General features: G+C 52.3%; 36 protein-coding genes. 18 read left to right on the top strand and 18 right to left on the bottom strand.

The features are described from left to right. Positions 1-240: 240 nt before the first annotated feature. The 5 genes from PsWM33_RS08115 to PsWM33_RS08095 form a co-directional block, all read right to left on the bottom strand. Positions 241-2,637, bottom strand: coding sequence for a methyl-accepting chemotaxis protein (locus PsWM33_RS08115; RefSeq protein WP_208994460.1), 2,397 nt, complete (start codon positions 2,635-2,637; stop codon positions 241-243). 228 nt (positions 2,638-2,865) lie between these two features. Continuing rightward, positions 2,866-3,324 (bottom strand): acyl-CoA thioesterase, encoded by a 459-nt coding sequence (locus PsWM33_RS08110; protein WP_063299846.1) that lies wholly within the window; start codon positions 3,322-3,324, stop codon positions 2,866-2,868. Positions 3,325-3,352: 28 nt separating this feature from the next. After that, positions 3,353-4,510 carry an iron-containing alcohol dehydrogenase gene (locus PsWM33_RS08105; RefSeq protein WP_063299845.1) on the bottom strand — a complete coding sequence of 386 codons (1,158 nt, stop codon included), beginning with the start codon at positions 4,508-4,510 and terminating at the stop codon, positions 3,353-3,355. A 116-nt stretch (positions 4,511-4,626) separates the two neighbouring features. Further along, positions 4,627-5,916 carry an MFS transporter gene (locus tag PsWM33_RS08100; protein ID WP_063299844.1) on the bottom strand — a complete coding sequence of 430 codons (1,290 nt, stop codon included), beginning with the start codon at positions 5,914-5,916 and terminating at the stop codon, positions 4,627-4,629. A 237-nt stretch (positions 5,917-6,153) separates the two neighbouring features. After that, positions 6,154-6,816, bottom strand: a complete 663-nt coding sequence (locus PsWM33_RS08095; protein WP_208985646.1) for a YrbL family protein — start codon at positions 6,814-6,816, stop codon at positions 6,154-6,156. Between the two features lie 228 nt (positions 6,817-7,044). Here PsWM33_RS08095 and PsWM33_RS08090 point away from each other — a divergent pair, with 228 nt between their 5' ends. Next, positions 7,045-8,568: an acyl CoA:acetate/3-ketoacid CoA transferase gene (locus PsWM33_RS08090; RefSeq protein WP_063299842.1), complete on the top strand. Its 1,524-nt coding sequence runs from the start codon at positions 7,045-7,047 to the stop codon at positions 8,566-8,568. A 755-nt stretch (positions 8,569-9,323) separates the two neighbouring features. Here PsWM33_RS08090 and PsWM33_RS08085 read toward each other — a convergent pair. The 3 genes from PsWM33_RS08085 to gmd all read right to left on the bottom strand — a co-directional run bounded on the left by PsWM33_RS08085 (position 9,324) and on the right by gmd (position 11,843). After that, a complete protein-coding gene (locus PsWM33_RS08085) occupies positions 9,324-9,668 on the bottom strand; it encodes a RidA family protein (RefSeq protein WP_063287656.1) in 345 nt (114 codons plus the stop codon). Between the two features lie 146 nt (positions 9,669-9,814). Continuing rightward, positions 9,815-10,783, bottom strand: a complete 969-nt coding sequence (gene fcl / locus PsWM33_RS08080) for a GDP-L-fucose synthase (protein ID WP_063299841.1) — start codon at positions 10,781-10,783, stop codon at positions 9,815-9,817. Further along, positions 10,776-11,843, bottom strand: coding sequence for a GDP-mannose 4,6-dehydratase (gene gmd / locus PsWM33_RS08075; RefSeq protein WP_063299934.1), 1,068 nt, complete (start codon positions 11,841-11,843; stop codon positions 10,776-10,778). Before gmd ends, fcl begins: the two co-directional genes overlap by 8 nt. A 316-nt stretch (positions 11,844-12,159) precedes the next feature. Here gmd and PsWM33_RS08070 point away from each other — a divergent pair, with 316 nt between their 5' ends. The 7 genes from PsWM33_RS08070 to PsWM33_RS08040 all read left to right on the top strand — a co-directional run bounded on the left by PsWM33_RS08070 (position 12,160) and on the right by PsWM33_RS08040 (position 22,817). Beyond that, on the top strand, positions 12,160-13,416 hold the full coding sequence (locus tag PsWM33_RS08070; RefSeq protein WP_063299840.1) for an Hsp70 family protein: 1,257 nt from the start codon (positions 12,160-12,162) through the stop codon (positions 13,414-13,416). Between the two features lie 363 nt (positions 13,417-13,779). Then, a complete protein-coding gene (locus PsWM33_RS08065) occupies positions 13,780-14,625 on the top strand; it encodes a hypothetical protein (RefSeq protein ID WP_063299839.1) in 846 nt (281 codons plus the stop codon). Between the two features lie 36 nt (positions 14,626-14,661). Continuing rightward, entirely contained in the window at positions 14,662-19,410 is a 4,749-nt protein-coding gene (locus PsWM33_RS08060) for an Ig-like domain-containing protein (protein ID WP_063299838.1), read from the top strand. Between the two features lie 130 nt (positions 19,411-19,540). Then, on the top strand, positions 19,541-20,455 hold the full coding sequence (locus tag PsWM33_RS08055) for an alpha/beta fold hydrolase (protein ID WP_063299837.1): 915 nt from the start codon (positions 19,541-19,543) through the stop codon (positions 20,453-20,455). A 61-nt stretch (positions 20,456-20,516) separates the two neighbouring features. Next, entirely contained in the window at positions 20,517-21,530 is a 1,014-nt protein-coding gene (locus PsWM33_RS08050) for a glutathione S-transferase family protein (protein WP_063299836.1), read from the top strand. Positions 21,531-21,838: 308 nt separating this feature from the next. Further along, positions 21,839-22,177: a hypothetical protein gene (locus PsWM33_RS08045; protein WP_063299835.1), complete on the top strand. Its 339-nt coding sequence runs from the start codon at positions 21,839-21,841 to the stop codon at positions 22,175-22,177. 259 nt (positions 22,178-22,436) lie between these two features. Next, positions 22,437-22,817 (top strand): LTXXQ motif family protein, encoded by a 381-nt coding sequence (locus PsWM33_RS08040; protein WP_057462934.1) that lies wholly within the window; start codon positions 22,437-22,439, stop codon positions 22,815-22,817. A 49-nt stretch (positions 22,818-22,866) separates the two neighbouring features. Here PsWM33_RS08040 and PsWM33_RS08035 read toward each other — a convergent pair whose 3' ends face one another. Beyond that, positions 22,867-23,631 (bottom strand): isocitrate lyase/PEP mutase family protein, encoded by a 765-nt coding sequence (locus PsWM33_RS08035; protein ID WP_063299834.1) that lies wholly within the window; start codon positions 23,629-23,631, stop codon positions 22,867-22,869. Next, positions 23,618-24,697, bottom strand: a complete 1,080-nt coding sequence (locus PsWM33_RS08030; RefSeq protein WP_063299833.1) for a bifunctional transcriptional activator/DNA repair enzyme AdaA — start codon at positions 24,695-24,697, stop codon at positions 23,618-23,620. Before PsWM33_RS08030 ends, PsWM33_RS08035 begins: the two co-directional genes overlap by 14 nt. A 284-nt stretch (positions 24,698-24,981) precedes the next feature. On the opposite strand from PsWM33_RS08030, the gene PsWM33_RS08025 reads away from it, so the two are divergent. Continuing rightward, entirely contained in the window at positions 24,982-25,350 is a 369-nt protein-coding gene (locus PsWM33_RS08025) for a hypothetical protein (protein ID WP_206598989.1), read from the top strand. Between the two features lie 50 nt (positions 25,351-25,400). Here the strand turns inward: PsWM33_RS08025 and PsWM33_RS08020 are convergent, their stop codons facing one another. The 4 genes from PsWM33_RS08020 to repA all read right to left on the bottom strand — a co-directional run bounded on the left by PsWM33_RS08020 (position 25,401) and on the right by repA (position 29,883). Beyond that, positions 25,401-25,928 (bottom strand): GNAT family N-acetyltransferase, encoded by a 528-nt coding sequence (locus PsWM33_RS08020; RefSeq protein WP_063299832.1) that lies wholly within the window; start codon positions 25,926-25,928, stop codon positions 25,401-25,403. 50 nt (positions 25,929-25,978) lie between these two features. Then, positions 25,979-27,346 (bottom strand): plasmid replication protein RepC, encoded by a 1,368-nt coding sequence (repC, locus tag PsWM33_RS08015; protein ID WP_063299831.1) that lies wholly within the window; start codon positions 27,344-27,346, stop codon positions 25,979-25,981. A gap of 282 nt (positions 27,347-27,628) precedes the next feature. Continuing rightward, positions 27,629-28,678, bottom strand: a complete 1,050-nt coding sequence (gene repB / locus PsWM33_RS08010) for a plasmid partitioning protein RepB (RefSeq protein ID WP_063293478.1) — start codon at positions 28,676-28,678, stop codon at positions 27,629-27,631. Continuing rightward, complete coding sequence (repA, locus tag PsWM33_RS08005; protein ID WP_057462928.1) at positions 28,675-29,883, bottom strand: plasmid partitioning protein RepA; 1,209 nt, start codon at positions 29,881-29,883, stop codon at positions 28,675-28,677. The genes repB and repA overlap by 4 nt, the downstream gene beginning before the upstream one ends. A gap of 534 nt (positions 29,884-30,417) precedes the next feature. Here repA and PsWM33_RS08000 point away from each other — a divergent pair. The 3 genes from PsWM33_RS08000 to PsWM33_RS07990 all read left to right on the top strand — a co-directional run bounded on the left by PsWM33_RS08000 (position 30,418) and on the right by PsWM33_RS07990 (position 33,219). Then, positions 30,418-31,758 (top strand): YheC/YheD family endospore coat-associated protein, encoded by a 1,341-nt coding sequence (locus tag PsWM33_RS08000; protein WP_063299830.1) that lies wholly within the window; start codon positions 30,418-30,420, stop codon positions 31,756-31,758. Between the two features lie 180 nt (positions 31,759-31,938). Then, positions 31,939-32,715, top strand: a complete 777-nt coding sequence (locus PsWM33_RS07995; protein ID WP_063299829.1) for an SDR family NAD(P)-dependent oxidoreductase — start codon at positions 31,939-31,941, stop codon at positions 32,713-32,715. Between the two features lie 21 nt (positions 32,716-32,736). Then, complete coding sequence (locus PsWM33_RS07990; RefSeq protein ID WP_063299828.1) at positions 32,737-33,219, top strand: GNAT family N-acetyltransferase; 483 nt, start codon at positions 32,737-32,739, stop codon at positions 33,217-33,219. Here PsWM33_RS07990 and PsWM33_RS07985 read toward each other — a convergent pair. Then, positions 33,173-34,030: a helix-turn-helix domain-containing protein gene (locus PsWM33_RS07985; protein ID WP_208981799.1), complete on the bottom strand. Its 858-nt coding sequence runs from the start codon at positions 34,028-34,030 to the stop codon at positions 33,173-33,175. The genes PsWM33_RS07990 and PsWM33_RS07985 overlap by 47 nt on opposite strands. 136 nt (positions 34,031-34,166) lie before the next feature. Between PsWM33_RS07985 and PsWM33_RS07980 the strand changes: the two genes are divergently transcribed. Continuing rightward, positions 34,167-35,159, top strand: a complete 993-nt coding sequence (locus tag PsWM33_RS07980; RefSeq protein ID WP_082826927.1) for a threonine dehydratase — start codon at positions 34,167-34,169, stop codon at positions 35,157-35,159. A 47-nt stretch (positions 35,160-35,206) separates the two neighbouring features. Here the strand turns inward: PsWM33_RS07980 and PsWM33_RS07975 are convergent, their stop codons facing one another. Together PsWM33_RS07975 and PsWM33_RS07970 are read right to left on the bottom strand one after the other, a co-directional pair. Next, positions 35,207-38,110 (bottom strand): DUF2339 domain-containing protein, encoded by a 2,904-nt coding sequence (locus PsWM33_RS07975; protein WP_063299826.1) that lies wholly within the window; start codon positions 38,108-38,110, stop codon positions 35,207-35,209. Positions 38,111-38,310: 200 nt separating this feature from the next. Then, on the bottom strand, positions 38,311-39,123 hold the full coding sequence (locus PsWM33_RS07970) for an SDR family oxidoreductase (RefSeq protein ID WP_063299825.1): 813 nt from the start codon (positions 39,121-39,123) through the stop codon (positions 38,311-38,313). Positions 39,124-39,526: 403 nt separating this feature from the next. On the opposite strand from PsWM33_RS07970, the gene PsWM33_RS07965 reads away from it, so the two are divergent. The 4 genes from PsWM33_RS07965 (at position 39,527) to PsWM33_RS27950 (ending at position 43,765) form a co-directional block, all read left to right on the top strand. Beyond that, positions 39,527-41,422: a 2-oxoacid:acceptor oxidoreductase subunit alpha gene (locus PsWM33_RS07965; RefSeq protein WP_063299932.1), complete on the top strand. Its 1,896-nt coding sequence runs from the start codon at positions 39,527-39,529 to the stop codon at positions 41,420-41,422. After that, positions 41,419-42,447 carry a 2-oxoacid:ferredoxin oxidoreductase subunit beta gene (locus PsWM33_RS07960; protein WP_063299824.1) on the top strand — a complete coding sequence of 343 codons (1,029 nt, stop codon included), beginning with the start codon at positions 41,419-41,421 and terminating at the stop codon, positions 42,445-42,447. Before PsWM33_RS07965 ends, PsWM33_RS07960 begins: the two co-directional genes overlap by 4 nt. Positions 42,448-42,630: 183 nt before the next feature. Further along, on the top strand, positions 42,631-42,993 hold the full coding sequence (locus tag PsWM33_RS07955) for a VOC family protein (protein WP_063299823.1): 363 nt from the start codon (positions 42,631-42,633) through the stop codon (positions 42,991-42,993). A gap of 100 nt (positions 42,994-43,093) precedes the next feature. Beyond that, entirely contained in the window at positions 43,094-43,765 is a 672-nt protein-coding gene (locus tag PsWM33_RS27950; RefSeq protein WP_063299822.1) for a plasmid pRiA4b ORF-3 family protein, read from the top strand. On the opposite strand, the gene PsWM33_RS07945 is transcribed toward PsWM33_RS27950, so the two are convergent. After that, on the bottom strand, positions 43,758-44,552 hold the full coding sequence (locus PsWM33_RS07945) for a tyrosine-type recombinase/integrase (RefSeq protein ID WP_063299821.1): 795 nt from the start codon (positions 44,550-44,552) through the stop codon (positions 43,758-43,760). The two genes, PsWM33_RS27950 and PsWM33_RS07945, sit on opposite strands and share 8 nt — an antisense overlap. A gap of 143 nt (positions 44,553-44,695) precedes the next feature. Between PsWM33_RS07945 and PsWM33_RS07940 the strand changes: the two genes are divergently transcribed. Next, positions 44,696-45,685, top strand: a 990-nt coding sequence (locus tag PsWM33_RS07940) for an ISKra4 family transposase (RefSeq protein WP_193778378.1), incomplete at its 3' end; no start/stop codon positions are given.

Here is a 45,685-nt window from a genome sequence, read left to right as displayed (position 1 = left end):
CTAACTTTCAAACCGGACCACTCAAGTGGGGCTGATCAGTCCAAAGGTGATCGGTATCCATAAAAAACCTCCCTGCTCAAATGTAAAAAGGCCACGCCAATGGCCTAAGCAGGGAGGTCTCTTACCGAAAATGTAGAACTCTTCCAGTCCTCCACCGGTGGTGGAGGTTTATTTTGCTTACAACAAAAGGCAGCTTAGAATATCTAAGCTGCCTCTCAATTTTCAAAATTTTGAAGTGTGTTAGCCGACTTTCGCAACCGCGGTCAGGAAGTCATCAACTTCTCTGCCAAGCGCACGCGTACTTTCAGTCACCTCTGTAGAGGCCGTCAGCACACGTGAGGACGCGGTATTGGTTTCGCTCACTGCATCAGAGACCAGCGTCATATTCTCGTTTACGCTGGATGTTCCAACAGCAGCTTCCTGCACGTTGCGGCTGATCTCAGTTGTCGCGGCCCCCTGCTGCTCAACAGCCGTCGCAATTGCAGAGGTAAATGCGGTAACCTCATCCATTGTATGCGAGATACCCTCGATGGAGGTTACAGCATCTGTCGTGGAGTTCTGAATCGCAGAGACCTGGGAACTAATTTCCTCTGTGGCCTTGGACGTCTGGTTGGCAAGTTCCTTCACCTCAGCCGCAACGACTGCGAATCCCTTACCGGCTTCTCCAGCACGCGCTGCTTCAATGGTCGCATTCAAAGCCAGCAAGTTGGTCTGCTCGGCGATTGCCTGAATCAGCCCGACAACCTCACCAATCTTGACTGTGGCATCGGCCAGCTCATTGATGCGGTCGTTGGAAACGTGCGCACTCTCAGTTGCTTTGGCAACAACGGAGGTTGTCGCGCTCACCTGACGTGCAATTTCCTCAATGGAACTGCTCAGCTCTTCAGCTGCGGCAGAAACCATCTGCACGTTGTTTGCAGCATCAGTTGAAGAGGCCGCTGCCCGTTCTGTCTGATCAGAAGTTCCACGAGCAAGATCTGCCATCACGCTGGCAGTCTCACCCATCTCACCCATGCTGTCATTCACAGAGGTCAGCAAGTTCGCAGCTGTGTTTCTGAAGTCAGAGATCAACTGCTCAATTTCGCGCTGCTTTTCAGCATCCTTTTCAGCAACATGTGTCTGTTCTTCGCGTAAACGCGCACGTTCAAGAGCATTGTCGCGGAAGACCTGAACTGTACGGCTCATGTCGCCAATTTCGTCTTTACGCTTTACACCGGCGATCTCAACATCAGTATCGCCATCTGCCAGACGCTCCATGATGCCGGTCAGACGTTTGGTAGGACGAGTGATGGCAAGAGACAGACCCAGTGCAATCAACGCACCAAGTGCAAGACCAACAGCAACGGTCGTCGCAATCAGATTGGTTGCAAGATCACCAGCCGCGCTCGCATGTTCAGCTTCAAGTGCAGCAATGTCAATGATCTGGCCCTGAACCGTTTCAGACTGCTCAGTGAGCTTTGTAACAAGGCTGGCAAGTTCTTTCTTACCATTTGCCATTGAGCCAAAACCAGAACGGATCGCAGCGATTTCTTTGATGGCATCTTTAGATGCCTTCACACCACCCTCGATGTCTTTCACACCCGTTTTAAACTCGCGGCCTGCTGCGCCAAGCTGATCAATCTGCTTGGAGACTTCCTCAGACTTCACACCAGAACCTGCACGCAGGAAGGAAAGAGAAGACGAGCTCACAGCCAGTGTCTGACGTGTGACGTTGGAAACTGAGGCCAGTGCAGCATCAACCTGCTCCTTACGGTCAACAGCTTCAGCCTGCTTCCTGTTCGCGTCATCAATGGAGCGATAGGTAAAGCCGATGACCAGCTGAGCCGTTTCGCCAAGCACATCAATACTTGCAGTAATGTCCTGACGCAGCGAATACATCTCGGAGAAATCAGTGGAATCGCGCAGAGCCTTTAACTTATCAACCAGCGTGTCCGCAACACCCGCAAGGCTTTGAAGAACCTTGGCATCCAGATGAGACAACTGGATCTTCTGCAGTTTCTTGATCTCGCGACGTGCCTTTGCAGCGCTGAGCAACGTTTTGCGCAGAGCGCCTTCTTCAGAGCTTGTTGTCGCCTTCACGAAGAAGTAACGCATATTCAGCGCCTGACTCTGAATAGTCGCAACAAGGCGGCCTGCTTTGTCAGCTTCTTTCAGCTGCTCTTTGGCCAGCTTGTCCTGTTCAGTGGCTGAAGCCGCAATCTTCGAGATGTCAGTCTGAACCTTTTTGCCAATCACCTGAAGTTTAGCAACAGCAGACATCATCTTAGCAATCTGAGATTCCTGAATATCGGTCGACATGCGAACGCGGCTGAACAGGCCTTTCAGAGCCCGCACATTTTCGTGGGTCTCTTCAAAGGCGGTACCATCTTTTCCATCAACAACAACTTGCTCATGAAGAGCTTCCAGATCTGCGCCCAACAAGTTCAGCTCATCAGCAGCAGCGGTTGCATCATACTTGCTCAAGCTGCGCAGATAGGTTTCACGCGCTGAGGTCGTATCATGCAGGCCCTGCATTAAACGCATGGTTGCATTTGTCATCTCTGTTTGCTTGGTGAGCTGAGAGATAGAAAAGATTCCGATCCCACCAGCTGCAGCGGAAAGCAAGAGTACAATAATGAAGCCACCACCGATTTTCATCGACAGCTGCAAATTAGCAAATAGCTGGAGGACCCGCCTCATGACCCGATTTCTCCCGAATAGAAGTCATTGCCCATGACTTGGCGGCATCTTATGCTTGTAAATATCAACCAGTGGTTAACCCGTGGGTATCTATGACGTTAACTGAGTACTTTCTGAAAGTTTTATCATCTTATGCGTTCGTCATGTCTTTATTATAAGTACAATAAATGACTACATTTTTACCAATTAAGAATCAGCAACCTGAGATAGCAGCGCTTCAAGTGCAGTACGCAGATTGCCGGAGAGCGCTTGCGGCCTGCGTGTCGCACGATCTACGTACACATGCGTAAAAAAACCTTGTGCGGCGGCTCTCTCAGCATCTTGCGCAAACAAGGCCAGTTCGTATCGCACAGAGCTGTTGCCCAGGTGCCCGACGCGCAAACCAATATCGATCTTTTCCGGGTAGGCGATCTCAGAGAAGTACTGGCAACCAGATTCCACAACCAACCCGATCTCATCCCCCTCATGAATGTTGAGGGCATCGTTTTCGATGAGGTAGGCGTTCACAGCACTATCGAAATAACTGTAGTAGACCGCATTATTAATGTGCCCATATACATCGTTGTCTTCCCAACGGGTCTGAACATCACTGAAGAACGCGTAATGTGCACGAGTATGCGCAGCCGGCTTTTTGGGTTTGCTCATAGTCTATGGTCTCCGCTTCAATCCGTTCTCAAAGAGCCTGCTGGTAGATCTTCAAGGCGCTATCCTCGTCAACCTCACGTGGATTATTCACCAGCAACCGCGTTTGCTTCATCGCTTCACTGGCCAGCTTCACAACGTCCTGCTCATTAATGCCCACTTCACGAAGCGTTGTTTCAACACCCAGAACTTTGGAAAGCTCCGCCAACCGGTCTGCAAACACGCTGCCTCGATTATCCGCCGGAATCTCTGAGAGCTCCGGGAACACCAACGGAGCTAACTCAGCATAAGCCTGCGCACAGGTTGGCAAGTTGAACCGCATCACATGCGGCAGAACCAGCGCATTGGAAACTCCGTGAGGCACATGGAAGATGCCGCCAATCGGATAAGCCAGCGCATGCACAGCCGCCACCGGAGAGTTGGCAAACGCCTGCCCCGCCAACATGGAGCCCAGCAACATATTGGAACGTGCCTCTTTATCCTGCGGTGTATTCACGGCTTTTTCGATGTTCGCACCCAGCAAACGCAAGGCTTCCTGCGCCAACACTTTAGACACCGGATTGTTGTTTGCAGATGTCGACGTGTAGGCCTCAATTGCATGCACCATCGCATCAATGCCAGTTGCAGCTGTGACATGTGGTGGCAGGCCAACCGTGAGATCCGCATCCAGTATTGCCACGTCAGGCAATAGGGACGGAGACACAACGCCCTTTTTCTCAGCCTCACCCGTCGTGATGATGGAGATTGGCGTCACTTCAGACCCTGTGCCAGCGGTTGTCGGGATAAGGATCAGCGGCAACCTTTTCCCCTTCGCCATTCCAACACCGTAGATGTCAGTAAGCTGCTCGCCTCCCCCAACAAGCAACGCAACAAGCTTGGCAACATCCTGCGAGGAGCCACCACCCAGGCCGATGACACCATCCACACCAGCCGATGTAGCTAAATCTGCAGCTTGCAAGACGATGGCTTCTGGCGGGTCGGCAACAACATCATCAAACAGGGTAACGTCTATTCCAGCAGCTTCCAGCTGAGCGATCACAGGCTCAACAAGACCTGCTTTCATCAGTCCTTTATCACTCACCAGAAAAACGCGTTTACCAATGGTCTTCAGTGTAAGCTCATCCAGCTTTTGAACCGCACCGGGTTCACATACAACGCTGGCTGCCGTGTTAAATACAAAGCCTGTCATTTCATTCCCCCCCTCATTGCTCAGCGTAGGTGGCAAATTTGAGCAATGCAGCGAGAATGCCTCAGCCAACAAGCAAGGTCGAGCGCAATTAAAGTCGTAACTGCTTGATGGAACGCTTAGACAACTTCCTCTGAAATCACCGGTTCCGCATCAGGCACTTTGCCAAGGTTCAGCACGGCAAATAGTCCAATCACCGCTCCACCACACATAATAGCACCGCCTGCGAAGAAGGGCATGGAGACAAACCATTGCTCGGCCAGAAAGGCCCCAATCGGGATGGCAATCAGCATGAGACTCGATTGCAGCATCTCCCCAACCGAAGTGATACGCCCCAACAAATACTCAGGCGTTTGCTTAACAACGATTGCCCCAAACGGAACTGTGATAAAGCTGGTGAAGGCACCGGCAACGAACCAGAGCGCCATCTGTTCCTGCATCCCAAAAGGCACTGAACTAAACGGAACCCAGCCCACGACTATGGTGAGGGCACCCCCGAAGAAAGAGCCAATCACCATAAGCAGGTGCAAGTTGATACGGTCGCCAATCTTGGCCGTCAGATAAGTTCCAACAAGTCCGCCAACGCCAATAGACCCCAGAATTGGCCCCGCGGCGGCTTCTGGTTGCCCGGTTTCTTTAATGAGCAACAGCAGCACCGCCTCGTAAAGAAACACGCTGAATATAAAGAGGCAAATGAGCGCCATGCCTAAGAGGAGACGCGGTGTTCTCCAAAGATAAGCCAGTCCGACCTTGGCATCATTCACCACACTGCTTTTCTCAGTGCCTTCCTCAGAAGCATCTTTAGCGTCTTTTTTCAGCACTCCTAACAAGCTCAGGCAAATCAGAGAGGCTACGGCAAAGCTGGCGCCACCAAGTAGAAAGACAATATGTGGGCTCCACACGGCAAGCAAAGCGCCCCCCAAAACCGGTGCAAAAATCTTGGTCGATTGAATGACGAAATGATCCACGCTGACCGCCTGTGTCAGCATGTTTGACGGCACGATCTTCTTCAACGCCAGTTGCTGTGCAGGCATAAACGCAGCTGACACTGTGGCTTTCAAAAACACAAAAGCAATAAGAAGCGAAAGGCTGGTGGCAAAAAAGAACATGCCAACCATCAACCCCGCTCGGATGATCAAACCGGCTATCAGCACAGGCCCAGCCCCAATCCGGTCAACCAGAACACCGGCTGGCAGGCCGAAGATCACACGGGGCAAGGTCGCGGCCATAATGACACTGGCAACCTCAGTCGCTCCCATGTCCCAACTGTAGCTCACAAGCACCATGATCGCGATAAAGTCGATCCAGTCTGCAAATGCTGCCGGAACAAGAACACCAAAAAATCGACGAAACGCGCTCAGCTTAAACAATGCCAACACGGAAGTATTTACTGCCTCACTCTGCGCCACGAAGTCCGCCCCAATTTCAATTGATTGATAACACCAGAATAATCAGCGCACAAAATATCGCGCTCACCAAATTTGCAATCTTGTCAGCTTAACCGAAGCCAACCCAGATACAAGGCGCGTATAGGTGAAGAAAATTGGCCAAAATGCAGAAAGCAAACGAACCGTAGGTGAGAAATGAGGCGGGCTTTTCTCAATCAGAGGCCAGTTTAGCAAAACAAGCCACTTCGCTTGGCCAGATCAAATCTTGTGGCCGTCGCCAGAGCTCTCGCCACTTAATATATCGAGGTGACGATCTAGCCGCCGCCTGATCCGCTTTTTGTTAAGATAATCAACCTTATGAAGAGGCAGCAATTGATGGTTCAGATATGTTTTTACGTCAAAGCTCTTGATGTACTTATTGCCTGCAGCATCGAGAACTATGCCCATGTTTTCCGGTCTGTCGGCGAAACAGGAAACGTGGTTCTGACGTAAGATTTTAAAGTAATCAATCAAAGCGCGAATAAGTTCTTTGTCCTCAACGCGACCATGGCGACTGATGTAATCCCGGATACTGCGAATTTCCGGGTGCCAAAAGTTGTCGATCTTCTCGGTTAGCAAAGCAGGTCCGCGATCAGTCTCCACGATCCCGTAGACTTTCGCGAAAGACTGGTGTTCATCCAAACCAACGTCTTGAATGTGCTGCCACCCCAGCAACTCATCCTGATTGCCGCTTAAACGTTGCTTCTTGTAACCTAGTTTCGCACGAACCGACCGAAACAGGTCTTTCAAAAATCCGCGGCTTTTGACTTTGCGCTCACCAGCCTCGTACCGGTCAAACTTCAGGAGCTTCGTTGGATCAGACGCACATTCATAGGTGTCGCGGAATCCGCCCCCACGAATGAATTCTCCCACCTGAAACACTTGATCTTCCTGAAACACAGTCAACTTTAAGCCAGTCTTTTTTGTAAATTTGAGCCACTTACATAACAAATTATAATGGTTTGAGAAGCATCTTTCTTGCCACACATACTTAAAGCATTGCTTCCAAAGATCTTTATTTCATCTGCATGCGCCTTAACCGGACTTTTCAGGGTTTGAGGGATAATTGGCTCAAAGACAAAACGGACACAAACTCCGGGAACCAGCAGGATGCAGATCTGCAGTGCGCGTGAAATTGCGGCTTTTGTGGAAGATGGCGACACCATTGTCATTGGCGGCTGTGGGCGGGGCCTTGCAACGCCGGAAGCTTTGCTGGAGGCCATTGAGCAGCGGTTTCTTTCGACAGGGCAACCCAAAAACCTATTCATCATCAACTCGCTCTCCATCGGAGATGGTGACAAACGGGGGCTGAACCGGTTTGCTCATAAGGGAATGCTGCGCGGCATTATCACCTCTCACTTCGTTCTCACTCCTTCCCTCCAAAAACTGATCTCTCAAGACAAGCTGGAAGCTTATTGCCTTCCGGCTGGGGTTATTCAGCAGTTGATCCGCGAAATTGGTGCGGGTCGTCCCGGTCTCTTCACCCGCACCGGACTGGGGACGTTTGTTGATCCCAGACATGGCGGCGGTAAATGCAGCAAGTCTTCCAAGCATGAGCTTGTGGAACTGCTTCACCTGCATGGTCAGGAATACCTCCGGTACCGCCCGTTCAAGATCGACCTTGCTCTGATTTGTGGGTCTACGGCAGATACGAAAGGCAATCTCAGCCTTGATGAGGAAGCTGTCACACTTGATTGTCTCAGTTTAGCGACGGCTGCGCATAACAGTGGCGGCCATTGTTTCGCGCAGGTTAGAAACGTGGTGCAGACCGGAAGTCTGCCAGCTCGTTCTGTTACCGTTCCCGGTGTTTTTCTGGATGCAATTGTCGAAGCTCCGGGCCAGACCATTGCCTATGACACGCCGTACAGCCCTGCTCTCAGCGGGGATATCAAACCCTCTCATGCCAGAGTTCAAAACGAACCCAGCGAGATTGCCCGCAAGGTGATTGCACGCCGGGCTGCAGAGGAGTTGATTGAAAACGCAGCCGTGAATATCGGCTTTGGCGTTCCTGCTGGCATTCGCTTTGCTGAACAGCGCAAGCAGTTGGCAGAAAGGATCTGGCTTTCTTGCGAACACGGGCATCACAACGGCCAGTTCCTGGGAGATTCTCTTTATGGCGCAGCTCTGGGATCCGAAGCGCTGCTTTCTTCACTGGATCAGTTTGACTTTTATAGCGGCGGCGGGCTGGATATTGCCTTTCTGGGCATGAGCGAAGTGGACCGGCATGGGAATGTGAACCTGTCCAAAGTGAACGGTAAAATCGTTGGACCGGGCAGCTTCATAGACATCTCACAAAACGCCAGAAAGCTCGTGTTTTGCGGTTTACTGACGGGCGTGGACTCACAGGTTGAGTACCGCAAAGACAAACTCAAAGTGACGCGCAATGGAACCCACACAAAGTTTGTGGAGCAAACAGACCACATCACCTTCAACGCCTTAAATGCCAAAACCAATGGGCAGGAAGTGCTTTATGTGACCGAGCGAGCCGTCTTCCAACTGGGGCCTAACGGGCTGGTGCTGACTGAAGTTGCCCCTGGCATAAAGCCCAAACGGGATGTGCTGGCGCATATGGGGTTTGCCTGCAAAGTGGATGTGCAACGCAAGATGCCGGAGCACATATTCAACGCATTGTAGCCGTTACAAACACGAATAGCACCGCACGGCTTTGCCGGCAGTGTTGGCGCTTAAATTCCCGAGAAACGGGAGGAGCAAGGCGAGCAGGCAACACCTGCGCTACTTGTTGAAGTTAGTTTCTTCGGCATTGGCTGTCGCCTTGCCCGGGCATTTTGGTATGGACAACATCGCCTCTTATCCTGAAAGACACGATAGCCAGTTTCCTGGAAGGACAATGGCTTATTCCAGCAAGTTTCCTTACTAAAACAGTTCCTTCATCCCTGACACGCACCACTCTGACTGGTTCGTGCCACCGCGTGATGCCCCTCAGACTTGGGCCCTTCCTCTCAAACCATGCGGTCACGTTTGAAAATCGGTTCCACCGGACCACTGAAAGATACGTTACTTCTTCCAGAAGCCCCACCCAGCCTACGACAAACTGACGGACGGTCCGCCAGCAGCCCGTTACGTAGGCATAAATTCAGAGTACGAGAGATTTTGGAAAGGGGAATAAGTTTTGGCTGATAACTGACCGATTTTACGCAAAGAGCACGACTGCTTGCCTGCAAATCACGTGGTGGTGGTCATCCACTAAGCCGTGCTCACTTTAACATTTGCCATGGTTCGCAAATGGCGAGGACAAACGCTTCTCAGCTTCACTCCTAAGAGCGCACCCTGCACATGAGCAGGACGCGCACTCGCAAAATCATAGGAATGGAACTGTACTCCTTGGTTGAATGAAACCAAGCAAAAACAGCTCTAAACACCTGTCTGTCTTAATCGTAAGCCGCTGTTACGATGACTTCCACCAACAGTTCCTGAGAAGCAAGACGGGCTTCACCGCATGCGCGTGCAGGAGCATGCCCTTCTGGCACCCATGCGTCCCAGACTTCGTTCATCTCAGCAAAGTCACGCATGTCAGAGAGCCAGACGATGGCTTGCAGAATCTGCTCGCGGCTGGAGCCTGCTTCCACAAGCAGTTCATCAACACGGCGCAGGCATTCTGCGGTCTGTTCTTTGATGCTTTCACCGCGCACGCCAACCTGGCCACACAGATAAACGGTGCCGTTGTGCTTGACGATTTTGCTCATACGCTGCTTGGTGTGCATGCGTTCAATCATGGTGCTATCCCTTTGGTTTAGGGGCAGAAGGATGCAGAGATCAACATCCGCTCCAACGCCCAATCTCAGCGAGATACCATGACTGAAACTGCTCTTAATTTCACTGTGACATTTGCGGGTGTCCAAGTGTTTTCGAGAAAGCTGCGTTAAACCAGCTCTTTCTGCACCCCGTTTTCCAAAAACCACTGATAGGTTTGGCGAATTCCCTTATCCAGCGAGATGGATGGCTCCCACCCCAGCCGCTTCAGACGTGCTGAGCTCATTAGCTTTCTCGCAGTTCCATCTGGTTTGGAGGTGTCCTGTGTAATGGCACCTTGATAACCCAAAACCTTGGAGAGACGTTGCGCAAGTTCCAGAATTGAAATGTCCGCACCAAAGCCAACATTGATGTGTTCTTCTGCAGAGTATGTCTTGAGCAGATGCACCAGAGCATCCGCGCAATCATCGCAGTGCAGAAACTCTCTGCGCGGAGCACCCGTTCCCCAAATCTCAAAGGATTCAGCTCCGCTTATCTTCGCTTCGTGCACTTTGCGCATAAGGGCAGGCAAAACGTGGCTGCTTGTCAGATCAAAGTTGTCACCCGGCCCATACAAGTTGGTTGGCATGGCAGAAATGAAATCACAATCATATTGCCACCTGAAGGCCTGACACAATTTTATGCCGGCAATCTTAGCAATGGCATACCATTCGTTGGTTGGTTCCAGAGGGCCAGAGAGCAATGCCCCCTCCTCTATCGGCTGCAGAGCGTGTTTTGGGTAGATACAGGATGACCCCAAAAACAGGAGCTTTTGCACGCCAGCTGCGAAGGCACCACGAATGAGGTTGGTTTCAATCGCCAAGTTTTCATAAAGAAACTCGGCGGGGTACTCATTGTTTGCCCAAATGCCTCCCACTTTGGCGGCAGCAACAATCACGACCTCTGGCTTCGCCTCCTGCAAAAAGGCAAGGGTTTCGGCCTGCATGGTAAGGTCTACTTGCCCCCGGTCCGCAGTCAGAAGAGTGCAGTTTTCCCGCGCCAGCCGCTTCATGAGAGCACGACCAACCATGCCCTTATGCCCGGCTACGAAAACCGTTTTTCCAGTCAGATCAAAGTCAGTGGCTTGCGGCTCAGGCATCTTCAAGCACCTTGCTGTCTCTCACTTCCAGCAAGTCTGCCTGCACCATCTCCTCAATCAGTGTTTCGAGGGTGGTTTTTGCCTGCCAACCGAGTTTATCCCGCGCCTTGCTGGCATCGCCAAGGAGCTCATTCACTTCTGAGGGGCGGAAATAGCGTGGGTCGATCTCAACAAGAGTGCGACCACTTGAAGAACAAATCCCCTTCTCTTCAACGCCGCTGCCCTGCCATTCCAGTGTGATGCCGCATTTTGAAAACGCCAGTTCTGCAAACTTGCGTACTGAGGTCATAGTGCCTGTTGCCAGCACATAGTCATCCGGCTCATCCTGCTGCAGCATAGCCCACATGCCTTCAACAAAGTCGCGCGCATGCCCCCAATCCCGGGTAGCCTCAATATTGCCCAGATACAGCTTTTCCTGCTGCCCCAGACTGATCGCGGCTGCGGCGCGAGTGATCTTGCGCGTTACGAAGGTTTCACCGCGCAGAGGGCTCTCATGATTAAACAAGATGCCATTGCTTGCGTGGATTCCGTAGGCTTCCCGGTAGTTGACCGCAATCCAATAGGCATAAAGCTTGGCCGCTGCATAAGGGGAGCGCGGATAAAACGGTGTCGTCTCTTTTTGGGGCACTTCCTGCACCAAACCGTAAAGCTCTGAGGTCGAGGCCTGATAAAACCGCGTTTTCTGCTCCAATCCGAGGATACGGATCGCCTCCAGCAACCGCAAAACACCCAGTGCATCACTGTTTGCAGTGTACTCCGGCGTTTCAAAACTCACCTTCACATGAGATTGCGCGCCGAGATTATAAACCTCATCGGGCTGCACCTCCTGCATGATACGGATGAGGTTGGTGGCATCCGTCAGGTCGCCATAATGCAGGATGAAACGGGCATCATCCTCATGGGGCCCCTGATAGATCCCCTCAATCCTTCCTGTGTTGAAGCTTGAGGAGCGGCGCTTAACACCGTGCACCACATACCCCTTATCCAGCAGAAAGCGGCTGAGATACGCTCCGTCCTGTCCGGTAACACCTGTTATCAAAGCGGTTTTCTGTAAGGCCATGGCACGCTCAAAAATTTGAGGGAAACAGAGCATGAACCTAGAAGCAGATTGGTTGTTGTCGCAATTCTGAAAACACGCCCCTGTATTCTTTGGGTGTTTCTACAATCTGATGTTTTTAAACGGGTTTTGATTTTCACCCACAAAGATATCCAAGTCCCGTCAAAATTCACTGGCAATCCCGTAAAGCAGCGTGTATCAAGCTCGCCCTCCCAAATGCCTAGGGAGGTATCCCGAACCTGAAAACCCATTGGTGCCGCCAATTGCCTGGCAGCCGTCCACCTTTGCCTGACTTGAGGCATGATGAGAGGTCTAAAAAATGAACAGCGCATTCGCAGGCATTGATTTTGGAACCTCCAACTCAACCGTGGGCATCTTTTCCGGCGCAAGCCCTGAACTTGTGATGCTCGAAGACGGCCACAGCGAAATGCCGTCCGCCATCTTCTTCAATTTTGAAGACGAGCAGATCGTTTATGGACGCAAGGCCAAGGAAGAGTACATCAGGGGCGATGAGGGCCGCCTTATGCAGGCGCTTAAAAGCGTTTTGGGCACATCCCTCATTCAGGAAAAAACGGCTGTCATGGGTGGCCGTATGGCATTCAGAGATATTATTGCGCTCTACCTGCGCCAACTAAAACGCAAGCTGGATACGCACATGCAGGAGAACGTTTCCAGCGTGGTTCTGGGGCGTCCGGTGCATTTCATCGATGGCAATGAAACCGCTGACCGTGCAGCAGAAAAAACGCTGGAAGGGATCGCCCGCCAGGAAGGGTTTGAGCACATTGCCTTTCAGTATGAGCCTATTGCAGCGGCGCTGGCTTATGAGCAAACAGTAACGCGCGAAGAGCTTATTCTGGTACTGGATATTGGCGGCGGTACCGCCGACTTTTCTGTCATTCGCGTTTCACCAGAGCGCAAAAACGCAGCAGATCGCACCAGTGATATTCTCGCCAATACGGGTATTCATATCGGTGGTACCGACTTTGACCGGTTGCTCTCACTTGCGCAGGTTATGCCGCATCTGGGCTATAAAACGCTGACCAAAGATGGCAAACGCGCCCTGCCCTCAAAATACTATTTTGATCTGGCAACCTGGCAGTTCATCAACCAGCTTTACTCGCCTAATATCCTGCGGGAATTGGGGGAAGTGCGCCGCGAAGCAGCGCAGCCTGATCTGGTGGAACGTCTGCGCGAAGTGATCCGCGCAAAAGACGGCCACATGCTGGCCACCCGCGTGGAGCAGACCAAGATCGACCTGTCCTCTGCAGAGATTGCGAGCCTGAAGATTGAGCTGGAGGAAGAAGACGTTCTGGTTGATGCAACCAACGCTGATTTCCATGCCGCCATTGGCCCATCCGTTGGCAAAATCGAAGCCACCATTCAGGAAGCGTTGAACAAGGCTGGCGTAACCGCAGATCAGATCAACAGCATGTTCCTCACCGGCGGCACAACCCGCATCCCGATGCTGCGCGAACACTTCAAGTCCTTGATGCCAAACGCGTCTGTGGTTGAAGGCAACGTCTTCGGCGCTGTTGGCCTTGGCCTTGCAGCAGATGCCCGCCGCAAGTTTGCCTAGGGTTATCGAGCCAGAACCATGCTGAGTGGAGCCTGCGCCTTGCTCAGCATGTTTTAGTTGATGACGAACGTGCGTACACCTTCCCAAAAAACATCAAGAGGCCACCGGGCCTCTTTTTTCTTGCCTCGTCTCAGCATGAACGAATACCCCCTCCCCCGCTGCGGCGTAAGAACAAGATCCTTTGCCTTGCGAAAGGCGCCCCCCTCAAAAACAACACCCCATATTTAAATCTACATTTTCTCTCTACCCTTATTTCGGAATTGTCACTTTCAACCAATTCAGGTTCCCTAGATGCAAATGTTAATGAATTCTTAAGAGGAGAGGTGCTGCCGGAGGGTGGATTGGGCGCCTTGAGGGGGCGTCATGAAACAGTGGCAAAATTTGTGTTTCAAACAAGGTTGGTTTTACCAATTTGCCAGCATGATGGTTGCGTCCTTCATGGTCACATCCAGCGGCGCAACCACGTTTCGCGACGCAGTAGAAGATAGCTTCCTCTTCACCTCAGCTGAAACTGGTGGGAGTTGGATCAAGGCATCAGAGCAAGAGAAGAATGACCTTTGCCTGAGCGTTCTTGAGGCCTATCTGGCCCTTCACCTGAACACCCGAACTCTTGAGATTTACAGCAAATCTGAGAGTGAGTTGAAGGCATTTGTCGCAACGCTAACAGATACTGAAGGCGTCCATGTTCCTGAGGCTATCGAGCTTGTTGGGAAAGTATCCGAGAGCTCCCTTAACACACTGAATAAATTGAATATTTTAGCGAAAAGACATCTTACTTCTGCGCATACAAAATACGTTGAGCTGACTGGAGAGAGAGCATCAAATCTGCAGTCTTCCCTCGGTCCGTCTCTCTTCAGCGGGTCCACGCTCACCAGAGACAATCGCAGAACTGAGAAGCGTTTTCAGCGGGCCGTTGACCAGCACAAACAGCTGCAATTTAACGCGGCTCGGCGGGCACGTGCCTATCATCAGGCCCGCGCGGCCAATCTGGTTGATCCGGCATTGTTTACAGAGCTTCTGAGTGCCCTCAATGATCTGCAAAAAGCAGACCTGAAGCTGGCGGTCTCTGAAGCTGACCTCGTACGCCTGCATTTTCAGGCGAGAACCAGACAGTCAGACATACTGTTGCATCTGGGGCTTTCCCCCCGGCTGCTTGAAAAGAAAAAACTCGCCCGCAGGAAGCATCTGGCACGCCAGCACGTCAAATAAGCACAGAGTAAACCGAAAGAAAGAGGAGACGCAGCCATGACGAACCTGACCGCAACGCCCGCGACTGCGCCTTCTCAGTCCGCACCACCACCAATTCTGCTTGCCGAGCCGCTGGCGCCCTCCCGAACTCCAATCTTGATGGTACGGGAGCAGGGCCAGATTGTTGACCTCTCCAAAACCATCGGCACAGCAAAACTTATCCGTGATGGAGACGAGCTTCATATTTTGGATGGGAATGGGCAGATTGTTGTCATTGAACAGTTCTTTGGTGGACCTGCCAATGAATTCTTCATTTTGATGCCATCTGGTCCGCTCACAACACAGAGCCAGTTTCTGAAGGCCGTTGAAGTCGAAACGGCCCCAAGACTTGGCAGCTTTCAAGTTGACCTCCCCTCCCCTGCCCAGAAAGAAACGGAGGATGCTGACAAGTCCTCAGATGAAACCAATTGGCAGCCCATATCTAAAACAAGTTTGCAGCCAGTTCACCACGAACCAGCGCTTGAAAAGCTGAACAGTCTTACGCAGTCTGATCAGCTTTCTGAAAACACGCAGGATAACTATCAGGCTGTTCCACTTGTAAGCGCTCTTAACACACAATCAGAGAACATCGTCGTTCCGCAGTTGTCTGTCTCTGATCTATACGTTCAACCAAACAGCACAGTTACCCGGGCAAGTGATCTTCCTGTCCATTCTGTTCAGGAAGCATCCTTTCGCACATCCAACAGTATTTCAGTCAGCGATAGTCTCGCTCTTGATTTCGGCGTGGATGGAACCAACTCCCGCGCACTGCTCTTTACACTTGATGCAGCCGGACGCCCACTCGGCCGCTCAGGTGATCCGCTCGATATTACCTGTGGCGGTGCGCGGGTTCTTTTTCAATCTGAGTTTGGACCGCAAGGCCAACACATATTGAAGGGTTTGAAAGGTGATGGAACACTTGTTTTAAAGGTCACGCTGGACCCGAATACACCAAACGGTGCCTACAGCTATGAGCAGTTTGCACCGTTGGATCACACGGGCAGTGCGCTGGATCTTTTAATGAGCTTCCGTTTCATTGCAAAAGATGCAGATGGAGACACTCTTGTTTCTCATCTGGACATCCGCGTTGAAGATGACCCGATGCCGGCGGAATGGAATCTGACGGCTACAGTTTCAGAAGCCGTACTTCCAGGAGGGTCAGAAGGCAATCCCGCTGAAGCCACAGCCGCAGGAGACTTGCCTATCAATGCATCGCAAGGTCCTGTCGTCTTATCCTGGAACACAGCATCTCCGGTGGAAGGGTTCAGCTTTCATCAGGAAGGGCAAGCACTCCTGATCTTGCAAGGCAACAAAGTTGTTTTGTCAGTCACGCTCAACTCAGCAACAGGCACCTATAGCGTCACGCAACACAGCGCGATCAATCATGGAGCTGATGCGGAAGCCGTCTTCAATCTCAGCTTCAGCGCAACCAACACACAAGGCCAGACGACAGAAGGCAAGCTTCTGGTCTCTTCACTGGATGATGCGCCGAAAGCATTTCCACTCAACCAGATCAGCTTTGACGAAAGCCAGTTGAGTACCCAAACCGAGCTGAGCTATTCCTCTGAGTACCTGCCTCATTCAGCTGGAGCAGACACTGCCACGATCAGCTGGCAATTACCTGATGATCCCGAAGGGCTGATCTACATCATCGAGGGGCAACAGCTCAGCGTTCTTCAAGGCGATACGCTCATTCTCACCGCTCAGTTTACAGAGAGCAAAGGCGCTTACACTGTTCAGCAGCATAATCCTTTGCAACACCAAAATGGGGTAGACCAGCAAACAATCAGCCTTCCCTATGTGATTACGGATGGAGATGGCGATACCGCTGCGGGCCACTTTCAGGTGTCGATCAAAGACGACAATCCGGAAGTCGGGGAACCGGTCCACCTCAGCTTAAGTGACGACGCATTCGCTTCAAAAGAGTCAACACATGCCCTTGCTGAGGATACTCATGCCATAACCGGTGTACTCCCCGTCTCAACTGGTGTAGATGGAGGGCAGGTTTCATGGACACAGTCCGCTCTCCCTTCTGGCTTCAGTTGGGATTTGAATGGCGAGAAACTGACGCTTTTCCAAAATACGACGGCAATTTTCACCGCGACGCTGAATTCCAGCAGTGGCGCGTATTCTGTCGATCAGCATGCTCCATTGAACCATGCTCAAGGCATTGAGCGGTTTCAACTGCATTATGTTGCAAGTGATGCTGATGGCGACAGCGTTAATGGTCAGCTGCAAATCACGATTGCAGACAGCACGCCCGCCCTCAGTTCCGCACCTGAAGCACTTAGCCTTTCAGAAAATGCTCTCTTCGAAGCGCGTATGAACGATGAAACCTCAATCGTTCAAAGCGGTGATCTGAACGTTCATTGGGGCGCTGACACACAGTCTGCAACGATGCTCACCTTCTCCTCCAGCATGAGCGGCAGCCTTGCTCCCTTCACTGTCAACGGTGCTCAGGTCTATTACTCCATTGAAGGTACGGGCAATCAACTCAGCGCAAAGACGCAGGATGGCACGCTCTTTTTCACGATCAAACTGGATCCCACCGGATCAGGGAGCTACGAGGTCGAGTTCTTCACACCGATTGACCACACATCTGCAAGCGAGGTTTCACTGTCGTTTTCAGCAGTGGCTTCTGACGGTGACGGAGACACGATCCCTCTGGACTTCACCTTCAGCATCTCGGATGGAATGTCATCGGCGTCCCCTGATCAGTTTTCTGGTACGGAAGATACACCACTTGTGTTGGACCTGTTAGGCAATGATACTCTCAGCAGTGAAGGCTTCACTGTTCGCATCGTCTTGGCACCTGCCAAGGGCCACCTCTCTCAGAACCTGGACAACACGTTTAGCTACACGGGTCACCCCAACGCCAATGGCTCAGACAGCTTCAGTTACTACATTGAGGATACGGATGGAGAGCGCAGTGATACTGTCACTGTTTCTATCGAGCTGTCACCGGAAAACGACGCACCGATCTTTTCCGGCGTCGGCCAGGATACGCCGCTTCACATGAGTGTCGAGGCTGATGGTCCCGATACTGTGTTCACGGCAAATGCTTCAGATGCAGATGGAGACCCTCTCCATTTTTTTCTCGAAGGGTCTGACAAGGCCCGTTTCAACATCGACGAACAGACCGGCCAGGTAAGTTGGAAAGAAGATGTATCCTTCGAAACGCCCATGGATCTGGACGGTGACAACATCTATGAGATCACTGTAGTCGCGAAAGATAGTTCTGGCGCGGAGGCTGCTCAACAGTTCCGCATTGAAGTCACCGAAGGCACGAATCCGCCCGCTGCACCGCCCACCATTTTCCTTCACACCCGAGAACCTGGCAGTTACCAAGTCAGCTGGACTTTCGATGAAACATTGTATTCTTCTGAGCTAATGGGCCAAATTCAATCCACGCCTTGGGTAGAAAGTGGAGATGACGGAGAAGCCAAAGCCGCCAGTGATGGTTCCTCAGATATCTACATTGACGCCGACACTGGCGAATTGGTTCTCTCAGATCGATCCGGTTCATCTTCAGAGGGAGACGACAATCTCGCCTGTATCAGCAAGACGTTTGATCTGACAGGCGCCCAAAGTGCCTCAATCCAACTCACATACGCAGCAGAGTTCGCGTTGAACGACCCGGCGAAATCATTCTACATTGAAGCCCTGTTGGCCGATGGGTCCGTCCACCAGATTGGCGAGATTTCCAGTCTGATCGGTCACACTCAGTCTCAGTCGATCAAACTTGATCTAAGCGATTACATCTCATCTGCGACAACGATCCGTTTGGTTGCACCAGCGGATCTCACTGCCGCAGACACATTGAGAATTGAGGAGCTAACGGTTTCAATAGTCCAGCCAGAGCCACTGGAACAGCAACACTTTGAAGCATCCTTTCAGCTTGGAGATGACGACTTGGCAATTGCCAAGTCTGCCAAGATCGACGGAGTGCAAGATGAGATTTCGGGCCTGACACTCAAACTCTTCAATGCGCAGGCTGGTGATCATCTCAACTTCTTGGATGTCGATGGCATCTCCAGCCAGCTGGAAGACAACGGCAGCGGAGTTATGACACTCACGTTCTCTGGAGTAGCCGATGCTTCCACCTATCAGAATTTGTTGAACTCAATCACCTTTACAACCACATCTGAAAGCTTGCAGGCGCGTAGCCTCTCAGTCGTTGTTCACTCCGAGGATGGGAACTCCAACCCGTCCATTACCAGTATTCGAGTTCACCCCAATCCAGATGACGGTGCCACCGATCCAAGGAACCAGATCGACGGGACAACCGGCAACGATATTCTGAAAAGCACCGATGAAGATGATGTGATCAATGGTTTTGAAGGCAACGACCAACTGACTGCCGGAGCTGGAACCGACGAACTCACAGGCGGCGAAGGCAATGATATCTTCTTCTTCGAGCAACTCGATGGAGCAGCAGATCACATCACAGACTTCCAGCTGAAAACCTCTGCCGGAGGAGACAGAGATATCTTGGACCTCTCCAAACTGCTCGACGACTACGGCGAAGGTGGAACCAACCAATACTATAATTTCACTAACCAATACGTCCGAATCGTGGAAAATCAAGACGGTCAATATGCCGTGCAAGTCGATTTGGACGCACGCGATGATGACCAGACATGGGAAACCGTCACCACATTAGACTTCCAAAACGCGGACGCAGTTGGTGCCACCTTAAGCGTTGACGTAAAAGGCTATATGCCGGAGGTCGAGCTCCCAATCGAAAATGCATTCCCTATGTCCTAGGCAATCTTACCAAACTTGGCAGCTGCCAAGTCAAGAATTTCGAAATAAAATCACTATTCTGCTTTGGTAGAGCTTGTTCTCCCATACGGTATGACTACACTTCTTCTGACATTGCTGCAGAGGAAATTCCATGCGTTCAGATACCCCCATTCAGAAGTTCGTCCATGCGGGAGATCATAAGATCTGTCTTCACGAATGGGCGGGCGAAGGTCCTACATTCTTGCTTCTCCATGCCACAGGATTTCATGGTCGCGTCTGGGATTACATCATCAAGCATTTTCCCGGTCGCCATGTCCTCGCATGGGATATGCGCAGTCATGGCCAAAGCGACAATGCTGCCTTGCCGAAACTCTGGACTGATCTGGGAGACGACTTATTCGCAGTGGTCGAGCAACTCGGGCTCAATCAAGTATTCGGTGTCGGCCATTCTTGCGGAGGTCATTTGTCTATCTTGGCAGCTGCCAAGTTTCCTGAGCTCTACAAAAACATTCTTCTGTTGGATCCAGTCGTGTTTCCAAAACCGCTGCTTCCGTTCTTCAAGCAAATTGCAGATCAGGACCATCCGGTTGCCCGGCGCCGAAACCAATGGGCGGATGTAAGTGAAATGTACGAGCGGTTCAAAACCCGCAAACCATACAACAGCTGGCTGCCTGAAATTTTGCAGGATTACTGCGATCACGGATTAGTCGCTTCAGAGCAGGGCGAAGGATACCAACTCGCTTGTCCACCAGATGCTGAAGCCGAGGTTTATCGCACTTGTTACGGAGACCACATTTATCCGCTTCTGGATGCTGTGACTATGCCAACGACAATTGTACGCGCACGTCGCCGGCAACCGGATGAACCCTTGCATGATTTCTCACCATCGCCCACCTGGGAGCTGTTGGCAGAGAACATGCCCAATGCAAAAGACATTTACGTTCCTGATCACACTCACTTCCTGCCAATGGAAAACCCAGCCGCCATTTTGAACATGATGGCTCAGATGGAGAGGGGAGAGGAGATCCGGTGGCAGGGTGGCGGAGCGATCTTGAACGACATGTAAACATCAAGTTTGGCAGTGGACCTGAGGGAGTTCAGAACCTGCCAAGTCAGGGGAGGGGAATATGGGGAATTTTGAAATACACGGCGCGTTGGGCTCACCATACTCAATGAAGGTTCGTGCAGCGTTCCGAGCTAAACGCATTCCACACGCATGGAAGCTCTGCGCACCTATGGGACCGAACAGCCCAACCAAGCACGTGAAGATTCCAGTCATCCCTGTCGTCAAGTATCCGGATGAGACGTGGGTGAACGATTCCACTCCGCTGCTTCTGGACTTGGAGGCAAAAGGGGAGGGGAGGTCGCTTGTTCCCGACGATCCACTGATACGGTTCGCGTGTTACCTGATTGAGGACATGGCAGACGAGTGGCTTGTGAAAGCCATGTTCCATTATCGGTGGTTTTATGAGGAAGACCGAAAGATCGTGCCGAACTGGTTGCTTTACGACGCTTGTCTTGGTCTGGATGAAAAAACCATCAAGGCAATGGGTCAGCAGTTTGGTGCCCGCCAGATCAGCCGCATGCCGAAGGTTGGATGCACACCGGAAACAGCGCCGATCATTGAAGCGTCAACCAAGCGTATGCTCTCTATTTTAGAACAAGCGGTTTTGTCCAAGCAGCATTTCCTGTTTGGCGATATGGCCTCATTGGCAGATGTGGCTCTCTTCGGGCAGCTCTACCAACTTAAAGACGACCCAACCCCGTCTGCCATGTTGCAAAAGGAGTTCCCTTTCGTCTTCCGCTGGCTTGACCACATAGATGACGCCTCCGGTTTTGACGGTGACTGGATCACCGAGCTTACTCCGGCAGTCAAAGAGCTTCTTAAGATGGCAGGCGATACTTATCTACCGTTCCTGTTAGCGAACTCCAAAGCCATCGACAAAGGGGAAGCGTCCTTTACTGCAGATCTGCCAGAAGGTTTCTTTACCCAAGACATCTTCAAATACCAGAAGAAGTGCCTCGACCGCCTGCGAGATGAGTGGGAGAAGCTGACGCCTGAGCACCGCGAAACACTCAGCGAGTTCCTCATTGGAGGGACAGAGATCCTCGACGTCTCACTGGTACAGCCCGCCTCTTAAAAATCTGACTTGGCAGCAATTGTTGGCAGCTGCCAAGTCATCCACGCCCTGCCAAACTCACCTGCTTGTGCGTTACTTTTCCCCAAAATCGGCAGAAAACTGCGATGGTGTGCATCAAAATGTATCCATCAACGCGGCTTATCTGCCCAAATTGTAACCGAGTTTGTCAGAGTTCAAGATGAGCGACAGCCGATTACAAAACTCAAATTGCTCTCTTTCAACTGATCCCCGATAGTCCCTTCAACGCAATCAAACAGTGTCTTTACCCCAAACAGACATGTTGGACGACCGAACCACCGGAGATCAGAATGAAAAGAATTGCAATCGCAAGCGCCGCTCTCATTACTCTTTCTGGCGCAGCTTTCGCCGATGCTTTGACTTTTTACGACAGCAACGGCACCAAGACGATTATTCAGACAAACTCATTGACCGGATGCGTTGCCATTTATGACTCCGGACGCAATCCACTCCAGATCTGCCGAATGAATGCGGCGCCTGCTGCAGTTGTTGTACCAGCCCCAACCACAACAGTTGTCACTCCGGCCCCGGTCGCTGTCGCCCCCAAAGCATGGGACCGCCGTCAGGACAGAGCAACCGCGCGCCGTGTCATTCGCAGAACCGAAGCTCGTCAGGATCTTTTTGACTAAGCTTCACCTTTAAGGTTGCCTTAAATCCCAATGCTGGCAACGGTGCCCGCCTCCTAACCGAGGCGGGCATATCTTTATGAAAATGCGAGATAACCTGAATAGAATATTTCCCAATAATTTTAATGGGTTAGTGAAAGTGTAACGACCTGTCACAAGGATCAGAACGAAGACGTTCTCTTACACTATTTGGATTGCACTTAACGCTGCGTCCACGCACTGTCTTCATGAGCTGTCGACTTACAAAAAAAAAGGAGCCCCCATGTTCAAGGCAATCGCTCTCTCCCTGTCTCTCCTCTTTGCAACACCTCTCATCGCCCAGGCGGATCCTGGCAAGGGTCAACGTTTGGAAATGATGGCTGAAAAGCTACAGCTGACGGATGAGCAGAAAGAAAAAGTCCGCCCAATCATGAAGCAATCCATGGAAGAGCGCCGCGCGATCCTGAAAGATGCTGGCATTGAGCGTGGCAAGAAGCCAACCCTCTCACAACTGCGCGAAGTTCGTGGTCCAATGCAAGCGTCCAGAGAAAAGATGAATGAGCAGATGGCTCAGGTTCTCAGCGCAGAGCAGATGGAAAAGTTCAGCGCGATGCAGCAGGAAATGCGCGATAAAATGAGAAAGAAATTCAAAGAAGGCAAATAAGACAGCGCGCCTACAAAAAGGGAAGGGGAGCATATGCTCCCCTCTCATATCAACCAAGTATGGTTTCAACTTTCCGCTTCAGATCAACCATTGCTTCCCGATAAGGTCCCGGCCCAAAGCTCACCCGCGAGACGCCAAGCGTTCCAAGCTTAGCGATTTCAGGCATGCCCTTCATCATGTAAGCATTCACAGGCAGTGGCACCGCCTCACAAATCTGAGCGATCAGATCAGGATCCGTTAAGGCCGGAATGAAGAACCCGCTGGCGCCAGCTTCGGCATAGCGCTGTCCACGCAGCACAACTTCTTCAACCAAGGCAGCATGTTTGCTTGCATCTGGTTCCTGCAAAAACAGATCAGTTCTCGCATTGATGAAAAACGGAATGCCTGCTTCATCTGCGGCATCCCGAAAGGCTGCAATCCGCGCACATTGCTCATCGACCGAGTAAAGGCCGGAGCCGTGGACCTTCTGATCCTCAAAATTGACGCCAACAGCACCCGTTTTGATGATTCGAGTTGCATTTTCCTTCACATCCGCAGGGCTATCTGCATAGGCGCCTTCAAAATCGAGAGAGAAGGGGACATCCACGCTTTCCGCAATGCGGCTTGCTATAATTTCGACTAGGGAAAGCGGAATTTCTTCGCCATCACCATATCCATGCGCCGCAGCGACAGATGCACTTCCCGTTGCAACGGCCTTGGCACCTGCCTTTGTGGCGGCCTGAGCAGTGCCTGCATCCCATATGTTGTAGAGGACGATAGGCTCACCTTTTTTATGCAGAGCGGCGAACTGTTTTGCTTTATCAGCCTGAGACATCAATAAGGCCTTTCGATCTTGCTATTTTCAATTCAACGTCAATCAATTTCTGTTTTCGCCAGAGACCGCCGCCATATCCGGTGAGGCCTCCGTCCATCCCAACCACGCGGTGGCACGGAATAACAATGGCTATCTGGTTTGCTCCATTGGCGCGGGCAACGGCGCGGGTGGAACTGGGCTTTCCCATCTGCCTGGCTAGCTGGCTGTAGCTTTTGGTGGCCCCAATTGGAATTCGGCGCAGTTCGCGCCAGACATCCTTGGTAAACTCCGTGCCATGCATCACCAAAGGCACATCAAAATCCAGTCGCTTGCCCTCAAAGAATTCGCGCAGTTCTAACGAGATCTGATCAGTCGGTGTAGTCCGGCCAAGGCCAAGATCTCCCTTTACCTGCTTGCGCAATCGGGCAAGTTCTGCAGGCAGGGCTTTTCGGTCAGCAAACTCCAGCAGATGGAGCGCTCGGTCATCGCTCACGGCAATCATCGCGCCGAGTGGAGTATCAAACCAATCCGCCTTGAGCAGACCATCGCCTTTCAACTCTGCCGGTTTACATCCCAGCAACCGGGCAAAGGCCTGCCGGAAAGCATCTGGAGACGAGAAGCCCGAGGCCAACTGCGCATCAACCACCTTGCCACCGTCGGAAAGCGTCTCAAATCCATCACGCAAACGAGAAAGACGGGCCATTTCCAGAAACGTAATCCCGAACTGGCGCTTGAAGCTGCGGCGAACAGTGGAAGGATCTAACCCAAGTTTCGCAATATCGGACTCGGACCATTTATGGTGCGGTTTGGCTTCAAACTCACACAGCAACCGGGTCACAACTTCATCGTTCTCGGCAGACGTGCCCACCGGATGGCAGCGTTTGCAAGGGCGGAACCCAGCTTCAAAGCATTCGGAAATGGTCTCAAAGAAACAACAATTCTCAAACTTTGGCTTACGGGCGGGGCAGGTGAGGCGACAAAACACTCCGGTTGAGCGCACACCAACATAAGCCCGACCATCAAAGTCCGGATTTCGATCTATCAGCGCCTGATAAAGCACTTTGTTATCTGGAAGTTCAAAAAGCATAGTTTCTTATAGATCCAGTTGCCCCCAAATGCGCACGGTTTTCGGGCGTCTATTAAGGACATCTGCTTTCATGTTACCTCAGCATCCGATTGAAGCTAATCAATAGCAGCATAGAGCAAAGCGCCGCATGCAGAAATTATGCAGTACCGATTTTCTATCAAAACACCAATCACCAGATTGTTGCAAAGGAGCCACCAAATAAGCCAATAAACGAGCGGAGCTAATATTGAGCAACACAAAAGAAATGTGTATCCAGAGTTGTAAATCAAAAATGGAATACACCTTTGAAAAAGATATCTTCTGGCCTATTGGCTCTTTCGCTCGCGCTTATCATTACAGCATGCGCAAAAAAACCAGAGAGCATCGCTCCAGCTTACACCTCAACAAGCTTTTATGAAGGCAGATCATGTAAGGCTCTTCGAAGCGAGCTTCAGAACATTGACCGCGCGTACACCTCAGCTGCTGAGCAACAAAACAATGCCCGTACAAACGACATCGTCGGTGTAGTGTTGATTGGCCTTCCAGTTTCAAGCCTATCTGGCGACAATATAGCCCCACAGATTGCTTCTTTGAAAGGGCAGAGAGAAGCAATTCGCAGCACAATGATAAGCAAGAACTGTAAGGGTGCGGCGGATATCCAGCCAGTCACTTAACATTAAAGAAAGCGGCATCTGCTTGCCGCTTTCTCCAATAGAATCAGAGATCAACCCAAGTTCAGGTTTGCAATGCGAACTTGCATAACGCGGGCAGGGGTGTAGGTGTCGGCAATGACTTCAAACTCTGTCTCACCGCAATCAAGGAAGCCAAGTTTTTGGTAAAATTGCTTGGCTTCCTCGTTCCCTTCAAGCACATAGATTCCGGCGACTTTATCCTCGGGGAACTCGGAGACAGCTTGTTTCATCAGTGCCCGGCCCAACCCTTTGCGCTGAAAGTCGCAGGCCAGATAACACGCCCAGATAAAGACCACTTCGCCGCGAAGGGCACAGGCCAAAGACCCGACGATCTTCTGCTCGCTCTTGGCAAGGTATAGATACCCATATTCTCCAGGAACAACGCCGCCCAGATCTTCGCTTTCCAGCCTTGCAACCAATTGTTTGGTCAGCTCAGTGCCCAACTCATCCTCATGGGCCTGTGTCCAGGCCGACGCCAGAAAATCACGCAGCTCCTGTTTGTCGTCCTCCTGAAACAACGTGATCAGAGGCATTTGCGTTGTAGCTGATCCATGAGCCATGAGTTTTACATCCAATTCTAATTGCTAAGGGCAAACCACCCAACTCAGCGCTAGTTATCTGCAACAGAGGACCCGGAGGCGGCCAGACCAAACAACGTGCGGTGCAAGGCCAGCTTTCCATCAATTGCCCGGTCAACACAAGCGCGGAAATATCCAGCTGGTCGCGCGATGCTTTCCGGATCGCGCAGGGCTTTCTCAACCGTGGTGATCAAAACCGCAGAAGCCGTATAATCGCCAACCCGTTTTCTCGCATCAAACCAGCCTTTTTGAGAGAGGCCAATCAGCAAACGCATGTCGTCGGACGCGTCAATCAAACTGCTCCAGCTGGAAAGATCGAGCCCAATTGCAGCTTGAGTTTCTGCAGTTGCTGAACTGATCAACCCAAGGGAAACCTCAGACAGGAGAGGGGAGAACTGATCGCTTTCATGAGGATCAACATGTTCTGACCAGTTCAGACTTTCAGCTTTGCTCAGCTTTTGGCTTGTGGCACGAGTTTCGCTTTTTGGTTCCTTTTCAGGAGCCATTTCAAATCGGGTGTAACCTGATTTGTTTGTATTTATGGATGCGTCGTTAGACGCGTTCCGCTGTTGCTTACTTTTTTTCCAAGAGTCTTGAGAGGTTGTATTATTATATGGGGTGACATTATTGTCCTCTGCGCATGACATTTCTGAGTTTGTATCAAAAAAAACATCATGTTCAGCAACATGAGCATCACCCTTTTCTGTTGGTGTTTCGCTCATATCAAAGCGAGCTACTAAAAGCTCATGAAGCATGGTCAATGCCTCAGCGCGGTCAACAACACCCATTGGCTGGTCCATCAGCTCATCGAATGCGGATGCGATCTCTGAGACTTCCAGTTCCTCAAGGCTGGCAAGACGGAACAGGTCTGCCATAGCTCTTGAAAGCCGGCTTATTGTACGCTTGGCTTCCTTTTCCTGGGCAAGACGGGCTGCAAACTCAGCACCAATCTGCTTCAGTTCAGTCAGACGTTGACGTGCCGGAGAGAAATCCAGCCCATAGCCACGCTCAATCTGACGATCTTCACCCGCGCGGTAGATATAACGACGCCCCGTTGGGCTGTCTTTGTAAGCAAGAACACCAGCTTCCACCAGCCTGCGTAACGAGCGCACGACAGTACGAGAGGAGCGGCTGACATACTCAGCAAGTTTTTCATTGGAAATTGCGACAAGCGGACGGCGATCCTGCGACCAGTCCTCTGCAGCCGTCAGGCCAATCAGAATATCGAGAATATGATAAGTGGTCCCATCAATTCCCAAAGCAGGCGCGGCCTTCTTCAAAGCCATTGCGACCTCTGATTTTGTCGTCTTCACAATGTCATTGGCCATCGCCAGTTTTTGACTGGCAACCATTGCCGGCGTCAGTTTTCTGAACGACGCCACTGAACCAACAGATTGCATAGCTACACCGTTCACCTACTAAGTCTAGTAGGTGTTCTCATGGGTCAGGACGCAAAACATCCTCCCCAAACTGAGGATAAACGGGACAAACTGGCGATTAGCATGCAGAAAGACGCTTCAACACCTTGGTGAAGGGTTGATTCGTACCGCGTCTCGAAGTAATTTGAAGATGCAAAAAAGGGTTACATCGAGCGCTATCGTTTGTTTGTACCCAAGGAATTTCGGTCTTGTTGATTGCCGTCAGCAGGACCGTTTTTCTTTGGAAGAGACGTAACTAGACCGTCATGCATCCTCCTTCAGAATTTCTTCTTCAAACTCATCCATCAGATCCGGCAGGCGGCGCTTCAAAAACGCGGCAAGTTCAGGCTGCTTTTTCGCATCCACCTGAAAGCTCAGCGCATTCGGACCATCCTTCATCAGGATCTGCTTGTCGCCAATCCAGCTCTTAGCGGCTGTGGCGATAGAACCAGTTGTGATTGCTGCCGTTGTCTCGGCAGACTTGCAGGCAGACAGGATCGCGCTGAAGCGCTCGTCACTTGCAGAAAGCTCAAAGTCGGCACTGATCATCACGGCATCAACACGGGCCTTGAATGGATCAGGCAACTGGCCGTGATTGAAATGACCAGCAAGCTCTTCCCATCTTGGACGCCCGATCTTTGGCGCAGGGCCAATCTCGCGGACAAATTCTTCTGGCAGCGCATTCATCAGCTTGAGCAGCTTGGATACGGTGGTCGCGTCCTTACCAATCGCCTTGGAAATGACTGTCTGCGGGAATGTCTTTGCCAAACGTGAGGCAAACAACGCTGTTTCGATGAAAGACAGGTTCTTCCGCTCATGGTTTTCCTGACCCTGAGCTATCAGAAGGGCTTCATCGGAAAGCTCTTTTATGATGCCGCGAACCGAGATGCCAAGGTCTTTACAGGCACGCCAACGACGGTGACCAAAAGCGATCTGATAACGATCCGGCAGGTCCGGATGCGGGCGCACCAGAATAGGCACCTGCTGGCCGCTGGCAGAGATGGAGGCCTTGAGCTTCTCAAAATCCTCATCATTGGCCACGACCATACGGTCAGACACAAAGGATGGGTCAAGGTCTTCCGTGTTCAGCTCATGCGCGACACTGCCGTCCTCGATCATCTGGCGCAGCTTTTCGTTCTCCTTCTCCACGTTGGAGAAGGTGTTGCGCATAGACTTGATCGCCCCCGGAGAGACACGTTGCTTCGTTGTCGCCGTCATGGACGGGGCAGGGCCGGGCGATTTCGCCAACTCAGCCGGATCAACACCGCCAAACATGGCACGCATCTTCTTGGAACGATCAGTTGCCTTGTTCATGGACGACCCCATACCTGTTTGATCAGTTGGAACACTTCCGTATTGGCTGCATCGACCGATTCAAGAGCACGATTGAGGGTATCGCGGGTCATGTTTCCGCGCTCAACCTCGTAAAGGCTCTTCTTTTCCAGTCCCGCATTGGCAATCGCTGTGGTCTCCACAATGGACGCCGCCAACACATCCTCACCAAAAAGACCTCGCAGAAGCGCTGCAACGTTCACCTGCGGCACATCATGGGGTGTATGGCGTGTGAGCAGGTAACGCACGAAATCGTGGCTCAGGGTGCCGCCAGCCTCTTCAATCACCGCCAGCAGTTCTGAGGTCATGGAGAGGAACTGGTTCATAGATGACACGTCCAGCATCGCCGGATGCACGGTGATAACAATTCCGGTTGCTGCATAGAGCGCGCCAAGGGTGAGATACCCCAGCTGTGGCGGCGCATCGATAAGCACAACATCGTAATCATCTTCCACCTCCTTCAGGACGGTCGCCATGCGGCGGAAGAACATGCCATCGCCGCGCGAAAGCCCCTGAGCAATTGCCTGCGGGGTTTCGTGCTCATATTCCATCAGTTCCAGGTTACCGGGGACAAGATCGAGTCCGTCAAAGTAAGTTTTGCGGATAACATGGCTGAGTGGAACGCGCTCCTCGTCGTCATAACGGATCGCGGCATAAAGCGTCTGGTTCTCGTCAACATCGAACTCTGGCTGATAGCCGAACATGGCAGACAAGGAGGCCTGCGGATCAAGGTCGATTGCGAGCACACGCAGGCCCTGAAGCGCAAGATAGTGCGCTAAATGGACGGTTGTGGTGGTCTTTGCAGAGCCGCCTTTGAAGTTGGCGACGGCCAGAACCTGCATCTTTTCGCCATGACGGCGGCGGGGGTCCAGACGCAGCGCATCTGCAGGGCGTTTTTCAGCTAGATAACGACGTAATTCGTTGATCTGAGGAAGGGTATAAATGCGTCTGCCGTTATCCAACCTTTCGGGGATAACTGCTTCGCCGTTGAGTGAAAGCTGGCGCAAACTGGATTCGGCAACGCCGAGCAGGCCTGCAACCTCGCGCGAAGAGAACGTCTTCAGCTTCTTCATAGCTTCAGGCGGATACATCTTCTCCCTTAAGGATTGCAGTTGCCGTGACAACAAGTCAGAATGGCGTGCAATCTTCTCAGCAGAAGTTTCATCATGTTCAGCAGCGAGCAGCATATTGCCTCTTAACCTCTATGACGGTTTTGAAGTTCAGAGCGAAAATAATCCGTCACAGCGCATCCTTCTCCGTTTCAAAACCCGCGTCAATATCTTTATAGTTAACGAGTATTAACCAATATTAAGAGATCGTTAAGGTTCTTTCCGCTGTCCTTGTATTGTGAAACCGAATAATTACCAGATATTGCGTAAACCACCGATTTTACAGCAACATTTCCATAATAAGACAGAACAATCTTATTAAGAAACGGCACTTTCGCCAAGCCAACAAAAAAACTGGGACATGACGGTTTATGTGCAAAAATCGATGAAATACCGATTTGACAGTTCAAACCTTCCTCTCAACCGGCAGTGTACACGTGAATCAGTCATAGATTCGCACTGAGTCGTAAAGCCCCCAAGTACACGCAAAAACCTAAACCATTAGAGCTTTCCCAAGTTCCGCAAGGCTTTGGCGAGAACCTGTCTTGTATGGTCCGGCCCAACCGGTTTCGTCCTGTTTTGTCCTGATTTCCAGCTGATCTTGGGGGGCCTGTGGTTTCCGCTGTCAAACTTCATCTTTATCGTGTGTCCAGTTCAAGCAATGAAGTGGTCTTTTCCAAAGGTGCCCTTCAAAAAATCGGCGCCACAGCCGGTGAACATCTGTCCTTCAAAATAGGCGCCTGTCACCGATTTTCTGCCAAAACGGCAATCAACACAGAGCGCAGGTCAGCCCTTGGCCTGCCAGCAGATGTGTTTGACGAACTCGGCCTTGCGCTCATCGATGGCCTTCACGTAAAACGGGACGGGGACACCATCCACATCGGCCCAACCATTGGCATCATGGGTGCGGGCAAGTTTGATCCTGAGCGCCGCCACCAGCAGGATATGCTGACATACGCGCAAACCTGCGGCTACATCGCTTTTCTGTTTTCGCCTGAAGATTACAACTGGGCGACAAACACAATCACGGGGGAGACCATGCCCGGCCACCGCCAGCCCGGTCTGCCCCTGCCCACCGCCATTTACAACCGCATTCACACCCGCGACGAAGAGCACAAACTGCGTGTGGAAGCGGTGAAGAACCGGATGCGTGCTCTGGGCTCTCATATATACAATCCCGGCTTCTTTGATAAATGGGAGGTGCATGAGCACCTGATGTACGGGCAAAAGCTGCGCAAGTACCTGCCCGAAACCCACCGAGCACCGACACCACCGCTTTTAAAGAAGATTCTGGACCGCCATCACTCCGCTTATCTCAAACCCGTCGACGGGCGAGGGGGCAAACTGCTGATGCGCTTGTCCAGGCGCGATAAAGGCTACCGCTTGCAATGGTTGACCGATCTATCCTGCCCGCATGCGGATTTCATGCAGCTGGAAGACGCGTTTGAGTTTGCCTTCAGTCATACGTCACTGGACCAGTATCTGGTGCAGCAAAGTCTCGACTTTTCTTCGTTCGATGGACGGTCTGTCGATTGCCGCGTTCAGATGCAAAAGGACATCAGCGGCACATGGCGCTGCTTGATGATCGGACCAAGGGTCTGCGCACATGGCTGCATCTCCTCCCACTTCAGCCAGGGCGCGGATGTGATTGATCCGGATGATTATTTCACCAACGCGTTTGGCAAGAAGGCCGAGGCGGTGAAAGCGGCTGTCGAGGAGTGTGGTTTCTCCATTGCACATCGTATGGACGACTATCACACCTCTCCAATCGGGGAACTGGGACTGGATATCGGTGTCGATAAAACAGGTTGTCCGAAGCTTCTCGAGATCAACGCCAAGCCCGGACGCATGATCTTTCTCGATCCGCGCCACGCAGAAGCAAGAGTGACAACGCTGGAGGCCAGCATCGATTACGGCGCATTTCTTTCCGGCTTTGGCGACGAGCCTGAGTGACGAGCGGCAAAACATATAGATGTCAGGAAGGTCTTAGCGCTCCGGTTACTTTGATTGCTGTTTGGCCTGTCTGGCTCTCACGTATTGAGCAAAAACATACGGCATCTGTACTAAAACAACTCTTTGAGCATCTACGCGAGCAAGATCACGACGAGAGTTCAGTCGCATCTGGAGGTCACTGTGGCGCGGAAACTAAATGAATCCTCAGCAGTCATCGTCGGAGGCACATCCGGCATCGGATTTGCTTCTGCCAAAACACTCCTCCAATCCGGTCTTCAAAAACTCACCATATGCGGGCGCGATGTCACCAAGGGCCGCAATGCTCTAAGCAAACTTGCAGCAGAATTTCCCGGTGCCTATCTGCATTTTGTCCAATGCGACGCTTCAGACCCGGGCCGCACCGAAACCGCTATTACCCACGCAGAACTGGCCATGGGGCGAATCGATGTACTGGTCAGCACGGCTGGTGGAGAACTCATCCCCAAACCATTGCATGAAATAAAACTGCAAGAGCTCATGCCCACGGTCACCTCACTCATGAGCAGTATCCTGCACCCAATTCATGCGGTTTATCCGGTTATGACCAAGCAACGCTGCGGTTCAATTATTTGTTTAACCTCGGATGTTTCCATAATCCCGACCTTTGGCAGCACAGCCGTCGGGTCTGCAACAGCAGGCATCTCCATGTTCTGCCGTGCCCTAGCGGTAGAAGCCAAACAGCATTGCATCCGTGTCAATTGTGTCAGCCCAAGTGTTGTACGTGGAACCCCTCTTTATGATAAGCTTCAAAGAGATCCTTTTGCTGCAAGCCTCATCTCAAAAGTCGAGCAGAACGCTCATCTGGGCGTCATCAGACCCGACGAAGTAGCCGAAGCGATCAACTTCCTCGCCGGTCCGGGCTCTGCTAAAATAACAGGACAAATCATTAGCGTTTCCGGAGGAGGTACACCGATTTAGATTTTACAGGTCACCAGTCCTATGGAAAGTTTAGAACGCACTTTTTCCCTTTCTGAAATGAGCGAAACCCCCGATTTCATTCCCACCATTGCCCATCGCATCTGGCAGACCTGGTGGCGAGACGTAGGCGTTTTGCAAGACGAGATCGAAGTCAAAGTCCACGCAGCTCTTTGTCCTGAAGCTGTCCCCACCGCCTTTGTTGCCCACCGCGACGGAACATACCTTGGCAGCGCATTGCTGATTGAAAGCGACTTTGCCGCCCGTCCTCAACTGACACCATGGGTCGCAGCTGTGTGGACAGAGGAAGTTCATCGCCGCGAAGGCATTGGCACAGCCCTTGTTGCACGGATGGCCCAACTGGCGTTTGAAAACGGGTACTCTCGTGTGTATCTGTGCGCCTCAGACGACAACACGCCGTTCTATGAGAAAATGGGCTGGCGCGTGCTTGAGTATCACGTCAAACAGTTGAACGTGCTGGCGCTGGATAAACCTGCCTCGTCATAAGCTGGGTGGGCGTAACACCAAGGCGTTTTTTGAAGGTCGAGCTCATATGTGCGTGGGAGGAAAACCCGCAGGTATAAGCAACCTGGCTGAGTGTGCTGTATGGTGCGCCAAGAAGTTTGCGCGCCCGCGCCACGCGTCGCTCCACCACATAATCGTGGGGCGTTTTGCCAGTGGCACCTTTGAACGCACGATTGAAAAAGCCCGCTGACAGATCCACACATGCTGCCAGATCAGACATGGACATCTGCCGGGCAAGGTGATCTTCGACAAACTCTTCCACCCGTTTCAGCCGCGTGTCTGTCATAGACGCTGCGGATGGAGGATCTTCATAGGCGCCTGCCTGAACTTGCTCCACCACATCCAGCAGAGCATAGAGCTGAGCTTCTATCGCTAAGGTGTCCTGAGGTTTTGCTGCGAGAAGTGCCTTGCGAAGATGAAAAGCAGCTTTAATCGCATCAGGCGAGATGGCATGGTTGAAGCGCATCTGGTCTCCGCGATCTGGCAGGAGTTCAGCTGGTACCGTAAAGGTCAGATACTCGCCGCCGCGCTCGCTCTCCGAGGTGACATCGCATCCCTTCGGCACAAAGGCGAGGCTGTTGGGCCGGGTCCAGAAATCAACCCGACGATCGCTGTCAAAAGAATGCGCCCCGCGCTGGCTTTCAAACGCAAACCCGATTGAGGCCCGCGCCGCCGTGTAGGCAACAGCATAGGCACTGCTTGGCAACAACTGCAGCTTCCACTTGCTGATAATGTCCCGCGCTGAACTCATAGCCTCAGTTGCTTCAATAGGTTCATCTGATTTCCGACGCATTATCTATAAGCCGACTAACCCACGGCAAACAAGGGGACATTGGCCAAAGGCGTTTAGGTCAGTATTTTGAAAGCCATCATCGGCGTCAGGTTTTAAGCTCATGGCAAAGTGTTTTTAACTGCCAAAAGGAAATCGAATGCCGCTGTTTTCGCTAGAGGATCTGGAAGCTGCCCACACCACTGTTAAGCAGTTTGTCCCCGAAACCCCATGTTATGCATGGCCATTGCTGAAAGAACGTAGTGGTGTTGATGTTTTCGTGAAGCATGAAAACCATACACCAACAGGCTCGTTCAAGGCTCGTGGCGGGTTCACCTATGTGGATGCCTTGATGAAGTCTGCGCAAAAGCCCACCGGGCTGGTGACGGCGACGCGTGGCAATCATGGTCAGTCCGTTGCTCTTGGCGCGAGCCGAAATGGCGTTCCCTCTTATATTGTTGTGCCCGAAGGCAACTCACTGGAAAAGAACGCCGCCATGCGCGCGTTTGGAGCCAATGTGATCGTTGCCGGCAAGGATTTTGATGAAAGCCGCGTGGTTGCACAGCAATTGCAGGAAAAGCACGGCTATCACATGGTGCCTCCATTCCACGAGAACATCGTCAAAGGTGTCTCCACCTATGCGCTGGAGCTGTACCGTGCGGTTTCTGATCTGGATGTGGTCTATGTGCCAATTGGCATGGGCTCCGGTATTTGCAGCCTCATCACGGTTCGCGATCTGCTCGGCCTGAAAACCAAGATCATTGGCGTGACCGCTGAAAACGCAGCTGCCTTTGCACTGTCCTTTAAAGCTGGCAAGGCAATCCAGACAGATACAGCCAACACCTTCGCAGATGGGATGGCCTGCCGCGACCCGCAGGCACAGCCGCTGGAGATCATCCTGAAAGGCGCGGAAGATGTGGTCAGCGTGAGCGAGGCGCAGATTGCTGAAGCGATGGCGGCCTACTACAAAGACACCCACAATCTGGCAGAAGGGGCAGGGGCTGCACCACTAGCCGGCCTGATGGCGAACAAACACAATTTACAGAGCAAACGGGCAGGTGTGATCCTGACGGGTGGCAACATTGACCTGACCACCTTCCTGAGTGTGATGAACACCCACTTACAGGCAACTGGTGAACTTGCTCCAGCCTAACAAAAAGGCCGGAGAGACGTGTTTGCTCTCTCCGGCCTTTTGATGAATTAAGCCTGATCTTGCTGAGGCTTGAGCTCCGGCTCGTCCTCTTCAACTGGCGTGTCAAACGACAAGAACCGTTTGTTTGCCCAGGCAATACCAACCAGTGTTAGTCCAAGACCAATGAACGATGTTGCGCGGGCAAGACCATACAGACCCGACATGTCGATGAAGAACACTTTCAGGCAGGTGATGATGATGAACGCCAGTCCTGCCTGCCCAACCCGTTTACGTTGCTTCACTGAGGCAAAGGCGATTAGCCCAACTGAGAAGATCAGCATCGCGACGGTGTAGCTGTAGAGTTCCTCCAGAACCACACCAGGCGCTGTCAACACAGGCCCCTGCCAGAAGGCGCGGATTTCCAACCCGACAAACATAACCAGCAAGACGCCCGCCAGACCGCGTGTCACGTTTTGCAGGTAAGCCTCACGGGTCCAGAAGCGCTCAGTTGCCAACAGCAATGCCAGAGCAGGATACAGATAGGCAATTGAGAGGCTATCAATCGGGAAGTAGCCGAAGACATGGTCCCGAGCCAGTGGGTTGGCCAAAATCGCAACCAGACAGTTCAACACTGCAATGGCCCAGTACCAATGGAATAGCCCTCGTCTCAACTTGGCGAAGGAATTTGAGAAACTCATCCGCTTCAGTTGAACGGAAACCTGAATTGCCAGAACAAAGGCATAGGACCCATGCATCACATACATGGGCATGTCGCCCTGATCGCGGTAGAACACCTGAAGCAAGGCGCAGAAGAACAGGGACAGGGCTGCCCAGACAGTCGTTTCAAACACAACTGCTTCGCTCTCATCCCCGCGCTGCTGGCCGCGCCACCAGCCAAATGCGCTGAGCGCGAGCACTGGCAGGAACAGCAGCGAAATGTCTGCGTACCCCGCTTCGCCAAATCCGTCGATGTAACGTTGCGTGGTGAAGAAGACCATGCCACTTAGGTAAGCAAAGAATGCCTTTCGCGCTATGCTAAGCCCGAATAGATCTGAGATTTCAAGAACCGCAACAGCTCCGATCATGAGAACCATCGGAAGCGTGATCTCACCAAAGAAGTAGTAGGCAAATGGTAGGAATAGCAGGAAGGCAAGGGCAGCACTGCCCTCAGTTCCAAACTCAAACTTATGCGCTGACTTGCGGAGGTAGACCGCCACGCAAACTTGCAGAGCAAGCGCAAACAGATAGCCAAAGGCTCCGATAGCGCTCAGCAGCTCTGGCGCGTGCAGTGCCGTGTAGATAAAATAGATCCCCGCACCAAGCCCCGGCAAGGCGACGGCAGACCAGTTCCAGAACCACGCCCGCGTGGAGGTTTGGCCACGCAGCAAGCTGCCACCAGTCACCGCTGTGATCGTAACAGCCAAAGTGGCAAGATAGAACAGCTGATCGTCTGGCACAGATTGCCAGGCCAGCGCCTTCGGCATCCACATCATCAACGCAAAGCCTGCAAGCAGTGCTGGTCCAATCAGGTCAAGGCTTTCTGCTTTACTCAAAAAGAACACATGGGCGACCAGCAAACCGGCAAACATCAGCGTCATTGGCCGTGCCAGACCCATGTCTTCACCCGCAAAGAACAACCCGGTTAGCAGCACGAGACCTGTCACGGCGTAGCTTAGCAAAGCTGGATAGGTCTTCTTGTAGTCCCAAAACGCGTTGTCCAATGGCCAGCTGGTGATCGCTGATTTCGGGCGGACACCAAAGGCAGGCACCGTAATCGTCAGCGCAAGAATTGCGGCCAGCATGAGCGGTGTCAGTTGTTGCTCCGGCATCTGGATCTGCAACAGGAATACCCAGACGAAAACGGAAAGGACGCTGAGTGTGGAGAGCCAGATCCAGCGCTGCAAGCGTTCAACCGCAAAGCTTGTTGCCAGCACCATCGCAAAATAGAGATAAAGCAAGGCGGACGGTTCTGACCCGCCCACCAGCAGCGGGGAGTAATAGGCCCCAAGAATACCAATGATCGCGAGCACTGGGCCATAAAGAAGGCCACCGCCAATCGCGAGCCATGACACAAGCGCCAATCCGATGAAGGTGGTCGTTGGGCCAATCAACCCATAAAGCGAATAAGCGCCCACTGTGGCGCCAAACAGAGACGCAAGACCACCACTGGCCGCTGCAACCAGTGGGCCGAACGGATCAACATGCGCCTCTTTCTGCCGGAAGCGGAAGAACTCGGAGCCAGCAATCAGCAAGACACCAAAGGCCAACGCACAGCTGATGCGCATGGCTGGTGAGAGGACGCCGTTCTCAATTCCGTATTGAACAAAGAAGATACCGCCGAATGCAAGCGACAGGGCACCCAACCAAACAACCCAGTTTTTGCGGACGTTGTCGATAACGCTGCGGGCAACACCCGTAAACCACGCTTCAACCGGATCAGCCTTTGGCTGAGGTGGCGCAGATTGATGCGAGCCTGCCTTCCGCTCAGAATTTGAAGCGCCTTTCTTGGCATTTTTCTGAGCAAGCGTTTCACTGGCAGTTGATCTGTTCTGCTCTTCAGGCTTCGTTTCGTCATAGGCAGCAGCCCACTGATAAGCTAAAGCAGCGTGTTTTGCTGCCTCCCGTTTCCTGTCGCCGTTGAATTCTTCTTGGGAGGTCAGTCCGTCTGTAATAGGCGTTTCTGCTGGTTTGTTCTCTTCATTTTGCGCATCCACAGGTCTCATCCATGGCTTCTTCGCATAAGATGGCACAGTGGATTCACGAGGCGTCGCTGGCTTTTCGGCACCAGTTGGAGCTGTTCGAGCACTCCCCACATTTGGAGGCAGGCCCTGCAACTCAGCCATGCTCTTGTGCAGCTCTTTCATCTGCGCATTCAAAAACGTGAGTTTGAGCGCGATATCTGAGAGGCGGTTATAAAATGCGAATGCCACACCAAGAAAAAGGGCGACAGCAACAATAATTATGAGTTCCATGAAAACCTGAGGAAGTAAGACTTAAAGAAAAAGACTGCGGCAAACCTACACGCATTGACCGTTAAGAGCCACGACAATTTTTCCTGTGCCTGACCTGCAGCAGTCTCAGCTGGCCTCAGAAGCTTCAAACAAAAAACAGAGGACACCACCGCATCCTCTGCTTTCAAATTGTACTGTTGGGGGAACGGTACAATCAGACCCTAAAGGCCAAGCTGTTCTTTTAGGCCACCGATGAATGTTGCATCATCCAGTGCCTTACGGTTGTCGAGGAACTGGACGGCATCTGCCCCAGCACGATAGCGCAGGGTATCGGTGCCGTCCGTGACAGCAGTATAGATGACGTCTGCCACAACGCTTGGCTCGGATGGTTGCATGCCACCGTTCATGGCACCGAATAGCGCTTGCACAACACCCTGGTATTCCGTCATGCTCTCGTCATTGGTGAAGTCGAAAGAACGACCGGCGAAATCGGTGCTGATCATACCGGGCTCAACAATCTTCATCTTGATGCCAGCAGCCTCCAGTTCAAAATGAAGCGCCTCTGAAATGCCTTCAACCGCAAACTTTGTGCCGTGATACAGCGCGCCGAGCGGGAAGGTCATCTGGCCGCCGATGGACGAAATGTTCACAATCGTACCGGATTTGTTGGCGCGAAGGTGGGGCAGGACACCTTTTGTCACCGCAATCAGGCCGATGACGTTGGTTTCAAACTGGCGGCGTACTTTCTCCATGGAAAATGCTTCCAGCGGACCATATGCGCCATACCCGGCGTTGTTGAGCAGCACGTCAATTTTGCCAAAGCGCGCGATGCCCTCAGCAACAGCCGTTTCAATGGAAGCTTCATCCGTCACATCCAGACGGGTTACAAGAGTATTATCAAGCTGCGTCAACTCCTCTTCTCTTTCGGGCTGGCGCATGGTTGCAATCACGTTCCAGCCTTTGTCGTGAAAGGACTGTGCGGTGACCTTGCCAATGCCGGAGGACGCGCCTGTGATGAGAATAGTGTTGGACATGAGAAACTCCTGAAACCTTATGCGAGATATCTTTTTGGAACTCGCTTGTTCTTCTTCGTCTCTGTCAAACTAGGGATGCGGTTGGATCGGTTCAAAGCCATATCGCGCCAAATGACTCGCAAATGACGCCAAATTTAAATCTGTCAGGGTGCAGAACGTGAATGGACGGGAAACAGGGCAAAGCATGAGGCCGGAACCACCAAGATCGGTACAACTGCTGAGGGCTGTTCGACCAATTACCAGCGGGCTGCGTTAACGGGTCGCAACTCCATTCCTGCTATTACAGGCTACAAAAAGCCACAGAGAAGTGGGTATTCTGGCTCAGCTGATTGGCAATGTCCTGAGGGACAAAAGAACAGACGAGATTTCTGCCACTGCCGCTGCCAGTATTTTGGAGCCGATTATGCAGAGTGGACTGGAACACAGCACAACAACGCGTGAGCTTCCTGTCTCCCAGCAACCGGAGGTCGACTATGTGCGCGTCCGCTTTGCCGGAGACTCGGGCGACGGCATTCAAATGACGGGCACACGTCTGGCTGAGAGCGCCGCCAGATTTGGCAATGACATTGCAACATTCCCGGATTTTCCAGCGGACATTCGCGCACCAAGCGGCACGATCTATGGTGTCTCAGCCTATTCCCTCAATATCGGCCACACAGAAGTGGACACGTTTGGTGATGAAACTGACGCACTTGTGGCGCTGAACCCGGCAGCCCTGCGCAAATATCTGGAAGGCGTGAAGCAGAACGGTCTGCTGATCATCGACATAGATGCGTTTACCGAGCGTGCGATCACCAAAGCGGGTTTTTCTGCCAATCCGCTGGAAGATGGTTCGCTCTCCAGCTTTCGCGTGCTGCCCTTGGAGATCACCAGCAACACAGAAAAAGCGCTGAAGGAAACAGGCCTTTCTGCAAAGGATGCCCGGCGCAGTAAGAACATGTGGACCCTTGGCCTCGTGCTTTGGCTATTCGAGCGCTCCACCGCAGATGTTGGGCAATGGATCGAGCAGAAGTTCCACAAAAAACCGGATGTAGCCAAAGCCAACATCATGGCGTTGCAGGCAGGCCACCTTTACGGGGAAGTCAGAGATCTGCCGCCGGATGTTTCCCGCTACCGCATTCAACCAGCCCCATTGATGGAAGGCGAGTACCGCTCCATCAATGGCAACGAGGGCATGGCCTATGGCCTTTATGCTGGCGCCACCCTTGCTGATCTGGAACTGTTTTACGGCTCCTACCCAATCACGCCAGCCTCTCCGTTGCTGCACACAGTGGCAAAGTTGAAGGAGCTAGGTGCGATTTCGTTTCAGGCGGAAGATGAAATTGCCGCCATCTGCGCTGCCATCGGAGCATCCTATGCCGGACATCTGGGCGTCACGGGCTCTTCCGGTCCCGGCATTGCGTTGAAGACGGAAGCCATCGGCCTTGCCATCATGACAGAGCTACCTCTGGTGATTGTCAACGTCCAGCGCGGCGGTCCTTCCACTGGCCTGCCAACTAAGACGGAGCAGTCCGATCTGTTTCAGGCCATCTGGGGCCGCAATGGGGATGCACCGCTGCCTGTCATCGCACCAGCCCATCCGGGTGAATGCTTTGACATGGGCGTGGAAGCAGCCAAGCTGGCCACAAAGCACATGACACCACTCATGGTGCTTACTGATGGCTACATTGCCAATGCCAGTGCCCCATGGAAACTACCGGACTTCAGTGATCCAGCCTATGCTCCATTCCCGGTCAAGAAAGCCACAGATCCAGAGGGTTTCCTGCCCTATGATCACGATCCCGACACCATGGCCCGTCCATGGGCTGTCCCGGGCACTGCTGACCTGATGCACCGCATTGGCGGGCTGGAGAAGCAGGCGGGCAGTGGCAACATCTCGTATGATGGTGAGAACCACCAGCTTATGACCCAGATCCGCGCCCAAAAGCTGGAGGCGATCGCGAAAAGCATTCCGCCGCAGCATGTGGAATCCGGAGAGGCCACCAGCAAACTGGCTTTGCTTGGCTGGGGCTCCAGTTGGGGACCAATCCGCGTGGCGGCCCGCCGTGCGGAGCTGGAAGGCAAGTCCGTTTCCCACATTCACCTGCGCCACCTCTGGCCTTTACCGCCTAATCTGGAGGAGCTGCTCTCGGGGTTTGATCGGGTAATCATTCCAGAAATGAACAACGGCCAATTAGCAACAGTGCTGCGCAGCCAGATGGATGTTCCGGTTGAGAGCGTTTCCTGCGTGAAGGGACGTCCATTCCTCGTCCGTGAGATCGCCAAAATCATTGAGGACGCGCTGGGAGCTTCATCATGACTGACCTGAAACCAAAAGATTTCGCCAGTTCTCTAGATGTTCGCTGGTGCCCGGGCTGCGGTGATTACGCTGTTTTGAAAAGCCTGCACAAAATGCTGGCAGACACAGGCGCAAAGCTGGAAGACACCCTGTGCGTTTCCGGCATCGGTTGCTCCTCCCGCTTGCCATATTACATGGCAACCTATGGCTTCCACACGATCCATGGCCGTGCACCTGCCATTGCGTCGGGTGCAAAGCTTGCTAATCCTGAGCTGGATGTGTGGGTGTTCACGGGTGATGGTGACGGCCTGTCCATCGGCGGCAACCATCTGCTCCACGCTCTGCGCCGAAATCTCGATATGCAGATCGTGCTGTTTAACAACCAGATTTACGGCCTGACAAAAGGCCAGTACTCGCCAACCTCGCAAAAGGGCATGCGCACGCCGAGTTCTCCGGGCGGTACAGTGGAAATGCCGCTCAACCCGGCTCGCTTTGCCATTGGCGCAGGCTCCAAGTTCATCGCCCGCAGCAGTGACACACAGGCCAAAGTGCTTGGCCCCATTTTACAAGAGGCACGCGACTTTGACGGCACCGCCTTCGTAGAAGTGCTGCAAAATTGTGTAATCTTTAATGACGGAGTGTTTGACCACCTCAAGGACAAGAAGCAAGGGCCGGACCACACCATCGTCGTGGAACATGGTCAGCCCATGGTGTTCGGCGTCAACAAAGACAAAGGCATCCGCGTAAAACCCGGCGGCTTTGGACTGGATATCGTTTCATTGGATGAGGACGGCGTGACCGAAGCTGACCTGTTGGTCCATGACGAAACCAACCACGCACTTGCAGTTGCATTAGCTGAGCTGGGAGAAAAAGATGGCGAACCAACCGTCCTCGGCATCCTGTTTCGCGAACAAGCCACCGAATTCGGTGCCGCAAGCCGCATCGGCCTGCCAGAAAAGCCCCTGAGTATGACCGAAAAACTCATTCACCTCTCCGCAACCCTGCGTGCAGCAGAAACGTGGGATGTGGGGGAGGACGCAGCTTAACTCCAATCATTGCTCACTCACCAGAACCTAACAGGCCTTGCTTCGGGTTATGGTGAGCCGGTTTATCTTAAAACGATCATTCCAAACCCCATCATCCTCTGATCAGCCCTTGAAGCTTATGCCTTGCGAAGTCCCAAGAAATTAAGGAGTATGGTCTCACTGTCATCATTGGGGGGAGTTACTATGGAGAAAGTTACGGGAATTGGCGGGGTCTTCTTCAGGGCCAAAGATCCTGCAGCTGTCGCTCAGTGGTACGAGCAACACCTGGGTATTAGTCTAACACCATCAAATATGGAGATGACGCCTTGGGTGTCTGAAGAGGGCGTTACTGTGTTTGAGCCGTTTGCGCAGGACACGGACTACTTTCCGGCAGACCGCAGCTTCATGTTCAACTTCCGCGTGGCGGATCTGAACAAGATGCTCAACCAGCTTCGCAAGGCTGATATCGAGATTTCTCAGGAGCACATCATGGAAGGCATTGGCCGCTTCGCCAGAATTCATGACCCGGAAGGCAATCCCGTCGAACTCTGGGAACCTGCTGCCTGAATCATCCTTCTTATTTGGAGAGCACCCAAAAGTGTGGGGCAGTTGCGATAACGCAGTCTGATCTGGTTGCCGAAGTGTAAAGTGTCTGCCACATTCGCGCATGCTCGAACTTTCGCCATCCTGTTCAGCCATCCAGCTCAAGGTGCGTCTGCTTGGTATCAGTCCAATGATTTGGCGGCGTTTGCTCGTGCCGAGCGACATAAGCTTGCGCGAACTGCACGGTGTGTTGCAGGTGGCCATGGGGTGGGAGGGAATCCATCTGTTTATGTTTGACAAGGGCGCGGTTCATTATGGCTCCCTGGAACTCGGCGTACTGCCAGCCAATCCCACGCTACAATCGCTCAGACTGCGGGAGAATGAGAGGTTTCATTATTTCTATGATTTAAATGTGAACTGGCATCATGAGATCCGCGTCGAACGCATTGTTGCGCCAGATGATGGCAAGTCTCTACCATCCTGCATTGGCGGTGCAAATAATTGTCCTCCGGAAGATTGTGGAGGAGTTGAAGGCTATCTTATCCGGCGCGATGAGGCACAAGGTTACGACGCCTTTATGGATATGGGAACGATTACCGAATTCCTTCAGGGCATTCTTAACGATTGCGACAAGTTGAAGCTTCCGGATAAAAATCGCCTGGAAGAATTAGAGCTGGTTATGGACCGCATGAACGCCCGCGAGCCTTATCTGTCAGGCAAATTCTCGCGCCGGTCAATCAATCAGGCGTTTCGCGATGATAACCATAAGCGATTGATACACCAGCAAATTATGTGAGATTGCGCCGGTCCCCGGACAGGAGATCAGCAGCAAAAGCGCCAACGACTTCGCCATGGGTCACGGCTATTGATCTAATCAGTGCCTGCCCCTGTGGCTGTGTGACCTGGTCGAATTTGCGCTTAAGCATTGCAAGGCTGGTTTCGGCATAGATCCGGGTGGAAGACAGATCTTCGTGCCCCAGGAACTTCTGCACATCGGTAATGTCCATGCCAAGGGCGAGCAGCCGGGTAGCCATAGTATGACGTAGAAGATGCGGGTAAAGACGCTTGGTGATGCCAGCGTTTTTCGCTACCTCCCGAACGATCTGGCCAATGCGCTGACGGGTGTAAACAGGTGCACTGCCATCCTGCCGGCTCTGACGGCTGACAAACAACGGGCCAGCCTTTCGTTTTCCAATATGAAGCGCCAAAAGCTGGGCCAGTTCCGAACGGATGGGGACTTCGCGACGTTTGCCGCCTTTGCCATGGGTAACGGTAACAAGCCGTTCCGCCAGAGAGATATCCTCCACACGAAGGGCAGTAAATTCAGAGGCTCTGGTACCGCTTTCCAGAAGCACCTGCATCATCAAACCGGTTTGACCGCCGCTAGCATATGCCTGGTCAATAAAGCGAAGCTCCTCTTCCAGGGTCAGGCGAGCCGGTGAGCCGCGCTTTTCTTTAGGCGCATGTAATCCAGCCTTGGTGCGGGCCAGTTTAAAGACTGCCTTGGTTTGGGTGTAATCCAGCCCCTCGCGCGTCAGGACTTCGGCGATTTGGCTGGCAGAACGCTCAATGTATCCCGTCACGTGTTTTCCTTGTCATATTCGGAAAGTAAGCTACCTTGCCAAAGCGTCTTCACTCCTGCAGAATCCTAGCAGAAATCAAGGTAATCGGGAACTGGGTTTTCCTCTCTGTAAAAAGTGGAAAACTGAGCGGAAATGGGGGAAGCATGGATATCAAAATCAGCGTGAAGATCGTCGCCCCGGATGGTGTGCTCTCTGAAACCGAAGTGCTAACACTGAAAAAGCCTTTTGATCGTCAGGAAACAATCGGCCTTTCCATATTAGAAGGCAAGGATCTGTTGCATGGCGTGCAGGAACAGATCGTTCTGGCTCAATGCGAAGCTCATAGCAGCCAGCATTCCATTTGCAGGCAGTGTGGGTCTCAGTTGCGAAGCAAAGGCACGTTCCCAATCCGTTATCGCACCGTCTTCGGCGACATCAACTTGAAAAGCCCACGTTTTTATTATTGTCAATGCGCTCAAAGTAATGCCAGAACCTTCAGCCCGCTCAAATTATTGTTGCCGGACCATATAGCTCCAGAGCTGACTTATCTGGAAACCAAATGGGCTTCGCTGGTCTCCTTTGGCGTTACCGTTGATCTGCTTAAAGAAGTGCTGCCTATAAACACCAGTCTTTGTGCAGAAAGCGTGCGTAATCACTTGCATAAGAGCGCCAGGCGGCTGGAAGCAGAACTGGGCGAAGAACAACTGTTCTTCGTTGAGACCAGCCAATCTGCTCGTGCGGCCCTGCCAGTTCCTGAAGGGCCGATCACTGTTGGCATCGATGGCGGTTATGTTCGTTGTCGAGATAACGGCCATAGCCATTTTGAGGTGGTGGTGGGCAAGTCTATTCCTCAAGATCGTCCAGACCGCTACCTTGGTCTGGTGCAGACCCATGACGCCAAACCACGCCGACGCCTGCATGAACTCCTCAAAGATCAGGGCTGTCAGGAAAACCAGTGTGTGACCTTCATGACGGACGGCGGCGATAGTGTCCGCGACTTGGCGTGGCACATGGCACCAGCCTCAGAACACATTCTTGACTGGTTCCATATCACCATGCGCCTCACTGTCATGGGCCAGTATGTCAAAGGTCTCAGCCACTTGAACCCGGAACACGGTGAACAGATCAACCGTCTGCTACGCCAGATCAAGGGT

This window comes from Pseudovibrio sp. WM33 (genome assembly GCF_001623165.1).
In the GTDB taxonomy this organism is placed as follows: Bacteria; Pseudomonadota; Alphaproteobacteria; order Rhizobiales; family Stappiaceae; genus Pseudovibrio.
This window is presented reverse-complemented; position numbering and strand designations above follow the sequence as displayed.

Excerpts from the sequence above, each read along its gene's own strand:
- PsWM33_RS08115 (WP_208994460.1), bottom strand. The coding sequence starts at position 2,637 with ATGAAAATCGGTGGTGGCTTCATTATTGTACTCTTGCTTTCCGCTGCA.
- PsWM33_RS08110 (WP_063299846.1), bottom strand. The coding sequence starts at position 3,324 with ATGAGCAAACCCAAAAAGCCGGCTGCGCATACTCGTGCACATTACGCG.
- PsWM33_RS08105 (WP_063299845.1), bottom strand. The coding sequence starts at position 4,510 with ATGACAGGCTTTGTATTTAACACGGCAGCCAGCGTTGTATGTGAACCC.
- PsWM33_RS08090 (WP_063299842.1), top strand. The coding sequence starts at position 7,045 with ATGCAGATCTGCAGTGCGCGTGAAATTGCGGCTTTTGTGGAAGATGGC.
- PsWM33_RS08085 (WP_063287656.1), bottom strand. The coding sequence starts at position 9,668 with ATGATTGAACGCATGCACACCAAGCAGCGTATGAGCAAAATCGTCAAG.
- fcl (WP_063299841.1), bottom strand. The coding sequence starts at position 10,783 with ATGCCTGAGCCGCAAGCCACTGACTTTGATCTGACTGGAAAAACGGTT.
- gmd (WP_063299934.1), bottom strand. The coding sequence starts at position 11,843 with ATGGCCTTACAGAAAACCGCTTTGATAACAGGTGTTACCGGACAGGAC.
- PsWM33_RS08070 (WP_063299840.1), top strand. The coding sequence starts at position 12,160 with ATGAACAGCGCATTCGCAGGCATTGATTTTGGAACCTCCAACTCAACC.
- PsWM33_RS08065 (WP_063299839.1), top strand. The coding sequence starts at position 13,780 with ATGAAACAGTGGCAAAATTTGTGTTTCAAACAAGGTTGGTTTTACCAA.
- PsWM33_RS08060 (WP_063299838.1), top strand. The coding sequence starts at position 14,662 with ATGACGAACCTGACCGCAACGCCCGCGACTGCGCCTTCTCAGTCCGCA.
- PsWM33_RS08055 (WP_063299837.1), top strand. The coding sequence starts at position 19,541 with ATGCGTTCAGATACCCCCATTCAGAAGTTCGTCCATGCGGGAGATCAT.
- PsWM33_RS08050 (WP_063299836.1), top strand. The coding sequence starts at position 20,517 with ATGGGGAATTTTGAAATACACGGCGCGTTGGGCTCACCATACTCAATG.
- PsWM33_RS08045 (WP_063299835.1), top strand. The coding sequence starts at position 21,839 with ATGAAAAGAATTGCAATCGCAAGCGCCGCTCTCATTACTCTTTCTGGC.
- PsWM33_RS08040 (WP_057462934.1), top strand. The coding sequence starts at position 22,437 with ATGTTCAAGGCAATCGCTCTCTCCCTGTCTCTCCTCTTTGCAACACCT.
- PsWM33_RS08035 (WP_063299834.1), bottom strand. The coding sequence starts at position 23,631 with ATGTCTCAGGCTGATAAAGCAAAACAGTTCGCCGCTCTGCATAAAAAA.
- PsWM33_RS08030 (WP_063299833.1), bottom strand. The coding sequence starts at position 24,697 with ATGCTTTTTGAACTTCCAGATAACAAAGTGCTTTATCAGGCGCTGATA.
- PsWM33_RS08020 (WP_063299832.1), bottom strand. The coding sequence starts at position 25,928 with ATGGCTCATGGATCAGCTACAACGCAAATGCCTCTGATCACGTTGTTT.
- repC (WP_063299831.1), bottom strand. The coding sequence starts at position 27,346 with ATGCAATCTGTTGGTTCAGTGGCGTCGTTCAGAAAACTGACGCCGGCA.
- repB (WP_063293478.1), bottom strand. The coding sequence starts at position 28,678 with ATGAACAAGGCAACTGATCGTTCCAAGAAGATGCGTGCCATGTTTGGC.
- repA (WP_057462928.1), bottom strand. The coding sequence starts at position 29,883 with ATGCTGCTCGCTGCTGAACATGATGAAACTTCTGCTGAGAAGATTGCA.
- PsWM33_RS07990 (WP_063299828.1), top strand. The coding sequence starts at position 32,737 with ATGGAAAGTTTAGAACGCACTTTTTCCCTTTCTGAAATGAGCGAAACC.
- PsWM33_RS07985 (WP_208981799.1), bottom strand. The coding sequence starts at position 34,030 with ATGCGTCGGAAATCAGATGAACCTATTGAAGCAACTGAGGCTATGAGT.
- PsWM33_RS07980 (WP_082826927.1), top strand. The coding sequence starts at position 34,167 with ATGCCGCTGTTTTCGCTAGAGGATCTGGAAGCTGCCCACACCACTGTT.
- PsWM33_RS07975 (WP_063299826.1), bottom strand. The coding sequence starts at position 38,110 with ATGGAACTCATAATTATTGTTGCTGTCGCCCTTTTTCTTGGTGTGGCA.
- PsWM33_RS07970 (WP_063299825.1), bottom strand. The coding sequence starts at position 39,123 with ATGTCCAACACTATTCTCATCACAGGCGCGTCCTCCGGCATTGGCAAG.
- PsWM33_RS07965 (WP_063299932.1), top strand. The coding sequence starts at position 39,527 with ATGCAGAGTGGACTGGAACACAGCACAACAACGCGTGAGCTTCCTGTC.
- PsWM33_RS07960 (WP_063299824.1), top strand. The coding sequence starts at position 41,419 with ATGACTGACCTGAAACCAAAAGATTTCGCCAGTTCTCTAGATGTTCGC.
- PsWM33_RS07955 (WP_063299823.1), top strand. The coding sequence starts at position 42,631 with ATGGAGAAAGTTACGGGAATTGGCGGGGTCTTCTTCAGGGCCAAAGAT.
- PsWM33_RS27950 (WP_063299822.1), top strand. The coding sequence starts at position 43,094 with ATGCTCGAACTTTCGCCATCCTGTTCAGCCATCCAGCTCAAGGTGCGT.